Below are 42472 nucleotides of genomic sequence, written 5' to 3'. Positions count from 1 at the left end.
TTCGATTCCAGTTACCTTCCGGCAGCAGGCTTTTTAAATACGAATTGTATTCTAGTAGGTCTTTGTAAAGATATGAGGTTCGATAATTTCATCCTTTGGTCTACTGAAACCAAAAAGCCGCTTCATATCAATGGAGTGGCTTTCTTGTGTCTATAATCTCCCCCTCGGCCAGCCTTATCGAAATTTCTACGCATTCAGGAGTTGCAGTACAAATAATAAGACTAAAGTTGGTAAGATGGTCAGCCGGACGCAAAAGCCTACTGTGGTAGCCGGTGATTTTAACGATGTGGCGTGGTCTCACGCTTCTTGTTTATTCAACACAAAAAATCAGCCTTGTCATGTGCGCGTGGGCCGTTGGCTTTACATTTCCTTAGGCGCACAAAATATACTACTCCGCTGGGATCATGTGTATGTGCCCAAAGAGTTTCAGGTCATAGACATGGAGCGGCTACCTAAGTTCGGGTCCGATCACATTACGATTTTGTTGAAGCTTTATTTGCACGAAAGAGTAAGCTAAATCGACCAAAAATATTCCGATAATTTTCAATATAGAAATAAGAAAGACAGCTCGTAAAGGTCTAAGTTACAGAGCGTGCTCTTTAGCTTAGACCTTTATGATCATAAGCCACTACCTCCATCTACAATAAATATTTTAATGGTCTTGTTCTTTACTCTCAATATAGTCCAACTGACTGGGCGCGTAACTAGCTCCTCTGCATATAACAGTTTACTTTATCTATGCCCCTCTAAAAGAACTTTGAGAAAAAGCTTAAGGGTTAGATTTTGTTTCTGTTCCTAGATATTATCCTAAACAATTGTAACACGCAACTTTAAGTATTACATTTGTGTCATAACACTAAGCCCTCAACAGAAGGGGCAGCGACTGTTTTATATCGAGGGGCTTCTCCAAAGCTAGAGCCGCAACACATATGCAAAATCCAATATATCCTGGCTCCCCCGATTACCACTTTTAACCTTATTCTGGAATGACAGACGTTATCAAACGTAATAATGTTCGCGTAATCGGCGAAGGAGATCAAGCTATTATTTTTGCCCATGGATTTGGATGCAGCCAAAATGTATGGCGGCATTTGGTCTCCGCATATCAGAGCAAGTTCAAACTAATTCTTTTTGATTTTGTGGGGGCAGGGCAATCCGACTTAAATGCTTACGATCCTGTCAAATACAGCTCTCTGGATGGATACACAAAAGACGTTCTAGAGATATTAGAGACCTTAAACATTAAAAATGTGCTTTATATTGGGCATTCTGTAAGCAGCATGATAGGAGTGAAAGCAGCAATAGCACAACCTTCTTATTTCAGTAAATTGATTTTTGTATCTCCTTCCCCATGTTATATAAATGATGAGGAATACATCGGCGGTTTGGATAAAGAAGACCTGGCCAATCTGCTAGAGTTGATGGACAGTAATTACCTGGGATGGTCTAGCTTTTTAGCGCCGCAGGTGATGGGGAACCCGGACAGACCGGCTCTAGGAGAAGAACTAGTTGAAAACTTTTGTGCTACTGACCCGGATATCGCTAAGGAATTCGCCCGCGTAACCTTCCTTTCCGATTCTAGGGATGACTTGGAGAGACTCCTAACCGAGAGCCTTACTTTACAATGCTCTGAGGATATTCTAGCTCCTTTAGAAGTAGGTTATTACCTGGAAAAGAAAGCGAAAGGGAATACGTTGAAGCTTTTAAAAGCTACCGGCCATTGTCCTCATTTGAGTGCTCCGGAAGAAGTTATTGCAGCTATAAATGCCTATATCAATTTCGAAGCATAACAGCTATGGAAAAAGAAACAGAAGACAACCACATGGATTTTAAACGTTTGTATGATACTGCTCCCTGCGGCCTACTGATTTTTAGGATGAATGGCCCCATCATATATGTAAACCAGACTTTGTTGAAATGGCTTGGTGTCGGTGAGGAAGAAATAGTAGCTAAAAAGATGACGGACCTCTTAGATAAAGCCGGCGTAATGTATTATGAGCTTTTCGTGCAGCCTATCCTGAAGATGCACCGAGAAGCAAGGGAGATCAGCTTAAGCATTCAGACTTCAAAAGGAGCTTTTTCCTGCTTATTTAACGGAGTGGCGGTTGATGACATAGTGGGCGAAGGCCAGCTAATCAACGCAGTTATTTTCAAAGTAGATGATCGACAGAAGTATGAGAAGGAGCTTCTATCTAAAAGAAACAAGGCAGAAGAAGAAAGTAAAGTTAAGACCAAGGCTTTGCAGGAAGTGTCCTTCGATCAGTCCCACTTGGTTCGAGCCCCATTAGCCAACATTCTGGGCATCATTCCTATGTTAGAAAAAACGATTGATAAAAACCACAAAGCTCATGTGCTTATTTCTATGCTGCAACAGAGCGCCTTCAAGCTTGACAATCAAATTAGGGCCATTGTAAATAAAACAAACCTCAAGCCGTAGCAACTTTGCTGTTAAAAGCCTTACATCTGCTCATCCATTGATATTACCATTATAGCTTCTAAATAGCACTCTTTCCAGAAAGAGCTCTTGTTAAGCACAATATGATTAATGTCCCCAAGTGCATACAAATGAGCCACTCTCCCACTTGCAGATACGAAGCTGGATTCTCCGAGCCCCTATGAATGAGATTTGATAATTCCATCCTTTGGCCTACTACTACAAAAATGCTGATCCACTTAAAATGGAGTGTCGTTTTTGTTATTTAAACCTCCCCTACCGTTTTGTTACTTCACATCAACTACAGAATGGACCTTCATTGATTCTGCAAAAGGTTTGAAAGCAGATCATGCATTTGGAGAAGGATGACGAAGACAGACTATCGCTGCTGCTACAGCCTGCCACAGAGAAAGAAGTTATCATCTCAGTAGCAGTAAGGCCTCAGAATTTAAAGATTGGCTGGATATGGAGTAAATTATAACAAATCACATGTCGGTAATGAGCAGGTGCATCCTAAAGCAAGACACTCTCATAGCTTATTAAGCTCAGACCCGGCTGCTAATCGATCTCAGATGAAATGGGAATTCACAAAAGGAGTAAATAACCTTTAACTCAATTATTACCACGCACTTACAAACCGAAATTAATAATCATTAATAAGTTAACAATAAATTAATATTGGATTAAATGTAGTGTTTGGCATTTTCACCACATTTGCAAAATTTTTAAAGATCTAATTTAAACAGAATGCCTAAATCTAAGAAGTCCGGCAAACACCTGGCGCCTATTCAGCCTTATAAATTCAGGAAGCGCTACAGCCAGCTCGATCTGATCTTCCAGAAGGAGAAAAAGTTCCTATACTTCATCGCCTTCTCCCTCATCATGGCGGGTGTCGTGTACCCATACCCTAACATTGCCATGTGGGTGGGCTTCGCCTTTGCAGGATACTCTGCTATCGCTAACGACAGCATCCAGACTATCGGCACGTTCATCGTCTCCAACGAGGACAAAAAATGGTACTGGCAATGGCTTTTCATGGGCCTTATCTTTCTAGGCACCGTATCCTTCAGCTGGTTTGTCTTTGACGGAGATGTAACTTACCAACGCCTCGCCACACCAGGCCTGGAGAAAGCACCGGAAAGCTTTGTGTACCTGCAGTTGGCCTCTCCCATTGTGCTGCTGCTCCTTACCAGGTTTCGGGTGCCGGTTTCCACAACTTTTATGCTGTTAAGTGTTTTTACGGCCACAGGCGCTACCGTAGTTAGTATGGTCAACAAGAGCCTGGCAGGATATGGGCTAGCCTTTGTCTCAGCCCTGCTCATTTACCTGTTACTGTCTAAAGTGATCAAGCGCTTTATCAAAGGAGAAGCACACTTCCTGTGGACGGTGGCTCAGTGGCTGATAAGCGGCTTTCTGTGGTATATCTGGCTGGTGCAGGATTTGGCTAACATCGCTGTGTACCTGCCGCGTCAGCTCAACGGGATAGAATTCACGGCCTTCGCGGGCTTCATCTTTCTAGGCTTGGGAATGCTTTTTTATATGAAGGGCGACAAGATACAACACATCATTAACGAGAAGTCGGACGTGCGCGACGTGCGTAGCGCCACCATCATCGACCTGGTATATGCACTCATACTTTACTACTTTAAGGAAGTAAACAACCTGCCGATGAGCACTACCTGGGTATTCGTGGGCTTGCTGGCTGGCCGTGAGCTTGGCATGCGCATACGGGCACAGGATAGTGCAAAAGACTTCAGAAAAACATTCAAGCTAATTGGCAAAGATGTTCTTTCAGTTACCATTGGCCTGGTTATTTCTGTGATACTTGCGGTGGCCATTAACCCTGCCATGCAAGAGGAACTACTAAACTTCTTTTTTAGGTAGAAGTAAATAGACACAGCTCATACGTATAAATTTATACTTGGAAGCCTAAAACAAAAGCCCCTCGTAATTGAGGGGCTTTTGCTTTAGGGTATACTTAAAACGACTGCACTCTAACTTTATCCCTGCGTTATCAGCACGTACAAATATGCCATATAAATTAGAAACAGGATAATGCCTTCCCACCTTACCAACTGCCTTCCTTTGCCAGTAAAAATAAAGATGAAGAGCAGCAAGCTTGCAGCAATGTTCACCATGATATCTACCAACGAGGCCGCACTAACCTGAAGCGGGGTAACCAACGCTGAAACACCTAAAATCAGGAATATGTTGAAGATATTAGATCCCACCACGTTTCCGATGGCAATATCAACGTTTCTCTTTCTAACAGCAACAATAGAAGTTGCCAGCTCAGGTAAGGATGTTCCTATAGAAACAACTGTCAGGGCAATTACTCTTTCAGACAAGCCAAACATCTGTGCTATACTTACCGCACTTGTTACTATTAGCCTGCCCCCGATTATTAATCCTGCCAGACCCAAAACAATAAAAAGTATAGCCTTAAGGTAAGTATAATTTTTTGTTTCGGTTTCCTCTTCGCTTGCTCCGCCCTGTGCCACCTTCAGGTTGTACACCAGGAAAATAGTAAAGAATAAAAGCAACAGCAGTCCCTCAGCCCTTGATATAAAATCCAGTTCAGCACCATCCAGGTACACATCATTTGCAATGATAAGCACGGCAAAGGCTGCCAGCAGGCTGAGTGGTATCTCCAGCCAGGTGGTGTTTGTTTTAACCGTTAAAGGATAGAGCACAGAAGAAATACCCAGAATTGCCAGCACATTGAAGATATTACTGCCCAGCACGTTGCCCAGCACCATATCTGTGTTATTATTGATTGACGCAAAAAGGTTAACAACCAACTCAGGTGCCGAAGTACCAAAGGCCACAATGGTGAGTCCGATCACGATGTTAGGGATACCCAGGCGCGCCGCCAGGCTCGAAGAAGCATCTACCAGTTTATCAGCACCAAATATAAGTGCAGCAAAACCAGCCAAAAGAAACAAAAAGTCCACCATTAGATCAAAACAAGCTTAGAATTTAGAAATGAAAGTCCCGTAACAGTATACCTCATAAAGGTTATACTATATAAAGAAACCCAAATTTCGCAGATTACCTCTATACTTTATACTTCTGCTCTAAACTTATCCGAAAATAATTCTGCCAGCAAAACAGGCTATAAATTAGAATCGGAATATTGTTCGCTGCCATTATTACCTGTCAGGCGCTGGTGTGCGGCGATATCCTGCTGGTGGAGGAAAACAAAAAGCAGCGACTGTAACTCATAAAGGTTTCCGGGTGCCTTACATCAACGGCAAGTAGTAGCTGCCTTTTACTGCCAGGTATATCTAAGCTACTGCAGTATTATCGGTTGTGTGACAAACATCACTGAACCTGGTCTGCGTATACTTTAATTTTGTATCAGAAATTTAATTCAACCATAAAATATAAAGAGAACCTATGAAAATCAAGCAGTTTGAAGACAAGGGGTTAGCCCATTATGCCTATGCTGTCTTAAGCGAGAGCGCAAAAGAAGTAATACTGATAGATCCGGCTCGTGATCCGCAGCCATACTACGACTATGCTGAAGAGCACAACGCCAACATTGTAGGCGTAATAGAGACGCACCCGCACGCAGATTTTGTAAGCTCGCACCTGGAGATACACCAGAAAACCGGTGCCACCATTTACACGCACAGCCTGGTGGGGGCCGATTACCCGCACCAGGCGTTTGACGAAGGCGCAGAACTGCAATTGGGTGAAGTAAAACTCAAGTCGCTGCACACCCCGGGCCACTCCCCTGACTCGATCAGCATAGTGCTGGAGCATGAGGGAAAAGACAAGGCCGTGTTTACCGGCGATACCCTGTTTATCGGGGACGTCGGACGCCCTGACTTGCGGGAGAGCGCCGGCAACGTTACCGCCAAGCGCGAAGAACTGGCACGCCAGATGTACCACAGCACCCGCGAGAAACTGATGAAGCTGGCAGATGACGTGGTCGTGTACCCGGCACACGGCGCTGGCTCGCTGTGTGGCAAAGGCCTGAGCGATGCCAACAGCAGCACCATCGGCGACGAGAAAAAAGGCAACTACGCCCTGCAGCCAATGAGCGAAGACGAGTTTGTGAAAGTGCTGACAGAGGATCAGCCCTTTGTGCCGAAGTACTTTGGCTACGACGTGAGCCTGAACAAGCAGGGCGCGCCTGACTATAAACCAAGCGTGGAGGGCGCAGCAAAACTGGAGAAGAACTACAGCCCTGAAGAAGGTGCCATTATAGTGGATGCCCGCAGCGAAAGCACATTCAAGAAAGGACACTACAGAGGTGCCATTAACATCCAGAACGGTGGCAAGTTCGAGACCTGGCTGGGATCTATTGTAGGGCCTAACGAAAGCTTCTACCTGGCCGGCGAAAGCGACGAGCAACTAAATGAGCTGATCGCAAAGGCTGCAAAAATTGGCTATGAGCTGCTGATAAAAGGTGCTTTTATTTACGACAAGCAGGAAGGCGAAACAAGCGACAATTTTGACAGAGCTGCTTTTGAAGAAAACAAGGATAACTACACCATCGTGGACATCCGAAACACATCAGAAGTGAAGTCTGGTAAGTTTTTCGATAAGGCCATTACCATTCCCTTACCGGAGCTGCGCGAACGCGTGAAGGAGATCCCTACTGACAAACCGGTGGTGGTGCATTGCGCAGGTGGCTACCGCTCTGCCGCGGGCAGCAGCATTGTAGAAGCTGCCTTGCCAGAGGTAAAGGTGCTGGACATGAGCGAAGCCGTAACAGAGCTTAAAAATAGTTAAGTATATTTTTTTAAAGTATGGCCGGTCCATAAAATTATACTCCGGTCATACTTCGTGTTTCTTCTTATCACTTCATTCGTATAGATTAGAATTTAACCTAATAAGAAACAGACTATGCATACATACGAAGGACGGGTAAGAGAAAGCTCAAGTGAAAAAGTGAACCGGGAGATAGACCAGAAAACCTTTGAGAACATCGGCCGCTTCGGCTACAACAGCCCAGAAGAAATAGATCAAAGACTAACTGCATTATCCAGGGAGTGGGATGTTGAGCGGGTACTGGAAGTAAACGCATCTACGCTGGCTCTTAGCGGCGTGCTGTTGGGTACTTTGAAGGATAAACGTTGGTTTATACTTTCCGGTGTGGTAACTTCATTTTTGTTACAGCATGGTTTGCAGGGCTGGTGTCCAACGCTACCCATACTTCGCAAGTTAGGGCTAAGAACCAGAAAGGAGATTCATGAAGAACGCATCGCCTTAAAAGCTTTGCGAGGCGATTTCAACAAAGTATTAGCCATCACCACCCCCGAAGGGGTCATGAAAGTTGTCAGGGAGTAAGCCGCTCGGGATTTCTTTTCATACTTACTGCCATAACTTTTTAAACTTACCTGAACAAGATTTGGCTAATGCACATTTAATAACATAAATGGAAAGTATAGAAAAAGAAGAGTTACTGCAGAAATTCTCACAGTTAGAGCAGCCGCTACTAGAAGAGATACTGGCGCAAAGCACCTTTAAGCACCTGCAAGAAGGTGAAGAGGCCCTGCGCACCGGCCAGTACATCAAATCAACCGTGCTGCTTTCCAAGGGCCTGCTGAAAGTGTACCGCGAAGACGAGGAAGGCAATGAGTTTTTGATGTATTACCTGGAGCCGGGGAATGCCTGCGCGCTATCCATGATGTGCACCGCCCGTGACGAACAGAGCCAGATCATGGCCAAAGCAGTTGATGAGTCCGAGATCATCCTGATCCCGTCGCACCTGTCAGAGTTGTGGCTGGCCAAGTATAAAAGCTGGCACAACTTTGTGATCGCTTCGTACCGTCAACGCTTTGAAGAACTTTTGCAAACGCTGGACAGCGTAGCATTTAAAGCCCTGGACGAGCGGCTTCTTTTTTACCTGAAGCGCCATGTAAAAGTGAGCGGGAACGAAGTAAAACTGTCGCACCAGCAGATTGCAAACGAGCTCAGCAGCTCCCGCGAAGTAATCTCCAGGCTGCTGAAAAAACTAGAGCAAACCGGAGCGATCACGCTTCATCGCAACTATATAGAAGTGCACGACCTGGACATGGTTTAATCAAAAAAACTGCGGTACAAGGCGGCCTGAGAATTTCTCTGGCCGCCTTTTGCATTTAAATTTTTGAGCGGTTTTTCCTGTGTGACAACAGTCACTATACTCCCGTTAAAGCTACCTTACCTTTGTACCAGAAATCAAGATAAAACTTTTAAAAGAATGGAAATACTCGGATACATCGCCGCCTTACTCATTGGTTTATCACTAGGACTGATAGGCGGTGGCGGCTCTATACTTACGGTGCCTGTGCTTGTTTATTTACTTGGCCTGAGCCCGGTTATCTCAACTGCTTACTCTTTGTTTATAGTCGGGCTTACCAGTCTGGTGGGTTCTTACAAATTTTACCAGAAGGGGCTGGTGAGCATGAAGACGGCTGTGGTATTTGGCTTGCCTTCTATCGTGGCCGTGTACCTGACGCGTCGCTACCTGGTGCCCGCCATTCCTGAGAATCTCTTTACAGTCGGTGACCTGGCAGTAACGAAAGGCGTGCTTTTAATGCTCCTGTTTGCCGGGCTGATGGTCTTCGCTTCCATCTCTATGATCAGAAAGAAAAAAGACGCACCGGCAGAGCCAGCTGATGTAGTGGACGAGAATATTGATACGGAATTGGATGTAGAGCACACCGATCCTGCTGAAAAGCATCCGAAGCCGAAGTTCAACTATGGTGGCATCCTGGCTGAAGGATTAGTTGTTGGTACGCTTACCGGCCTGGTTGGTGCAGGCGGTGGCTTCCTGATCATCCCGGCGCTGGTGCTTTTCAGTAAGCTGGATATGAAAATGGCCGTTGGTACGTCCCTACTTATTATAGCCGTGAAATCGCTGTTCGGCTTTATTGGTGACGTGTTCAACTACGAGATTGACTGGATGTTCCTGGGTATTTTCTCAGCCATTTCCATCGCTGGTATCTTCATCGGCACCTACTTGTCTACCAAAATCCACGCTGATAAACTGAAGACTTCTTTCGGCTGGTTTGTGCTCGTGATGGGTATCTACATCATCATCAAAGAAATATTTTTCGCATAAGCCTGGCAGGGTGACCAAAGTCACAGACAAAGGCTGCTTTTATCCCGACCTTTGTAATGTGATTGAAACACAACAAGAATTTAAGAAGAAAAGCTATGTTTAACATATTCGGATTAAAACCAAAAAACTACGAGAACCTGGATGGCACCACGTTCAGAACCAGGTACCAGAATGCTGCCAAAGCGGAGCTGCTGGACGTGAGAACAGCCGGTGAGTTTGCTGGTGGTTCTATCAAAGGCGCTACGAACCTGGACGTGACCTCTTCGCAGTTTCAGCAGGCGCTTAAAACAATGGACAAGGACAAAGAGTATTTTGTGTTCTGCCGCTCTGGCAACCGCAGCGGTTCTGCCTGCGATATCATGAGCAAAGAAGGTTTCAAAGCCTATAACCTGGCCGGCGGTATCGGTGCCTGGCCAAAGTAAAAACGTGTAAAAATGAAAAGGTGCGGAGTTTGGAAACAGGCTCCTGCCCTATCTCCTAAACCTAAACTAAACGAATAAGAAATGTTAGAATTTTTGAGTCAGCCCTGGCCCTGGTATACATCAGGCATCGTCATTGCCTTGGTGATGCTGGTCCTGCTGTTCTTTGGCAAGTCATTCGGTTTCTCCTCCAACCTGCGCACCATTTGCTCTGCCTGTGGTGCCGGTAAAACTGTCAAGTTCTTTGATTTTGACTGGCGCTCCCAGACCTGGAACCTGCTGTTCCTGGTAGGTGCCATCATCGGCGGTTTCATCGCTTCAGAGTTCTTGTCAAATGGTGAGGCGGTACAGATCTCTCAGGCAACGATACAGGATTTAAGTGCGCTGGGCATTTCGGCGCCGGATGGCATGCAGCCGGAGGAGATCTTTAGCCTGGAGAGTGCCTTTTCACTTAAAGGCTTCCTGATACTGCTGCTGGGCGGGTTTGCCGTGGGTTTCGGAGCACGCTATGCAGGTGGCTGTACATCAGGCCACGCGATCAGCGGTATATCTAACCTGCAGTTGCCATCGCTCATCGCCGTTATCGGCTTCTTTATCGGTGGTTTGTTCACCACCTGGGTACTGATGCCCTTGATATTCTAAAGAAAGCCATCCGAAGCAAAATCATTAACTAAACAAAGAGATTTATACCGTGAGAGGATTAAAATTTATAATAGCCGGCATCTTGTTCGGCATCGTGATGAGCAAGTCGGAAGCCATTTCGTGGTTCCGTATCCAGGAGATGTTCCGCTTCCAGTCTTTTCATATGTATGGCATTATTGGAACGGCTGTAGTACTGGGTATTATCATCACCTACGTTATCAAAAAATACAAACTGCGTGATTTTCAGGGTAACCCGATCATCTTCACACCGAAGGAAATGTCCTTTCCGCGCTACCTGATCGGGGGCACCATCTTCGGACTGGGCTGGGCATTGACCGGGGCTTGCCCGGGACCGATGTTCGTCAACATCGGGTTCCAGTACTGGTCTATCCTGATAGCAGTAGTTGGTGCCATAGCCGGCACGTACCTGTATGGCGCTATAAAGGATAGATTACCGCATTAAGAAATTTGGCTAAAAGTGTTTTGTGTTGTGAAAGTCACCGGTGCTGTAACCGGTGGCTTTCTGAAATTATGAAAGCAGATACCCTAGTATAAGCGAGATCTTTTCTTCACCATATTCGTTTAAATCAGGTACTACAAAATATTAAGTAACAAACTACCTGCCTTTATTTGAGAGACTTACGCTGCTGCTCTTCACAATGTCGATGCGTATTAGTCTGCACAGCTCTGCCCAGCAGGCAGCGCTGAAAAAAGAATGTGCATATAGCAAGTATTCTGTAGAAAAGGCAATGTGCTAAAAAATGTCGCAAACAACAGTCGCAATCTAACCAGCAAAACAACGCAACAGGAATAGCTTCGGATTGTAGCCAACAGGCGTATGCTGTCGTTAATGAGTTGCACTCAGAGTCTGTCAACTCTTAAGATTAATCGCGAATTTATACTTCTACACATCCGCAAGCACCCTGCTCCCGTGTTAGCGTACGCCCCGCAGCCGCCCCAGCTTTATTAAATGCTTTAGTAATTTAAGAAAGCATCTTTACTGCCAGACAATTTTCACTCTCTACCAGGTGAGCTGTTTTAGTTGTACATACAACATGTTCTAAATGAATTGAAGCAGCTAGAGCTTTAGGTTAATAAGCCCAAATAGCATTACCTAAAGGCCTACACCTAAGCTGTAAGTTTAACTTACTGTGGAACATTAGTCACATACTATAAAAAAAGATTAAGCTAACTTAGCTTCAATTAAAAATCAACAACATGGATAAGAAGAAGTTTTCGATAAAGGACATACCGGGCTGGGCAGTTATGCTTGGCGTTTTTGGGATTTTATACTTAACCGGTCTTCATACGGAAGCCATCGGGCAGGTGCAACGCATCCTGCTGGCCACCGGCATTAAAAACGCTGATGTACCGGAAACCCTGCAGAACCCGGATGCCACAGCTGTAGTAGATGCCGCTGCGGTGGCTAATTCAGAGATGGCCGGAGCAGGATTTAAAATGGTAGACCTGCAAGGCAAGCAGGTAAGTTTTGAAAGTCTGAAAGGCAAAGTGATATTCCTTAACATCTGGGCTACCTGGTGCCCGCCCTGCATTGCTGAAATGCCAAATATCCAAAAACTATACGACAAGGTAGGCTCCGATAAAATTGCCTTTGTGATGCTATCAGTAGATGAAGGCGGTATGCAGAAGGTGAAGAAGTTTATCGACAAAAAGAAGTATACTTTCCCGGTATACATGCCGGCCAGCAGCATCCCGCAGGAGTTTTACTCCAACGCTATTCCTACCACTTTCATCATTTCGCCGGAAGGTAAGATCGTGGCCAAGCAGGAAGGCATGGCCGATTATAACACACCGGAAGTTGTGGAGTTTCTACAGGGTATGGTAAAGAAGTAATACCCATCCATAGGCAAGGTTTACGAATGGCGGACTTTGCTTTTAGAGAAACCGCTCCATATTAAATGGAGCGGTTTTTTATTTTAAAGCTCCTCCCCTTCAGATGTTTATACTTCAATTTTAGAGTGTTTCACAAGTATAAGATTCCTGAATATGCACCTTAAAGCCATATATACATTACAAGGTTTATTTTTCTCCGCACACCATCCATTATAATTGGCTGGCAAGTAACCTCACAACTTTCTAAAAGGAAAAAATATTGGCTTACTTTTTTGCGTCAGGCCTTTTATCTCGCTCATCGTTGTTTTTAGATGCCTCACGTTTAGCTTTCTTGGCTGCCAATCTAAGTGACTCCTGATGTTCTTTCCTTTCCTTGAATTCTTTTTGGCGCTGTTTCTTTTGCTGGTCGCTTGATCTGGTACTCATTGTTTAGCTTAGCTGTAATTAACTTTAAATTTTGTTAAGCACTCATGTGCATCGCAATCTTACTTATACGTTTAGTTTAAACAAAATAATTATTTCTGTAACCGAGCAGCTAAATGAACAGGATTGCCTGAATTCGGGTAATTTTAGATTGAGAAGAAAGAAGCTAAGGTAAACAAGTTATGGTGGGCTCCTGCGAAAGACGAAGAGTGCCAATTACATTATAGATAGATAATGAACCTCTATATATTTGTAGATTAATCACTTGGCTTATACTTCTGAAGTATTAGCAGACCTAATATATATACCTTTATAAATAAAAACCCCTTTATACATAGTTAGAAGCAATTTTGTAATTTATTTATTGTATATTGTAGAAAATAATGAACGCATATACCTTCAGATATGTAGTAGGTATATAATAACAAATACAATATGAATAACGGAACAGTAAAATTCTTCAATGACCTGAAAGGGTTCGGGTTTATTAAAGAAACAAATTCAGATCAGGAGTACTTTGTGCATGTATCTGGCTTAGTAGATGAGATCAGAGAAAACGACGAAGTAAGCTTTGACCTGCAAGAAGGACGTAAAGGACTAAATGCAGTAAATGTGAAACGCGCTTAGTTTTAAACTATAAAGTATGAAAAGCCTTACCTCCGGTAAGGCTTTTTTATTGCCTCAAAGTTACTCCCCCCTTTGTTGTCCTCCCCTTTTAATAATCATTAACCTCACTACTCTAAAGATGAACAGAAAATATATAGTCGACACGATTACCCGCGAATACCTGTGCATTGCGCTAAAGAAAGGACTTGACTGGGTACCTAATAACGAGAAAGTTCTGCCAGGCTTTATGAGTACACGTACCCCTGCAACAGAAACCGACTCGGTATTGCTTACAGGTGAGTTTAATGATAATGCATTTTTTGAAAAGTGGATCCGAAACGGCACAAATGTATTGTTCCAGTATTAGAAGTATAGCTCTATAACAACTGCTTTAAATTTATAACTAGTAAACCAAGCTCACTCTTTAGGTTTAAAGTTACTGCTGTATTGCAGAGGCATTACTTTACTCAACTTGATCGATTTTCATACCCTTGGCAGAAGTGCATGGTGCTTTTTTAAAGTATAAGCCATTCATACTTAAGTAGTTAAATTTATAGTATAATCATGTTAGTTAGCGTAATTATACATTTTACCCTTTCCTGCAACACCTGATTTGCAGATATTATTTTTTTGTGCAAATCACAGGACATCACCAACATTCTTTGCGCAAAACTCTTCTATAAAAGCGGGACCAAAACTGCCTTGATAGTTGCTGCAGAAACAGTAACTACTATTGAAATTAGCTTATTTAAAGCCAATCATCAAAGCTGGTAAAAGGCTAAGAGTGCAGCAAAGGTGATTAACACATTACATAATAATTAACGCTATTATAATGGAAAATAAATATCTAGAAGGATCTACAGTATATTCAAGTATAAATCCATCTCTTCAGCTGAAGGTAAGGCGCTACGCCAAGCGTATCTACTATTGTACTGATCCTGCTAATCCTCAGGAAAAAGACAAAGTATACTACGAGCGAGAACTAAAACAATACGAGGGTAATAGTTTAAAAAACTAACCACGTTGGTTACATTTAATTCGAAACTGAGGTTGTTACGTTTAGCAATTTACTTTACCAGGCTGCAATAATAAAAGGCCACTCCAGTATATGGAGCGGCCTTTTATTATTGCAGCCGATTACAAGTTTTATACTTTATCCAGCAGCACCCAAATTCAAATAATAGCTGTAAATTGGATTTATTTTTAGAGGGTGTACCTCTTTTTCTAAGTCCATTATCTCAGATAAGTGTGTCGCCGTTATTTCTTTTAAACATTACAAGTATAAAATGAGGCTGATCCGGTCCCGAGCTTTGAAGAGTGCGTTAACATCGGTATACTAATCCTCTACAGCTAATCTTCGGGAGATAATCTTCTAGAGAGCAGCTTTCATTCCAGCCTCAGCAACAGCATGGTCGTTCTCAACGGTACTGCCCGACACACCGATAGCACCAACGACATCTCCGTTACTGTTCTTGATTGGGATACCACCCGGAAATGTGATTAACCCGCCGTTAGAATGTTCTATGTTATACAATGAGCCGCCAGGTTGAGAGGCTTGCCCCAGGTCCCCGGTAGGCATATCAAAGAAGCGGGAAGTTCTGGCTTTGCGTATGGCAATGTCTATTGAGCCCAGCCAGGCTCCATCCATACGGGCAAAGGCTGTCAGGTTTGCGCCAGCGTCAACCACGGCAATGTTCATTTTAAGGTTTAACTCTTGTGCTTTTTCCTTAGCTGCTTGTACGGCCTTTTGCGCCTGTTCTAATGTTATTCCCATTTCCTTTGATACTAAAATGACACGATTTATACTTTCCTACCCATTGCATACTGCAGAAGGCCGGAAAAGTTGACTTAAACAAAGTTCATATTAAAATACGCACTTACAGCCGCGCTTTATTACCCGCCTGTTTGCATTATATTATCATCAAGTCTCAGGTCTATCATCAGGTGGTTTGGGTCTATCCCGCCACGATCGGGCTTTCGCGGTACTGTTACCTTGATGGTTTGCTCACCCGACTGGATGCGGTGCATCTGGAGATAAAGTGGTTCGTTTAACCCTTTACCGTCCTCATATATACCAACTTCCAGCCAGTCATTCATCGGCACGTCGTTTTCAGATCCCATACTATCTACTACCACCTTTTGCGCGTGTACCGTCAGCGTTACCTCCCAGTTACCGGCCTTCGTTTGCTTAACTCTCATTCCATTTGTTTTGAGTCGCCAATACGTATTCTCCTTAAACAGGTCATGTAACAGGTAATGCAGCGAATCCGGTGTAGCAGTTTGTATTTCCTGGTAAAGATCTAAGGTAGTCGGCATAGGTAGTTCTGCTGATGTGCGTTTATGGAGCAGCTGCCGAAGTGCACCATTAACCTTGTCTTTACCAATGTATTTGCTTAGAGCATGCATGGCGAGCCCACCCTTTCGGTAGTATAAAAAGTCTTCATTTGCTTGCAATAGAGAAGCTGTTGCAAGGGAGCGTGGCATTTCATAGGAAGAATGCAGATAGCTTACGTATTGTCGCAAATGAGCATCCCCATAGTTCTTCTCCAGCACCTGCATACCCGAATATACAGCGAGCCCCTCAATCAGCACTCCGGCCCCCTCCACGTTTGCAGGTGTTAACCGGGCCATTCCCCACCATTGGTGCCCTACTTCGTGCGCCAAAATATAAAAAGGCAGGTCAAAGCCATCCGGACTGTCATCGGGGTTCATCAGAGCATACTGCTCTCCATAGTATATTATACCTGCATCCGCAGTTGCACCACCACCAGGGCCAGCGCGTTCTACTACCGTGAAATGTGTATAGGGGTAAGGTCCAAATTGCTCTGTGAAATACGCCAGCGAAGCCTTTACGCTCCGGAGCATTCGGTCTATATTTTGTGCATGGTCCGGATAGTAGTAAATTCTGATCGCCACATCATTCCACTTGCTTTCATGCACCGCATATTTCCCTGATAAGATGGAATATTCGCCCCCAATAGCCGCATCAGTTTTGTAATGAAAGTACCGGCGGTCACCTTTTATCCATGTTCGGTGTAAAGCACCAGGCGCAACGGCTACTTCATCTTTTATAGTGCCTATAATGGCTTCGAAGGTAGCCTGATCTTTACTGAACGGCTTTTTACGCGCCTCTTCATCATTAAGAGAAGGTATGGCAGGTCGTGCAACAAGGTTATGCTTCTTTCTCAGAACCGCATCATCTATTTCCCTGTAATGTTGATAGCCAACAATAGGAAGCAGGTCAAAGTTCGTGAAGTAAGTGCCATTCTCCACTACCAGTACTTTCGTGCTATTATGCCCGAAATCCTGATGTTTGTATTTTACCTCGAAGTTCAACTTGAGCGAATCACCTGGCTGTAATGGTCTCTCTAGCTCGTAAAGGTACTGGCTTAATTCATTGTCCTGTAACACACCGGCAGCTGGCCTACTAAAACTTATTTCGGCGGGCGCTATACCCGCAACACTACCAAAAAGGAAAGAATCTATGGCTACTGCTTCCTTGTTTACCAATGTATAAGCTGCCCGTATCTCTACTTCTAGCTGTTCAGGGTAAATCTCGACGTGCAACTTAGTAGCCGTCAGTTGGGGTTGCGGTGTGTTTCTGTACTGGCTATAGCGTCGTTCGTATTCAGCTTTTCGCTCAAGTATGTCGGAGTTGGTCAGGTACTCGTTCCGCACATTCGTGTTATAGAAAATGAAGCTTCCTAAAGTAACTAAAAGTACTGCACCAAGTATGGCAACCCATGTTGTTGAAGGCGTAAAACGGCGCTGTACTAGCTTTAGGCGATATTTTATACTTTGTTCTCTTCCTCTTGCCCAAAGCAACCGCGCCCCTGCTGCCAATAGCAAAGCCCAGGCTACCCAGTATAGTTTAAACCAAAGCCACGGACCAAGGGTTGGTCCAAAGCCACGCATATCGGTGTACCACCAGCCCGGGTCAGTCCCAAAAATGAGCATAGTATGCTCCACCTGAAAAGTGGAAGGAAAAGCCATAAAGCTGAAAACCAATAGCACCACCAGGTAGCCAATATGTTTTTGATTCACTACGACGTGTACCACAAGAGCAAGCAGGGCAAAGAGCAGGTAGTCTATCAGCTGAAGTCCGAAAAGTGCCTGCACGTACAAGCCTAATTCTAATTTATCGTAGCCCAACATTAACTGCATCCCTATACCTCCGGCCATGACTAATGCCATCCATACCACGATGATGAAACTTAGCCCCAGAAATTTACCTGTGAAGAGGGCCCACTCCGGAACAGGTGCCGCATCCGCAATGTCGCTTATGCCTGCATTCCGTTCATGCCAGACGAGCATGCCAGTAAAGTACATAATGAGCAGCGGAATAACCACCCATGGCGTACTGATATTACTTACAGAAGCGGTTAGGTAGTCTACCACCTGCTGGGTAGTTGGGTGCAGCGGAATTCCAAACTTGTTAATTATTTTATCACTAAATATTACTGACAGGAAGGAAATTACACCAACTAGTAAAAGTCCTAGCGGGTGTGTGGCTATCTTCCCAAAAGATGCTCTCCCAATCCTGAGCGTCTGCTGGAAATAAGTGGCAAAACCGAAACTTCGCTGAACCTGCGGAACCTGAATGGCGGGGACTCTAATTATGGTAGTATCAGCAATCGTACTAGCCTCTACTTTTGAACGCCGCTTAAAGTATTTCCACCAGCTGCTTGTTTCAGGATGCATAAAACTGAAACGGAGGTAGGTTAGCGACATCACCCCTAAGGCTACGCTAATCCACAAGATCCGATTCAAAAGAAACATTCCTTGCAGCGTTACAAGTCGCGTATTTTTATCTGTTGGCGTCCATGTTTGCAGTTCGTTACCTACAATACCGGCTACTCCTACCGGGTCCAGTAATTTTACCAGGTCCCAGTTACCGAACAGCTTTGCCACCGCAATGGCTAAAATCTGAGCAACAAGTGCCAAGACCAAGCTGGCTAAATAACTCGTCATCACCTGGCGGCTAAGTGCTGCAAAAGTGAATTGTAGCGCTGTTGCTATAAAAACATTTGGTAAGGCAATCAGGAAGTATACATTCAGATAAACCGATGGCCTGAAAGGTAATAACCCTTCCTCTGCCAAACCTGGCAGGTAAAAGGAAAGCAGCGTACCTACAGGCAAAGAAAGTATAAGCAGCACGTTCACCAGAAAAGCTGCTAAAAATCTCCCACCCAGGTAATTAAGTTTTGTAACCGGTGTACTGTAGGTCAGGGGATGTATTCGCGTCTGCATGTCTCGCGCTGCTGCTTCGCCTGCTGTGGATGCGCCCATTACAAGCCAAAGAAAGCCACCCATAACAGTAATAGCCGTAATAAGGAAGGTATTGTTTGGGTATACGCCATCACCAGGTGATATGATCAGATTCATGATGATTGTGAATGCAAGCAGGACAGTTAAATAGAGCCAGGTAGAGGTGCGGCCTACAAGATAGGCGAACTCGAAGCGAAAAATTGTCCAGAACTTCATAGCTGCACCTCTCTTTCCTGTTGCATCACTTGCTTTTGGTGATGTCCTGCCATGGTGGCGAAGTAGACATCTTCCAGATCAGGAGCCACCAGTTCAAAGCTATTGCCAGGATTTTCATCGCTGTAGACATGGACTACTGTTCGTCCGCTTAACAGTTTGGTAGAGATAACCTTATACTCCCGTTCCAACTCCGGCAACATACTTTTCTCCACAATACGGCGCCAGATCAATCCCTGCAGCCCCTCTACTGCTTTTAAAGGCTCTGCTTCCTGCAAAATTTGCCCTTTGTTGATGATGGCCATGCGGGTGCAAAGCTCACTCACATCTTCCACAATATGCGTCGAAAGTATAACCACGCTGTTTTCTCCCAAATCGCTCAATAAGTTCAGGAAACGTACCCGTTCTGCTGGGTCCAAGCCGGCTGTAGGCTCATCTACGATCATCAGTTTAGGGTTACCCAACAGCGCGGCAGCCACACCAAAACGTTGCTTCATACCACCTGAGAAGGTGCCTAACTTCTGCTTCCGTTTTTCCCAAAGGTTTGTTTGCTTCAGTAATGCTTCTACCACTTCTCTTCTGGAAGCCCGGTTGGTAATGCCTTTGAGCACAGCAAAGTAATCGAGCATATCTTCCGCCCTTGCTTTAGGGTAAAGCCCAAATTCCTGCGGCAGGTACCCCAGCGTCTGGCGTACTTGGTCCTGCTGTTTCAGTACATTTATTTCCCCGAGCTTAATACTGCCGCTGTCTGGTTCCTGCAAAGTTGCCAGAATGCGCATCAGCGTAGATTTGCCAGCGCCATTTGGCCCTAGTAAGCCATACATGCCGTTTGGAATGTCCAGCGAAATATTGTTTAATGCCTGCACACCATTGTCGTAGGTTTTAGAGACATTGCGGATAGACAGGCTGATTGGATGATTTCCCATAGTTTGATTTGTTCTTGATCTTATAGCATAAAGGAGGCAGATTATCGTACAGGATAAGCCCACGCTTCATAGTATAAAGAAACCTCAACTGGAAAAGGAAGCAAAAAGCAATATGCTACTGCCGTGAATCAATCGACTAGTGCCAGCTTTGCTTCCGCCAAAGCACTTGCAGGCTTCGTTAGCTAATTCGTAGATTGTTATAAGGCACTCGCCGAGTAGGTAGTAAAGGAGTGGCAGGAAAAAATATCTTTGTATAATGGATAGAATAAAAAAGGTATTCACGCTGATCCATATCTGTCTCTGGATTTTGTTTAGTTTGTTGATAGCCTTGCAGCTAAGCCAGGATACCGCATATTGGTTTAAGTTAACCGCAGTAGTCCTGCTGACAAGCTTGTACGTTTTTTACAGCCATTTCTTTCTCCTGACACGCTACGCAGGTAAAAGAAAGAAAGGTGCTTATCTGCTAAGGCTGACAGGTATCCTATTGAGCGGTCCTTTCATATATTGGCTTCTGCACTACAAAAAGCTTGACACCCTTGACCTTTTTTCTGAATATTATTTCGTCTCCCTGTTTTCCATTGTACTACCATTTATCTTTCTAAGCTGGCTGGCCAGGGTTACGGAGAATCTGGTAATCAATACAATCAAAAAAGAACAACTGGAGAAACAGGCTATACAAGCGGAGCTATACTATCTAAAATCACAGATCAACCCGCACTTTCTGTTTAATACCCTTAATAATATCCATACCCTGGTATATAAACAGGCACCGGCAGCTCCGGAAGCCGTCATACGTTTAGCCTCTCTGATGCGCTACATGATCTATGAATCAAACGCTGCTACAGTACCTCTATCTAGAGAGATCAATTACCTGCAGGATTATATGAGCTTACAACAGCTCCGTTATAAAAAAAGCCCAGTTGCAGACCTTGTTGTAGAAGGCAGCATAGAGTCCAGCCACATTGCCCCATTACTTTTTATTCACCTACTGGAGAATGCCTACAAGCATAGCCCGGCCCGTTTAGAACCTGGTGCTATAAACGTACGCCTGATCGTAAAAGAAAACACCCTTACTTTAAGCGTTCAAAATCCGATAGGCAGTAATCAGGGGAATACGTTAGAAGAACCCGGTGGCATTGGCCTGCCTAATGTTCGTAAACGTTTGGCATTGCTATACCCGGATCAGCACAGCCTGGAAATCAGCAATACAGGCGGGCAATTTACTGTAACTTTAGCGATACATCATCTTCAGACACAAGTGCATGAAAGAGAAGCTCACCTGCTATATCATTGACGACGAGCACCTGGCTCAGGAAATATTGGAAGAGTATGTATCGAAAGTTCATTTCCTGGAGCTGAAAGGCATCTTTATGAGCCCTCTGGAAGCAGCTGCCCAAATAGATAGAGATAAACCCGACCTGCTTTTTCTGGACGTTAATATGCCTGATCTGGATGGTTTAAGCTTTATCCCAATGCTGAATCCGAAGCCGATGATCATCCTGACCACAGCTTACGACCAGTACGCTCTGAAAGCATTTGAGCTGGAAGTGAAAGATTATTTAGTTAAACCCTTCTCGTTTGAAAGATTCTACAAAGGTGTACTGCGCTTGTACCAGGAACAATGTGCCCGCCAACACCCAGAAAAAAAGGAAAGTATAGCTGAGCAAAAGCATGAGCAGGAATACATATTTTTAAAAGTGGGCCATCGTATCCAAAAGATTTCAACCAGGGAAATTCTTTTTGTGGAAGGCATGAAAGATTACCTGCGTATCCATACAACCAAAGATAAGATCATGACCCTGCTGAGTTTTGCTAAGCTGGAAGAACTGCTGCCCGCTCAGGATTTTGCCCGCGTACACAGGTCGTTTATGGTAGCTATTGATAAGATAGATCACATTGAAAAGAACAGGATCTGGATTGGTGAGCAGGTGATACCGATTAGTGATAGCTACAGCGAGAGTTTCTACAGAAAGCTCAGAGGCTTGATGTAAATACGGTTTAAAGATGCTGTATTAAAACCACTACATCCAGTTTCGAGGGCGCTGCCAATGCTAGTGTTTTACATTGCAGCAGATAGGTTTTCTCCGGCTCTGGATCATTTTAAGAGCAATCGGAAAAATAAAAATTTTAAAGATTGAAATCGTGCATCTGCAAACTTATACTTGGCTTCGAAGTAGATTTAATCCATACTTATTAGCCCGGTTCTCCAACTCCTCCCCATTAAGGCGAGTATACTTTATACCCTGTGTTGAGAGTAGCCTCTACCTTATCCCTCCCCTGTTTCGCTAGAGTAGCCTTTATCTTTTGACAGGAAAAGCATCTGCGTTGGTAAGGCAAGGCTTGTGCCGCTGGCATTAAGTATGGCCATCATCTCCAAAAACAATCCTTCTTTTATTTCCAGGAAGTCATTATAATCTGTTGCGTTCACATATGTATAAATCTCCAGGTTAAGCGAGTCGTGGCCAAACTCTGTGAAACGTACACGTACCTGCTTCGGGTTGATTTTCTCATGCGCCATAAGTGCCGATCTTATCTCTTTAAGCAGGTAACTGATCTGATCTGGCGTTGTATCGTACCGCAACCGAAGTATGGGATTAAGCAGGAACTGGTCGCGGGGCGCGAAGTTTTCGATCTGCTGCGAAGAAAACTCCCCATTTGGAATGGTGACTATGGTGCGCTCTGCCGTTCTGATGCGGGTGGAGCGCATTCCAATCTGCTCTACCGTACCGGTAATATTGCCCACTTTACAAAAATCACCCACCCTGATCGGTTGGTCTGCAATGAGCGTAACACTCCCTACAAAATTTTCAACTGTTTTTTGAGCGCCCAGGGCTAAAGCTATACCACCAATACCCAATGCTGCAAGGCCGGCTGTAACATCAAACCCAAATGTATCAAGGGCTAAAATTACACCTAGTACCAGTAAGGCCACTTTTATGCCCCGGCGCAGAAACAGCACAGCCGACAAACCAGCCTGGTTCCCACGTCTCGACAACCGTCTTTCAAAAAACCGGGACAGGAAATCCAAGAGCCGCCACACAAGCAGCAGCATAGCCACTAGGCCCACAATAACAGTTAATTCGCTTAGCCTGAGACGCACAATAATAGAGATGCCTGCATACCGGCTTGCAAACACAAACAGCCATACTGCCAGGTAAAGCTTAACCGGCAGCGCAAAAGCACGCAAAATACCTGCAGTTGTTTCCTGGCGTGCTTTATGCCAGATTAATGGAATCAAGAAAAGAATGAATGCTACAATACCTTTCGAAAGCAAATAAGCGATGACAGCCAACAGCACAATACTGAGCCAATGCCCAACAGGCACGCCTCCCCATTTGTGTTCTTCGAGTGCTTCCGGCGATACTTTATCTACTAAAGAGGCTGCTGTGTTTTCTTTTACCGGGAGTGGAATACGCTTTACCGTCTGAGACGAAAAAAGCCAAACAGGGCCTCCTGCTGCATCTTTGGTTTGCTCAACAATTAAATCTACTTCTTCTGTATTGATAATGATGGTTCCTACTCTGTCCAGGTTTGGGCCCAGGTTATCATCCGTAATCCCATCGTAGGTGTTGTTCATCCAGGAGAAGGGCATTAGTTTACCGCTGCGGTCCATTAGCTCCTGCAATGCCTGTGCCAGCACCGGTCCCTCCTGTTCAGCTACCAGCGTGGTGTCTATGTTGAGGTAAAGGGCCGCTTTGGTATAGTCCTGGTCAGCCACAGCCGAAATAAAGCCTTCTACTGTTCCGCGCGGTGTTCGCCTGCCCAATGAGTCAAGAGGCCATTCAGGGTTAGTTAGCGCTGTTGTATCTGCAGGACCTTCCTGGGCATATACCTGTGGCATGTCGCAACACAGGCAAAGTATGCACAGCAGCATGGCTCCTAATTTAAAAGTGTGTGTTTTTACAGATGAGAAAGACAGGTTCTTAGAAAACATAGCGTTAAATGCTGTTGATCCAGGCTTTACAAGTTTACGATAACTGCTTTACGCAAATTGCATGAGGTATGTGAACTTAACTCCTAAACACTCCCTTTTAAAACCTTCTATGGACGGGCCAATTTGAATGCAGCCACACAGCTAGCAACTTGTAAATCAGCAATTAAAAATAAAAAAACCCTTATACCTGCTCCGGTATAAGGGTTTAAAAATTTGCAAGTATAATCGCGCTGTTTCTTTTCCTAATTCCTGGTGCAGCTCTTTGCATAAGCTATACTTATAAACCTACAATACCAGTTTACTGAACTACCACCAGGCGCAGTTCCTACTTCACAGATGCGTTAAGTTGATCAACACGTATCCATTTCATACCGGCAGCTATAGCCGCTCGTACACCCGGCTCACCATCTTCAAACACCAGGCAATCTTCAGGCGCAACACCGAGTTTTTTGGCGGCCAAAAGAAGCGGATCTGGATGAGGTTTGCCTTGAGGGGTATCTTCAGCACAGACCAACACCTCACATAGGTTATCGATTTGAAGTACTTCTAACGTTTTCTGAATAGCTTTTCTGGCACCTCCCGAAACCACGCCAATCTTTACTTTGCCAACATGGTTTTTTAGATGAGCTACTACAAACCCAACAGGCTTTGTCTTACTTATAAATTCCTCAAAGAAAAGCGTCGATTTCATGGCAGCAAACTCTTTCGGGTCAAAATGGCAATTGTACCGTTTGTTGATTTCAACAACTACCTCCGGGATAGGAAGTCCAGCAAACTCATCTATAATGGCTGGATCGATTTTTACGCCTTTATTGGCCGCTACCTTAACATACGTATCTTTATGAGCCTGCATGTTGTCGGCTAGAGTGCCGTCGCAATCGTAGAGAAAAGCCTTGAAACTACCTGCCGAGAGCTTTGTCAGCTCTTGCAGCGCTTTTGCATCCGGTACAGGGTGAATAGGAATACTGCTCATACTTCTCTTTATAGATTAAACTTTAGGACTGGGGATCCAACTCGCCTCCTTGGAGCTTTAGCGGATGGCTGCAATAAACCGCTCTACCGCACGTGCCAGAACGCCGTTACCGGTTATCAGCTGGTTAAAGAGCAGGATGCCGCAACTGGCACAAACTATGCCGGCCAAAACATCCAGCACATAGTGGTGCGAAGTATAAACTGCAGCAAACCATATTCCGACTGTAATGATCCCGAAAAGCATTTTTGCCAGTAAGCCCAGGTTGTTTCTTAACGCATAGTATAATACGATGAGCGGGTAGGCTGAGTGCAGCGAAGGCATGGCGGCAAACACATTAGACCCCTTGGCATAGAGCGAATGAAAAACGGTAATCCCGAAAAACTCATCAAAACGAACTAAACCTGCCGTGTTGCCCGGTGTTTTAGAAATAAACTCAAAGCCGTGCAGCTGCACATACCATGGCGGAGCAGCCGGATAAAGGTAGTATACCACAAAGCCCAACAGGTTTACCAGCAAAAAAGTAAGCGAAAAATAAACGAACTGCTTCCGGTTCCAGAAAAACAGGAAACCGGCAAAGGCCAGCGGCACCGGAACCCAGGTCAGGTAAAAAATTCCACTTAATACATCCAGAAAAGTATTGCTGTGCTGCAGCCAAAATTCGTTGGGTGTAAGTATAGACTGGCCATTCTGTATGCCAAAAATTGCTCTTTCGGCATTGTACAGGTCTTGGATATGCACCGGGTTAAAAAGGTAATTCGGGAAAGCTTTCATGTAATCGTAAAGCACCCAAAACACGATAAAAATCGAAAAACCGGTGATGAATTTGCGGGTAACAGGTGTGGCAAAGTACAAACCGTTCGCCAGCACCAGCAGCACCAGTTGATCGGTTTTGAAACCTACCAGCCAGTAAGACAGCAGCAGATAGCCAACTGATAAAGCTGACAGCACTACTATTTGCTGCCGCGAAACGCCTTTCTTCTCCCCCGCTGCCGTAGTTGTTAAATGCATTTTATTTTTTGTCAAAATCAGAACCGAAAATCTTATCCCATAAGGCGGAGCTTACGCCATACCCTTTCGTGGAATCAGCATAATGATGCAACATATGGTGCTTCTTCAGCTTTTTCCAGAACTCGCCTTTAAAGTTGAAATGATGTAGCGCATAGTGAGAGATGTCGTAACATAGGTAGCCCAGCAGGAAAGCGGCAAAAAAAGCGTACAAAGCCCCACCACTTAGCACCAGCGAAAAAAGAAAGTATAACGCCGTAGCCATAGGTATACTTGCAGAGGGTGGCATTACCAGGCGTTTTGCGTCGTTCGGGTAGTCATGGTGCACCCCATGGAAGATGAAGTGCAGGTGCAAGGCCCACTTGGCTTTTGGTACGAAATGGAACACAAAACGGTGCAGCACATACTCCGTCAGCGTCCAGACCAGCAGTCCGAGTGCGGCATACCCTGTAAAATGAAGTATAAGCAACTGCGCAATATAAAGCGCCAGCCAACTCAGTAAAATGATAACGGGCACGTAAATATAAAGCGGTACTGTATAGTGTACTTTAGAGAGCGCCTCCATCCAATCGTACCGGAACATCCTGACAGAGTCCTGTGAATTAGATACAAAATTCTTGTTCATACGTGCATCAAGGTTTAAATCTTCCTGTTACAACTTTACCGGTTACGGCATCACGGCCAGTAAGCTCCACATACAAAACATTCGGTACCCAAAACGTACCGCCTTCTATCCGCACAAATACGCGGTCCAGAATTGCTTCTTTTTTGTTGATGGCAGTATACACATGATACTTGCCATCTGCAGCTTTTCGTAAGTATAAGGCCAGCTTGTTGTAACTAACGAACTTTAACTCGTAGTTATCCTTGCTCAGTTTTCGGGTGTTAAGGCCGTAGGCAAACTTGCGCTGGATGTAGTTCAACTCTTTTCGCTCCCCGGCATCGGCATACCTGATCCAGAACGGATGTATGGGATCTGCTTCGTTTAGAGCCCCCTGTGGCGTTTTATTCAGTTCATACACTACTGTATTCGAGTTAGGGTCGCGCTGTACATAAAACATCAAGTCTTTTATGCCTTTTGGCGTGGGCAGGGTGTCGGCCTTTGCTTCGGTTACACTTGCTTTGTTGCTGGCACTGGCACTACTCCAGCAAGTATAAAGCAGCAGGAGCACCAGGTAAACTATTCGTCTCACTTGATAATTTTTTATACTTAACGTGTCGCCATTTCTTTCTGCTCCATAGCTCTTTTAGAATCCATCAGCCTGTTTACTGCCGTTATATTCGTCATTACAGCCATTACTGTAATCGGTAGTGTAAATACAGACATTGTTTCGAAAATATGAAACGGAATGCCCGGCACGTATACTTTATAATCAGCCCCAATAAACGAGTAAGTGATGCCACAGGCAATAGCCGACACACCAATCAGCACAATGCGTTCCGGACGCTGCATCAGACCTCCTTTACATTCTACGCCCAGCCCTTCGGCGCGTGCGCGGGTATAGCTCACCATCATGGAGCCAATCAGCGCCACAAAGGCAAACAGCGAACTGAGCAGGTAATGGTGCGCGATCAAATAATAGCAAATGCCCATGAACATGATCATCTCGCTGTAGCGGTCTAGCACGGAATCATACATGGCCCCAAACGTGGACTTCATGTTTCCCAGCCTGGCCACCTGCCCGTCCAGCATATCGAACACACCGGCAAACAGCACCAATGCCCCAGCCCATCCTATATATTCCAGCTCGCCGCGATTGCTGGTTTCACCGCCCCAGATAAAAATGGCAGCAACCCCGATGTTCAGGATCAAGCCGGTGGTAGTTACGGCATTGGGTGTAAACCCCAGCTTGATCAAAAGCCGCACAAAGGGGTTGATCACCGTATAAATTCCCTGCTGCAGGGCATCGCGAACTGATTTCATGCTCATACTTTACAAGTGTTTACTGTGCTTAAAAATCAAACTTAAACCTGCCTCTTATACCTATATCCGATACGTATGGGTTGTCCAGATACGTCAGGCGCTTCACCACGTCTATCCTAAAGAAGTTAAAAATATTACCAATACCTATACTAGCCTCCATGTAAGGCTTATTCTCTAACGTATACGTGGCCGGCTGTCCATCTTCAAACGTAGAGAAGCGCAATAGTTCCGGGTTATGCTGCGGCATGTTCTCGTTACGTACTTTCCCGTACAGCGCCTTAAAAGTCACAAACTCGCGTAGCTTCGTCTGCTTGAGCAGGGGTATTTTGTTAAAGATAAAACCGTTGAACGTGTGGTCGATGTGCAGGCTGGCGTACTGGTCGCTCACAAACTCCAGGAAGTTCATGAGGTTGTACGATTGCAGCTGATACGAGTAGGTTTGGTTAGCACGGTGGATTGTCAGCAGCGGGTACGGCACCTGGCCAAAAGTATAGCCGCCTTCGGTTACCACATCCGAGTATCCCAGCTGCGACATATAAAAGCGCTTGTAGATGTTTAAGGCTACGTTCTGATACTCGTACTGGCTGTTTAGTAAACCTTTTATACCAGCCGTGGCACGCAGCGTGAACACAGGGTACTTATTGGCTACTGGCGTGCGGTACAGCTTGCCCTGGAAGAACTGCTCGTTCGGTGCCCAACGCAATTCAAGGGAAGCCTCGGAAGTTGTCAGGTCAGGCATGATCATCGGCTCGGTATCGTCAGTAGCTCCGGCTCTTTCATATTGCAGCGATCCGGCAGGTGCCTGTTTCCAGTTTCTAAACCCGATGCTGTATGAAAAGTGGTTTTCGAACTCGTGCAGGTAATCGATGTTGTACGTCTCGTTGTAAAGCCACTTATCGTTCTCGCCGCGCTTGAAGGAAAGCAAAAAGTTATCTTCCTGTACAAACTGCAGGTCCTGGCCCGGTATGTTGGTGTCTTTTTGGTAGCTGGCGCGTATTGCCCTTACCGGAAACTCAAAGATAGAACGGTCCGTAAGCGAGTAGCTGCCGCCTATATAGTGTTTCCATTGCTCATCCTTAAAACCATAGGCAGCATACGTTTCCAGCATGTACTTCTTGCTGAAGTTAGTGGTGGTGCGGCCACCAAAACGCAACCGGAAACCCTCTACCGGGTTAAAGCTATAAAAAGTGTTTAGCGGACCGATCTCGATGTTAGGCCCCATGCGCTTATAACCGGCAATCAAAGCTGTTGCCCAGTCCATGGTTCTTTTAAAAGATGCCATATTCTTAAGGCTGTCGATGCTGGTGTACGTTTTGGCCTCCACGGCTGATAGAGAATCATGGCGGCTGGCCTGCCAGAAGCTTTCATCCTGGGCCAGGATTGGTTCTGTTTTCACCACGGCTTCGCCTTCGTAAAGCGTTGATGGTTGTGCTATATTTACCTGAAAATCTTTGACAGATACCACCCGCTCGCCGTAAAAACCAGCATCGCTGTTCTGGGTTATTCCAAAGTCTGTTTTAAGCTGGCTCTTGCTCAGGTGGTAGCGGCCATCGCTGTTTCGCTTAAAATCGAGGTTAATCTGCAGGTCACGCACCCAGTTTATACTTACATTCTTGCTCACCCACATATCAGCGCGCTGCACGGCATAGGTGCCATCCAGCGTCACGAACAGTTTTCCGGTAAACATAAAAGCGGCCGGGTTGCGCGGCTCAAAATGTAGTTCCGCTAGTTGCTGGCCGGTGTCTGTTGTAACAGTATCTTTCAGGTAAAACTTATAAAATGTAGGCGCCATGTCCGCAATCGGGCTCAGGAACTGGTTAGTTACGATGGTAATGTTGTTATCGTAGATGTCGATGTCCTGGTACATGTGCTGCATGTAGGACATAAACCCTTTATTATCGATAAACTCTCCAAAGTCAACCTTCTTCTCTGCTTTTACAATTTTTTTGTTGCTGTTCGGATTTTTGCGGAAGTAGTGTTCCGTGATTTCCTCCTGCATAAAGAATGGAAGTATGGCCTTGCCCTCAATTACAGTAGTATCAATGTTATCGGTGATAAAATCATACTTGCGCAGGAAAATATTCTTCTTCAGCTTCTCGGGTTTATTCACCAGCGAAAGCTGCATTTTCTCATACTGCTCGTACTGCACGTAATCGTACTGCTCTGGCCGGTTCTTTTCCTTGTTTGCTACAATTTCGCGGATCAGGTCTACGGCTGGGTTATTTTTGTTGCTATACTTAACCTTACGCTTCTTGCCTACCACCACAACTTCGCTTAGCTGCTTGGCATCGGCTTGCAGCTTTACATCCAAGGTTTGCTCCTGCCCCGGGTTTACAGGCAAAATAGCTGGGCGGTAGCCCAGGTATGTGAATTGTATTTTGCTTACGATCTGGTTTGTCCGGATCTGGTAATTACCTTCATAATCGGTACTCGTGCCTGTAGTGGTTCCCGGTATAAAAACCGAAACACCGATCAGCGCCTCCTTTGTGTTCTCATCTCTTACAGTACCTTTAATTGTAGTGAGGCCTTGTGCCATCACGGTGCCTGCATTTATCCCGATAATCAAAATCAGCAGGAAGCAACGCAGCCAATGTATATATAGCCTGTACATATTCTTATTTGAATACATATCGTTTTTGAATAAAATAGTTATAGAAAATGCCGACAAGCAGCGAAGTGAGTATTTTAGAATAGACATAATTAACACCTCCGTAGTGTGTTATTACATAGACGCCTGATGCATTTAAAATCAGACTCCCGTTCCACACCAGAAAGTATTTCACCGCCTGTGCCGGTATTGTTTTATCAGATGCCTTAAAAACCCAGTTTCTGCCAAGCGAAAAGTGTGTGATACCACCTGAGACAGTACCTACAACGGTACCTGCCACATACCAGAGGCCAAGTAGTTCTACGGCCAGAATTGTCACCAGAAAATCGACAGCAGAAGCTACCAGTGAGGCAGTCTGCGCCTTTAGGAAGGTGAACATTTAGAAGATTCTAAAGTATAAAAGTAGTTGTAAAATGATGTTTGCGTAAACGCCCGCCACTACGTCGTCCAGCATTACGCCCCAGCCTCCCCTCACTTTTTCAAGCCTGCGGATGTACAGCGGCTTCACAATATCAAAAAACCGGAAAAGTAGCAACCCTATTACCAAAGTGCTAATTGAAAGTGGTATAAACAGCAGACTGATCATCATACCTGCTACTTCATCTATCACCACTTTTTTATCATCTTTTCCCCAGTATGGCTCCACTTCATTTGCAGACCACACACCAAGTATGGTCAGCAATAATGTAGCAGCAGGTAGCCAAAGCACAAGCTGGCTTCCACCGGCCAGGTGCATGGCATACAAGCAGAAGCAGACGGCCACAGCAGCAACCGTTCCCCCTCCCTTCCCGATATACCCGATGCCGAGGCTGGTAGAAACCAGTTTGTGTACTTTTATCATTCTAATCAGCTTATAGTGACTCTACCAGATCCTGGTAATAATCCAAGCCAAGGTGCGTGATCAGGTCTTCTCCCATGATGTGGCGCAGCGTGTTCTGCAGCTTGATCAATTGCTTGAAGATATCATGCTCCGGACGCAGTCCTTCAGCCGTTTGCGGAGACTTGTAGTAGAAGGATAACCACTCCTGAATTCCGCTCATGCCGGCGCGCTGCGCCAGGTCGGTAAATAAGGCAAGGTCCAACACAATTGGCGCAGCCAAAATAGAGTCGCGGCACAGGAAGTTGATCTTGATCTGCATTTTGTAACCCAGCCAGCCGAAGATGTCGATGTTGTCCCAGCTCTCTTTGTTATCACCGTGAGGAGGGTAATAGTTGATGCGTACTTTGTGGTACAGATCTCCGTACAGTTCCGGGTTGTCTTCCGGGTGCAGAATGTCTTCCAACACACCCAGCTTAGAAACCTCCTTGGTTTTAAAGTTATCCGGATCATCCAGAACAAGACCATCGCGGTTACCCAGGATGTTTGAAGAGAACCAGCCATTTATACCTAGCGCACGTGCCTGAAGACCAGGAGCTACGATGGTTTTCATTAACGTTTGGCCAGTTTTAAAGTCCTTACCGGAAACAGCCACGCCATTCTCTTTAGCAAGCTCCACGATAGCAGGAATGTCAACTGTAAGGTTTGGTGCGCCATTGGCGAAAGGAACGCCCATTTTAACGGCAGCATACGCATAGATCATACTTGGCGCAATGCGCGGGTCGTTGTTACGCAAGCCTTCTTCAAAAGCAGTGATCGTACTGTGCACATCGCTTACTTCGGTATATACTTCCGTAGATCCACACCATACAATCACCAGGCGATCGCAGCCGTTTTCTTCTTTAAAGTTGCGCATGTCTTCCATCAGCGCCTCAGCGAGTTCATACTTGGTGGCCGCCTCTTTTACGTTGGTGCCATCCAGGTTACGGGCATACGCTTTATCAAATACCGCCTTCATCGGCTTAATCGCTTCCAGCTCCGGCTTAATAGAATGCAGCAGCATTGGCTCCAATACTTTAGCATTCACAGCAGCTTCAAAAACGTTGTCTTCATACACATCCCATCCACCAAAAACGATGTCGTTCAGATTTGCCAGCGGCACAAAATCTTTAATCAACGGATTGCGGTTTTCTGTGCGCTTGCCCAAGCGGATGTTGCCCATCTGCGATAGTGAACCAACTGGTTGGGAGAATCCTTTGCGGATAGCCTCCACACCTGCAATAAACGTGGTAGCTACTGCCCCTAAACCTGGAAGCAGGATACCTAAGCGCCCTTCGGCTGGTTTTACTTGATATTCCATCTTTATTTACTTGTGTCTAAAACTGATTTATACTTTTACTCTTAAAGCCAATTATTTTCTTTGTACCATTTCAAGGTCAGCTCCAGGCCATGTTCCAGGTCATATTCCGGCACAAAGCCCAAATCTTTCCTGATCTTGGCAATGCTGCAGTTCCAGTTTTCCGCAGTCAGTTCGTTAAGCTTTTCCTTGTTCAGCGCCGGAGTTTTATCGCTTGCTGCATAAGCCGCCTCCAGCAGGCTGGCCATCACGTTCATCATGCCAACCGGAATATGAAACTTAACCGTTTTTTTCCCGAGTACACGCTTTGTTATACTTGCCAGGGCATAGCGATCATAGGTGTTGCCATCCGAAACATTGTAGCTGGCATGGTTTATACTTGCGCCTAATGCCAGCATTACAGCTTTTGCCAGGTCTTTTACATACACAAAACTTAGCCACTGGGGCTTTCGGCTGATGTATGGCTCTACTCCCAGGTTCAGGGTCTTCAGGATAATGAAAATATCTTTCTCCCGGGGACCGTACACCGCAGTTGGGCGAAGTATCGTTAAAGGCAGACTTTCGAACTCCGACAGGTGCTGTTCGGCCAGCAGTTTACTTTTGCCATACGCTGTTACCGGCTGTGCCTTGCTTTGCTCGTTAATGCCCATGGTATCGGTATAGCTAACAGGCCCCAAAGCTGCCAGGCTACTGATAAACACAAACTTTTTCAGCGGTATGCTTGCCTTTGTAGCCGCCGATGCCAGGTTCTGGGTAAAGGTGGCGTTTACTTTATTATACTCCTGCGCTGTTTTAGCCTTGGTTATGCCCGCGGCATGTATGATGTAATGGTACTGCTTGTCCTCCAGCTCCTTTACTAAAGCGCTGGTATCTTTAAAGTCGAGCGTGGTATACTTTATGTTGAAAGGTGCCAGGTGGCCCACCTCGCTAGAAGGACGAATAGCGGCATATACCTCCATCCCTGCCTGCGTGGCAGCCTCTACCAGATGATAGCCAACAAACCCGCTTGCCCCAGTTATCAGTACCCGTTCCCTCATAATGCCTTTTCGTAAATCCTGTACCTTTTATAAGCTTTGGCATCCATGTTCAGCAAACCCTGATTCATCATCACGTTATTTTCCAGTATCCAGGATGCTTCTGCCATTTGCATGTTTTTTTCACGGTACTTTTGCATAGCCGCACCGTAAAAAACGGCTTCAATACCCATTTTACGGTACCCCTCTACCACCCCCAAGGCAATTATCCGCACGGCATTTATCTTTTTGCGCAGCAACAGCAACTTAAAAATGCCCGTTGGCAGCAGCCGCCCTTTCCTTATCTTCTTAAGTACCTGGTTGATGTCCGGAATAGCCAGCGAAAAACCGATCATTTTACCCTTATGTTCGGCAATGAGGCAGAAATCAGGATCAACCACCAGCTTCAGGTCCTTGGCCATGTAATCAAATTCCTTAGGCGTCATGGGTACAAAACCGAGATTTTTATCCCAGGCAGAGTTGTAGATTTCCCGCAGATTCGCTGCTTCTTCTTTATAGTTCTTCAGGTTAATTGGCCTGATGATAATATCCTTTTGTTCGAGCCGTTTCCGGATAACTTCGGATAGGCGATATGGCTTGTCGTTATAGTTCTGAGCCAGGAACTGGTAAGCCAGCAGGTCTACTTTTTTCTGAAAACCAATCGACTCAAGCAGCTGGATATAATATTTATAGTTATAGGGCATCATCGCCATCGGCGAACTGTCAAAGCCATCTACCAACAAACCACAGGTTTCGTTTGTAGAAAAATTAACCGGCCCAATTACTGTCTTGGCCCCCTTTGCATTCAGCCACAGCTGCACTTCATTGAACAGCAAACCTGCCACCTCGCCGTCATCCACACAGTCAAAAAAGCCAAAAAAGCCATCTTGCGTGTTGTTAAAAGTATTGTGGTTATTGTTAAGTATAGCGGCAATCCGCCCTACTACTTTATTATCCTGATAAGCCAAGTATAACTGCAGCACAGAATGCTCGTGAAACGGGTGTTTGCCTGGCGTTAACAGATCTTTTTGCGCGATATAAAGTTCCGGCACGTAGTACGGGTCGTCTTTATAAAGGGCATGAGGAAAGTCAATGAAGGCTTTCAGCTGTTGTTTTGTCTCAACAGGCAGTACTCTCTTCATAAGATGCATTTCGGGAGTTAATGCCAAGGAGCTTAAATGCTTCCGCTATTTTAGTTACTGCTTCCTCAATCTGGCCAAAAGTATGCGTGGCCATCACAGAAAGACGCAACAAAGTTGATTCGGTAGGCACGGCAGGCGCGACTACCGGGTTCACGAAAATGCCGTTATCCTGCAGCACTTTTGTAACCTGGAACGTATGGTCGTTGTCGCGAACGTAGATCGGGATGATAGGCGTTTCCGTTGGCCCTAACTCCAATCCGGCTTCAGTGAGTAGTTTTATCGCATAGTTCGTGTTTGCCCAAAGTTGCTGCCGACGCTCGGGCTCAGACTGAATAACGTCTAATGCTGCGAGGGTACTGGCAACCGAAGCCGGCGACATACTAGCACTAAAGATCAGCGAACGCGCATGGTGCTTCAGGTACTGGATTGTATCAAAGTCGCTGGCAATAAAACCGCCCAGGGAAGCCAGGGATTTACTGAAAGTACCCATGATCAGATCAACCTGATCTGTTAAGCCAAAGTGAGAGGCGGTGCCTGCTCCATTTTCCCCGATCACACCTAAACCGTGTGCATCGTCTACCATAATGCTGCCACCATAGCGCTCAGCAAGTGCCACGAGTTCAGGCAGCTTCACAATGTCGCCTTCCATGCTGAACACCCCGTCCACTACAATCAGTTTGATAGCATCAGCCGGCAAGCGACTAAGCTTCTGCTCCAGATCCTGCATGTCGTTGTGCTTATACTTGAGTACCTTAGAGAAGGAAAGCCTGCTGCCATCGATAATGGAGGCATGATTATACTCATCAAGTATAATGTAGTCGTTGCGGCCTGTAAGGCTGGAAATAACCCCCAGGTTAACCTGAAAGCCCGTGCTAAAAACAAGCGCCGCATCTTTGCCCACGTAAGCAGCCAGCCTGTCTTCAAGCTCCATGTGGATGTCGAGGTTGCCGTTTAAAAAACGCGAACCGGCGCAACCTGTGCCATACACCTCAATGGCTTTTAAGGCGGCTTCTTTTACTTTGGGATGATTGGTAAGTCCCAGATAGGCATTTGACCCAAACATCAACACCTTCTTGCCGTTTATAATCACCTCCGTATCCTGCGCAGACGCTATGGATCTGAAATAAGGATAGGCTCCCTGCGCCATCGCCCTTTCCGCTGCAAGGTATGCAGCACTTTTTTCGCGGGCGAGGATTTTCTCACGAAGTATATTGCCCATCTGAATACTTTTTAAGTTATTGAATTTCAAATATTTTATTGAACGTTCCTAACAGACTTCCAGTTACTGTCTTTTGATTCTTACCTGTCGTGCAACAAAAGTTCTTAAACACCTTTATTGTTCACAACTAAAAGAACCAACCAAACTATTTGCCTGACTTACTGCATCTATTGGTACCGCTTAAAATGCGCGCAAAACTAATAGACTAATTTTACATTTTGGTCTAAAAAGGCGAAAATATTTTAAGCTTTCATTCCTTTCATCAGGATATCAATGATCAAATCCATCCGCCCGCCCAAGTCTGTGAATTTATTTTCTACCAGCAATCCTACTTCCAGGCCACGGAAGGCGCATACCATGGCAAAAGAAATGGCATCGATGTCTTCAGCGGTATACTGCGCAAATTCGCCTTTCTCCAGCCCAAACTTTAAAATGCTGCGCACCAAGCTGATCTCTCTTATTTCATACCTTCTGTTCAGGTCCATCAGGCGTGGTATACTGGCTTCTATTTCGCCTTTAACCACATTATACAAGTTAACTTTTTCCTGTAGGATATGGAACTTGGTAAGGCAGAGCGTTCTTAACTTATTTTCTGCAGTCTCCACTTTATCTACTGCTTCTTTTAAAATTCGGAAAACTTCTTCCATCTCCCGACTTACTACTGCATCAAAAATTTCGTCCTTGCTTTTGTAGTAATAATAAAGCGTGCTTTTCCCTTTCCCGGCAGCCTTCGCTATGTCTTCCATGGTAGTTTTAGACCAGCCATAATGCCTGAAAAGCTTCTGAGCCTCATTAAGAATCTCTGTTTTTATAAGTTCATCTTTACTCGTCATTATTCTAGACCAAATTCGTTTTCCGGTCCAAAGGTACTAAAAAAGTTATCTCAAATTATTTTTTTTTGCGTCAGCATACTTTTTTATTTCTATGTATGCACCATAACCTCTGCTAAGCTGGCGCGATAAATTTATACTTTGTTTTATCATACTATATCACAAAAAGGCATCTGAGAAACCTAAAAAGCAGTTTTAAACTTCTTTCAAGAATGAAATGTATCTTGCTTTGCGAATTTATTTCATCCAAACAGAGCAGCACCTTCACCCACTACAAAATTATTTCGCATTAAGCCCCACCTTTCAACTAATCACTTCCTCTCAGGCAACCTGGCAAGCTTATATAGCATCTACACTATACTAACAGGCAAACTTTGTTCTTTTCAGAACATGAGTAGCTACCATCTCACTTTATAAAATAAAACTATGGCTATCAGAAAAATTTTCCTCCTGCTGTTTCTTATCATGCATGTGGCACTTGCCAAAGCTCAACAAACAAAAATGATAAATGTTGGAGACCACTCCCTAGAAATGATACAGGCTGGAACAGGCGACTACACGATAATATTTGAATCAGGCTTTGGTTCCGATTATAAAGTATGGGGCAATGTGGCTTCAGAAGTGATGAATACAAATCAGGTTTTATTGTATTCGAGAGCCGGAACGGGCAAATCTGAATCTAACCCGAAGCCGCCAACCCTGGAGGCAGCAGTACAGGATTTAACATCCCTCCTTGAGGAGGCAAACCTTAAACCGCCTTTTATTTTTGTTGGCCACTCGTACGGTGCCTTTATTATACGTGCTTATGCGGCGCAACATCCGGATAAGGTAAAAGGATTGGTATTTGTAGATCCGGCACATGAAAAAATGATGCAGGAACTTAAAAAGGCAGACCATACTAAAGCGCTCAGAGACATCGAACTGCAAAACAGCTTTATGCCTGACAGGTATAAGCAGGAAAATGAACTCATCAACAAAATTTTTGAGAGAGCCGCCCTACCAGATTTCGGTAAACTGCCACAGGTGCCGGTTGTGGTACTTACATCGGTGCAGGAAAGAGAAAACCCGGAATTGTTTCTACACGAGCCAAAAGGCGTTGAAGTATGGCGTAACCTGCATTCTGAGTTTTTTAGCCAGTTTACCAGCGGCGCGCATATTATAACTGCTGCAAGCGGACACAACATACACCGCGAAGAGCCCGAACTTGTGATAAACGCCATTAACCAGGTGGTGCAAGCAGCTAATAAGGAGAAAATCCGGTTGGAACACAAAGCCAAATTAACTGCCTTAAATGCAGAATTCGTGCAGGCGGCTTCTTTCCTGAAACAGAAAAAAGAAGCTAAAGCAGAAGCAGCTGTATTCGACGGGTTGAAAGCCTCTGGCTTTGGTGAGCGTGCCATCAACACCATTGCTTATCAGCAGCTAAATAAACCAGCTAGTACAACTTTGGCAGTTTTGATCTTTAAATACAACACAGTCAGCTACCCTACTTCGGCTAATGCATTTGATAGTTACGGAGAAGCATTGCTGCAGCAAGGGAAGCTAAAGGAAGCTGAAAAACAGTTTATAAAAGCCATTGAACTGGCTATCTCCTCAAATGATGCCTCCACACTTAAAAACAGCAAGAATAACCTGGAGAAGATCAAACAGCTGGAAAAGACAAAATGATTACAGGTGCAGGAGCTATTGTGCACTCAATAGTATAGCCATCTTAAGTATAGTTTAAAACTGGTATTTTGCTGAGCATTCTCTTTTAAAACAGCAGTAGCCTGTAGTATAAAATTTGATTATTCTATACTACAGGCTATTAAAGCAAACTTCAAGAAATCTCATCTGCGCAAATAGGCTTTACTTTTCATAAAGTCAGATTGGCTTACTCAACTCCAGCATCAGGAAAGAAACGTAAGAAAGAAGTATGCTGAACTAGGTGTAGACAAATTCTCATATCATAGGAAGCCTTATTATTATGCTACAACTAAGTTAGCGCAACTGCACTATAACTGTGTTGCGTTAAAGGTATCACCCTGTGATAAATCCCCTGTCTCAAAGCCTTTTCTAAACCAGCGTACTCTTTGGGCAGAGGTGCCGTGTGTAAAGGAGTCAGGTACAACTCTTCCGGTGGATTGCTTCTGAAGGCGGTCATCGCCGATGGCACTCGCTGCATTCAGGGCTTCTTCCAGGTCACCGGGCTCCATAAACCCTGTGGCCCGTTGTGTATGATGCGCCCACACACCAGCGTAAAAATCAGCCTGTAACTCTACCCTAACCATAAGTTTATTAAATTCTACTTCGGATAACTGCCCTCGCATGGCATTTACTTTCTCCATAGTACCCGTGAGTTTTTGCACATGGTGTCCCACTTCATGGCCTACTACATAGGCCTGTGCAAAGTCTCCACTAGCACCAAGTTTGCGTTCCATATCACCAAAAAAGCTAAGATCGATGTACAGTTTTTCATCGCCTGGGCAGTAGAATGGCCCCGAGGCCGACGAGGCAAGCCCACAGGCTGAGTTTACCTGATCTGAGAACAGCACGAGTGTGGGTTCTCTGTAGCCTTGAAGCATTTTGTTCCAAACGTCTTCGGTATCTGCCAGCACAATGGCTGTCTGTTCGGCCAATTTCTGTTCTTCCGGGCTTGGTTGGTAATCAGTTGACTGTGCATACTGTGGCTCACCGCCCACAAACTGCTGCAGGAGCGCTATTGGGTTGGTTCCAGTCAAAAACATAACTACTGCCAGCACCGCCACAATAACCAGCCCCACTTTAGAGAAAAGGAGACGGAACAAAGGTATAAGTAACATAGGGCTGATGCCTCTGCCACCACCTGCTGATTGCCCTCTACGGTCTTCTATATTGCTGCTTTTTCTTCTGCCTTGCCATTTCATGATAATCCCATTTATTGAAGTAAATGATAGTTTATTTCTATGCTATAAGTATAACGGCGGTAAACTTTACTTGGATGCCCATACTTTATATAGAAGTCTTGCAGAAACCTGCCGTAAAGTGATTATCAGCACGCGCAATTATAGTATAAGCGCTACCGAAAATTGCTGCAGAAGGTGTAGAAAGTATGCTGCTAAGTATTAAAACCAAGTATGATGAATGGATGTGAAATGCTTACTGAAAATGACTTGCTAAACGGTTTGCGTTCTGTTTTTCTGTCGCAAAAATCTTAAGGACAACTATATAAAGCACAATGAGTGGTGAATAAAGAAAATCCCATTCCCAGCATTAAATACAGTATGGTTTCTCTGACTCCTGCGCATAGGCTATACTAAGTTTACTCCTACATGCTAGGATTTAATTTAAAATTGCAGAACGAAAACAGTTAAGTAAATTCATAGCCTGGCCTAATTCAGGAGCATAATCATCATAAACAACGAGCACAATAAGTATATGGTTTTAACCTGCTGTTGCAATTAAAAGTTGTAATAGCGACCTTTACAGTTCATACATTTATCTTGTTTTGCTGCCACCTAATACTTTACATTGTTCTTATCTGAAACCGACCACCGGTTTTGTAGCAGCATCACATCATGTTAGGCTATGCGATAAGCTAACAGGCTATTGCCTTAAATTTTTATCGGTGCCTAAAGACTTTAATAGTTAAGCCGGTATTACGGCCAACCTCTACACAATTTAAATCTCCGGCGCTTTTATCCCAAGTGCAATTCAGGTTGCTGCTTTAGGGCAGTAAGCCCAGTACCCTTAGCCAGAAGCATCTTGCAGATTTAATTTATACTCAGTACGTTTCTTTTTCATACTTCATAGTTTCACAGCTTTCTGCTTTTACTTACAGCATCTGATAATTTATACTTACGATTATGGGCTTCTTTAACTTACTACCAAAGGGCATAGCAATTGACATAGGAACGGCAAATTTCCTGGTACTGCAGGAAGGAAAAATAATTTTGGATGAGCCTTCTATTATTGCTTTTAACAGAATTACCGGCGAAGTGATAGCTGTTGGCAGCAAAGCAGAACAGATGGAGGGAAAAGAGCATGATAACATCAGTACTATCAGACCTCTGAAAAATGGTGTGATCGCCGATTTTCATGCAGCAGAACACATGATCAAAGGGATGCTTAAGTTAGCAAACCCCTCTAAGCGTGGCTTCTCCCCGTCTTACCGTATGGTAGTGTGCGTTCCGGCCGGAATAACAGAAGTAGAAAAGAGAGCAATAAGGGATTCTGCTGTTATAGCGGGCGCTAAAGAAGTATACCTGATTCACGAGCCTGTTGCTGCTGCCATCGGGATAGGTTTAGATGTACAGGAGCCTACTGGGCACATGATTATTGATATTGGTAGCGGTATAACAGAAATTGCAGTAATTGCCCTGAGTGGCATTGTGTGTGAGCAGTCTGTGCGGGTAGCAGGCGATACGTTTAATGAAGAGATTATCCAGTACATGCGCAAGGAACACAACATCCTTATTGGGCAGAGTACTGCAGAAAAAATAAAGACAGAAGTAGGCGCGGCCATGAGCGAACTACCAAATCCACCGGAAGCCTACAATGTGAAAGGACGCGATTTGATGACAGGACTACCAAAGCAGGTAATAGTTACTTACCCCGATATCGCCGCTTGTCTCGATAAATCCATCACCAAAATAGAAGAAGCTATACTTATCACGCTGGAACTAACCCCGCCAGAGTTGTCATCGGATATTCACCAATCAGGCATTTACCTAACTGGCGGCGGCGCACTTTTGAGAGGTCTTGATATGCGCTTAGCCCGAAAAACCAAACTGCCGGTACATGTAGTTGATAGCCCTTTGCTGGCCGTTATAAAAGGTACTGGCGTAGCACTTAGTAACATCAACAACTTTAAGTTTCTAATGCGCTAGCAACATCGCCGTCCAACTTCTCAAATCAAATCAAAAGCATCAGCCTGTAAAAAGCCTTTTCATATGGTATGAGATGGCATTTTACAGGCTGATGCTTGTTTAAGCACACCGGCACTAAGATTAAGTGAGAATATGCAACTTCTTAAACAAATGCTTGAAGCACCGCACAACTCCGACAGAATTTAGCTTGAGACTATTTGCCAGTATATAACAAGCTTAGATTAACATGAACTTCGTCGACAATTAAAGACTGGGTAGTGTAATGCGCGTAGCACCATCACCCTTCTAAAAAATCTCTAGCGTACAGCTGACGAATCTGCTAATTTTACTCCGATAATACTCTGATGAGCTCCCGCTTCACCTCTCGTTCCACGTTTAGAGTATCCGTGGCACGAATCCTGGAGCCTAGGGAATCAATTCCTGTATGAGATTTTAACTCCTTGTCCACAACCTGATTGAGCGAATCTAGCGCCATCTCAGCGGTGGTCTCCACTACATTGTAAAGGGCATCTTCTAAATTATTATCCGCTGAGCAGGATGCGGCAAAAAGAGCAAAGGCAACGAAAAGAAACTTCTTCATTTGGTGGTATAAGATCTGATAAACTCTAAGATACATCATCCGCATAACAAACTTGCCTAAACACTACAGTCAACGCATCTGCCAAGCCATACAGCAACTGCTGTAAGATTCACTTATTTAGTATGCACGAACAGGAAGCTTAATACTGCAGCTGCTGAAGTTAATTTACCACTAGTCTACTTTATGCAGCTAATCGTTCGAAAATGCCAACCACATGAGGCGAAGTTGATGATTCGTTCTTTTAATATACTTCCCGATAAGTCTGTCCTTCGGTGAGCGGGGCGTTGCCGGGCCGGGCCGGCACCATCCCTATCGCATCAGGTAGACCTCCGTCCTGCGGTGGGCCCTGCCTTTTTCTGCCCTCACCTCGCTCTCCAGCGT

41 protein-coding genes are annotated in these 42472 nt (G+C 44.9%); 20 read left to right on the top strand and 21 right to left on the bottom strand.

Annotation, left to right across the window (positions count from 1 at the left end; genetic code table 11):
* The first annotated feature begins 130 nt into the window (after positions 1-130).
* The 5 genes from Q1A23_RS17330 (at position 131) to Q1A23_RS17310 (ending at position 4318) form a co-directional block, all read left to right on the top strand.
* Complete coding sequence (locus Q1A23_RS17330) at positions 131-517, top strand: endonuclease/exonuclease/phosphatase family protein (RefSeq protein WP_363322082.1); 387 nt, start codon at positions 131-133, stop codon at positions 515-517.
* A 469-nt stretch (positions 518-986) separates the two neighbouring features.
* Complete coding sequence (locus Q1A23_RS17325; RefSeq protein ID WP_299825739.1) at positions 987-1790, top strand: alpha/beta hydrolase; 804 nt, start codon at positions 987-989, stop codon at positions 1788-1790.
* 5 nt (positions 1791-1795) lie between these two features.
* Positions 1796-2437, top strand: a complete 642-nt coding sequence (locus Q1A23_RS17320) for a PAS domain-containing protein (protein ID WP_299825736.1) — start codon at positions 1796-1798, stop codon at positions 2435-2437.
* A 346-nt stretch (positions 2438-2783) separates the two neighbouring features.
* On the top strand, positions 2784-2915 hold the full coding sequence (locus tag Q1A23_RS17315) for a hypothetical protein (RefSeq protein ID WP_299825734.1): 132 nt from the start codon (positions 2784-2786) through the stop codon (positions 2913-2915).
* A gap of 266 nt (positions 2916-3181) precedes the next feature.
* Positions 3182-4318, top strand: a complete 1137-nt coding sequence (locus Q1A23_RS17310; RefSeq protein WP_299825731.1) for a hypothetical protein — start codon at positions 3182-3184, stop codon at positions 4316-4318.
* 116 nt (positions 4319-4434) lie between these two features.
* Here Q1A23_RS17310 and Q1A23_RS17305 read toward each other — a convergent pair whose 3' ends face one another.
* On the bottom strand, positions 4435-5391 hold the full coding sequence (locus Q1A23_RS17305; RefSeq protein ID WP_299825728.1) for a calcium/sodium antiporter: 957 nt from the start codon (positions 5389-5391) through the stop codon (positions 4435-4437).
* Between the two features lie 442 nt (positions 5392-5833).
* On the opposite strand from Q1A23_RS17305, the gene Q1A23_RS17300 reads away from it, so the two are divergent.
* The 8 genes from Q1A23_RS17300 to Q1A23_RS17265 all read left to right on the top strand — a co-directional run bounded on the left by Q1A23_RS17300 (position 5834) and on the right by Q1A23_RS17265 (position 12406).
* Complete coding sequence (locus Q1A23_RS17300; protein ID WP_299825725.1) at positions 5834-7177, top strand: rhodanese-like domain-containing protein; 1344 nt, start codon at positions 5834-5836, stop codon at positions 7175-7177.
* A 114-nt stretch (positions 7178-7291) separates the two neighbouring features.
* Positions 7292-7735: a hypothetical protein gene (locus Q1A23_RS17295; protein ID WP_299825723.1), complete on the top strand. Its 444-nt coding sequence runs from the start codon at positions 7292-7294 to the stop codon at positions 7733-7735.
* Positions 7736-7823: 88 nt separating this feature from the next.
* The gene (locus Q1A23_RS17290; RefSeq protein WP_299825720.1) at positions 7824-8471 is read left to right on the top strand and encodes a Crp/Fnr family transcriptional regulator; all 648 of its coding nucleotides are present in this window, start codon (positions 7824-7826) and stop codon (positions 8469-8471) included.
* Positions 8472-8627: 156 nt separating this feature from the next.
* Positions 8628-9491: a sulfite exporter TauE/SafE family protein gene (locus Q1A23_RS17285; RefSeq protein ID WP_299825718.1), complete on the top strand. Its 864-nt coding sequence runs from the start codon at positions 8628-8630 to the stop codon at positions 9489-9491.
* A gap of 95 nt (positions 9492-9586) precedes the next feature.
* The gene (locus Q1A23_RS17280) at positions 9587-9913 is read left to right on the top strand and encodes a rhodanese-like domain-containing protein (RefSeq protein ID WP_299825716.1); all 327 of its coding nucleotides are present in this window, start codon (positions 9587-9589) and stop codon (positions 9911-9913) included.
* An 81-nt stretch (positions 9914-9994) separates the two neighbouring features.
* Positions 9995-10552 carry a YeeE/YedE thiosulfate transporter family protein gene (locus Q1A23_RS17275; RefSeq protein ID WP_299825714.1) on the top strand — a complete coding sequence of 186 codons (558 nt, stop codon included), beginning with the start codon at positions 9995-9997 and terminating at the stop codon, positions 10550-10552.
* A 49-nt stretch (positions 10553-10601) separates the two neighbouring features.
* Positions 10602-11015 carry a DUF6691 family protein gene (locus Q1A23_RS17270; protein WP_299825711.1) on the top strand — a complete coding sequence of 138 codons (414 nt, stop codon included), beginning with the start codon at positions 10602-10604 and terminating at the stop codon, positions 11013-11015.
* A gap of 755 nt (positions 11016-11770) precedes the next feature.
* A complete protein-coding gene (locus Q1A23_RS17265) occupies positions 11771-12406 on the top strand; it encodes a TlpA disulfide reductase family protein (protein ID WP_299825708.1) in 636 nt (211 codons plus the stop codon).
* 264 nt (positions 12407-12670) lie between these two features.
* Here Q1A23_RS17265 and Q1A23_RS17260 read toward each other — a convergent pair whose 3' ends face one another.
* Positions 12671-12832 carry a hypothetical protein gene (locus Q1A23_RS17260; RefSeq protein WP_299825706.1) on the bottom strand — a complete coding sequence of 54 codons (162 nt, stop codon included), beginning with the start codon at positions 12830-12832 and terminating at the stop codon, positions 12671-12673.
* Positions 12833-13264: 432 nt separating this feature from the next.
* Between Q1A23_RS17260 and Q1A23_RS17255 the strand changes: the two genes are divergently transcribed.
* From Q1A23_RS17255 to Q1A23_RS17245, 3 genes are all read left to right on the top strand, one after another.
* Positions 13265-13456, top strand: coding sequence for a cold shock domain-containing protein (locus tag Q1A23_RS17255; RefSeq protein WP_299825704.1), 192 nt, complete (start codon positions 13265-13267; stop codon positions 13454-13456).
* Between the two features lie 118 nt (positions 13457-13574).
* A complete protein-coding gene (locus Q1A23_RS17250; protein WP_299825701.1) occupies positions 13575-13802 on the top strand; it encodes a hypothetical protein in 228 nt (75 codons plus the stop codon).
* Between the two features lie 465 nt (positions 13803-14267).
* Positions 14268-14453 (top strand): hypothetical protein, encoded by a 186-nt coding sequence (locus Q1A23_RS17245; RefSeq protein WP_299825698.1) that lies wholly within the window; start codon positions 14268-14270, stop codon positions 14451-14453.
* A gap of 354 nt (positions 14454-14807) precedes the next feature.
* On the opposite strand, the gene Q1A23_RS17240 is transcribed toward Q1A23_RS17245, so the two are convergent.
* The 3 genes from Q1A23_RS17240 to Q1A23_RS17230 all read right to left on the bottom strand — a co-directional run bounded on the left by Q1A23_RS17240 (position 14808) and on the right by Q1A23_RS17230 (position 19842).
* Complete coding sequence (locus tag Q1A23_RS17240; protein WP_299825695.1) at positions 14808-15209, bottom strand: heme-binding protein; 402 nt, start codon at positions 15207-15209, stop codon at positions 14808-14810.
* A 119-nt stretch (positions 15210-15328) separates the two neighbouring features.
* A complete protein-coding gene (locus Q1A23_RS17235; RefSeq protein ID WP_299825692.1) occupies positions 15329-18919 on the bottom strand; it encodes a M1 family aminopeptidase in 3591 nt (1196 codons plus the stop codon).
* On the bottom strand, positions 18916-19842 hold the full coding sequence (locus Q1A23_RS17230) for an ABC transporter ATP-binding protein (protein ID WP_299825689.1): 927 nt from the start codon (positions 19840-19842) through the stop codon (positions 18916-18918). The genes Q1A23_RS17235 and Q1A23_RS17230 overlap by 4 nt, the downstream gene beginning before the upstream one ends.
* 256 nt (positions 19843-20098) lie before the next feature.
* On the opposite strand from Q1A23_RS17230, the gene Q1A23_RS17225 reads away from it, so the two are divergent.
* Positions 20099-21136, top strand: coding sequence for a histidine kinase (locus tag Q1A23_RS17225; protein WP_299825687.1), 1038 nt, complete (start codon positions 20099-20101; stop codon positions 21134-21136).
* Positions 21105-21833, top strand: coding sequence for a LytTR family DNA-binding domain-containing protein (locus tag Q1A23_RS17220; protein WP_299825685.1), 729 nt, complete (start codon positions 21105-21107; stop codon positions 21831-21833). The genes Q1A23_RS17225 and Q1A23_RS17220 overlap by 32 nt, the downstream gene beginning before the upstream one ends.
* A 275-nt stretch (positions 21834-22108) precedes the next feature.
* Here the strand turns inward: Q1A23_RS17220 and Q1A23_RS17215 are convergent, their stop codons facing one another.
* The 14 genes from Q1A23_RS17215 to Q1A23_RS17150 form a co-directional block, all read right to left on the bottom strand.
* The gene (locus Q1A23_RS17215) at positions 22109-23776 is read right to left on the bottom strand and encodes a mechanosensitive ion channel domain-containing protein (protein ID WP_299825683.1); all 1668 of its coding nucleotides are present in this window, start codon (positions 23774-23776) and stop codon (positions 22109-22111) included.
* Positions 23777-24101: 325 nt separating this feature from the next.
* Entirely contained in the window at positions 24102-24749 is a 648-nt protein-coding gene (locus Q1A23_RS17210) for an HAD family phosphatase (RefSeq protein ID WP_299825680.1), read from the bottom strand.
* 57 nt (positions 24750-24806) lie between these two features.
* Positions 24807-25757, bottom strand: a complete 951-nt coding sequence (locus Q1A23_RS17205) for a phosphatase PAP2 family protein (RefSeq protein ID WP_299825677.1) — start codon at positions 25755-25757, stop codon at positions 24807-24809.
* Position 25758: 1 nt separating this feature from the next.
* On the bottom strand, positions 25759-26379 hold the full coding sequence (locus Q1A23_RS17200) for a sterol desaturase family protein (protein ID WP_299825675.1): 621 nt from the start codon (positions 26377-26379) through the stop codon (positions 25759-25761).
* Between the two features lie 7 nt (positions 26380-26386).
* A complete protein-coding gene (locus Q1A23_RS17195; RefSeq protein WP_299825672.1) occupies positions 26387-26947 on the bottom strand; it encodes a DUF4833 domain-containing protein in 561 nt (186 codons plus the stop codon).
* 17 nt (positions 26948-26964) lie between these two features.
* Positions 26965-27684 carry a CDP-alcohol phosphatidyltransferase family protein gene (locus tag Q1A23_RS17190; RefSeq protein WP_299825669.1) on the bottom strand — a complete coding sequence of 240 codons (720 nt, stop codon included), beginning with the start codon at positions 27682-27684 and terminating at the stop codon, positions 26965-26967.
* Positions 27685-27706: 22 nt separating this feature from the next.
* On the bottom strand, positions 27707-30289 hold the full coding sequence (locus tag Q1A23_RS17185; RefSeq protein ID WP_299825667.1) for a DUF5686 and carboxypeptidase-like regulatory domain-containing protein: 2583 nt from the start codon (positions 30287-30289) through the stop codon (positions 27707-27709).
* A 4-nt stretch (positions 30290-30293) separates the two neighbouring features.
* The gene (locus tag Q1A23_RS17180; protein WP_299825664.1) at positions 30294-30665 is read right to left on the bottom strand and encodes a GtrA family protein; all 372 of its coding nucleotides are present in this window, start codon (positions 30663-30665) and stop codon (positions 30294-30296) included.
* Positions 30666-31127: a phosphatidylglycerophosphatase A gene (locus Q1A23_RS17175; protein ID WP_299825661.1), complete on the bottom strand. Its 462-nt coding sequence runs from the start codon at positions 31125-31127 to the stop codon at positions 30666-30668.
* 10 nt (positions 31128-31137) lie between these two features.
* Positions 31138-32463 carry an inositol-3-phosphate synthase gene (locus Q1A23_RS17170; RefSeq protein WP_299825658.1) on the bottom strand — a complete coding sequence of 442 codons (1326 nt, stop codon included), beginning with the start codon at positions 32461-32463 and terminating at the stop codon, positions 31138-31140.
* Positions 32464-32504: 41 nt separating this feature from the next.
* Positions 32505-33497, bottom strand: coding sequence for an NAD-dependent epimerase/dehydratase family protein (locus Q1A23_RS17165; protein WP_299825655.1), 993 nt, complete (start codon positions 33495-33497; stop codon positions 32505-32507).
* Positions 33494-34615, bottom strand: coding sequence for a hypothetical protein (locus Q1A23_RS17160; RefSeq protein ID WP_299825653.1), 1122 nt, complete (start codon positions 34613-34615; stop codon positions 33494-33496). The genes Q1A23_RS17165 and Q1A23_RS17160 overlap by 4 nt, the downstream gene beginning before the upstream one ends.
* On the bottom strand, positions 34593-35864 hold the full coding sequence (locus Q1A23_RS17155) for a pyridoxal phosphate-dependent aminotransferase family protein (RefSeq protein WP_299825651.1): 1272 nt from the start codon (positions 35862-35864) through the stop codon (positions 34593-34595). The genes Q1A23_RS17160 and Q1A23_RS17155 overlap by 23 nt, the downstream gene beginning before the upstream one ends.
* 212 nt (positions 35865-36076) lie before the next feature.
* Complete coding sequence (locus tag Q1A23_RS17150) at positions 36077-36667, bottom strand: TetR/AcrR family transcriptional regulator (RefSeq protein WP_299825648.1); 591 nt, start codon at positions 36665-36667, stop codon at positions 36077-36079.
* 423 nt (positions 36668-37090) lie between these two features.
* Here Q1A23_RS17150 and Q1A23_RS17145 point away from each other — a divergent pair, with 423 nt between their 5' ends.
* Positions 37091-38332, top strand: a complete 1242-nt coding sequence (locus Q1A23_RS17145; protein ID WP_299825646.1) for an alpha/beta hydrolase — start codon at positions 37091-37093, stop codon at positions 38330-38332.
* A 326-nt stretch (positions 38333-38658) separates the two neighbouring features.
* Here the strand turns inward: Q1A23_RS17145 and Q1A23_RS17140 are convergent, their stop codons facing one another.
* Positions 38659-39549, bottom strand: a complete 891-nt coding sequence (locus tag Q1A23_RS17140; protein ID WP_299825643.1) for a neutral zinc metallopeptidase — start codon at positions 39547-39549, stop codon at positions 38659-38661.
* 939 nt (positions 39550-40488) lie between these two features.
* Between Q1A23_RS17140 and Q1A23_RS17135 the strand changes: the two genes are divergently transcribed.
* Complete coding sequence (locus Q1A23_RS17135; protein ID WP_299825640.1) at positions 40489-41511, top strand: rod shape-determining protein; 1023 nt, start codon at positions 40489-40491, stop codon at positions 41509-41511.
* A 325-nt stretch (positions 41512-41836) separates the two neighbouring features.
* Here the strand turns inward: Q1A23_RS17135 and Q1A23_RS17130 are convergent, their stop codons facing one another.
* Positions 41837-42091 carry a hypothetical protein gene (locus Q1A23_RS17130; RefSeq protein WP_299825637.1) on the bottom strand — a complete coding sequence of 85 codons (255 nt, stop codon included), beginning with the start codon at positions 42089-42091 and terminating at the stop codon, positions 41837-41839.
* Positions 42092-42472 lie beyond the last annotated feature (381 nt).

Source organism: uncultured Pontibacter sp., from assembly GCF_947492645.1.
In the GTDB taxonomy this organism is placed as follows: domain Bacteria; phylum Bacteroidota; class Bacteroidia; order Cytophagales; family Hymenobacteraceae; genus Pontibacter.
This window is presented reverse-complemented; position numbering and strand designations above follow the sequence as displayed.

Coding starts and splice junctions, on each gene's coding strand:
- Q1A23_RS17255 (WP_299825704.1), top strand. CDS start 13,265: ATGAATAACGGAACAGTAAAATTCTTCAATGACCTGAAAGGGTTCGGG.
- Q1A23_RS17240 (WP_299825695.1), bottom strand. CDS start 15,209: ATGGGAATAACATTAGAACAGGCGCAAAAGGCCGTACAAGCAGCTAAG.
- Q1A23_RS17260 (WP_299825706.1), bottom strand. CDS start 12,832: ATGAGTACCAGATCAAGCGACCAGCAAAAGAAACAGCGCCAAAAAGAA.
- Q1A23_RS17265 (WP_299825708.1), top strand. CDS start 11,771: ATGGATAAGAAGAAGTTTTCGATAAAGGACATACCGGGCTGGGCAGTT.
- Q1A23_RS17280 (WP_299825716.1), top strand. CDS start 9,587: ATGTTTAACATATTCGGATTAAAACCAAAAAACTACGAGAACCTGGAT.
- Q1A23_RS17175 (WP_299825661.1), bottom strand. CDS start 31,127: ATGATAAAAGTACACAAACTGGTTTCTACCAGCCTCGGCATCGGGTAT.
- Q1A23_RS17245 (WP_299825698.1), top strand. CDS start 14,268: ATGGAAAATAAATATCTAGAAGGATCTACAGTATATTCAAGTATAAAT.
- Q1A23_RS17310 (WP_299825731.1), top strand. CDS start 3,182: ATGCCTAAATCTAAGAAGTCCGGCAAACACCTGGCGCCTATTCAGCCT.
- Q1A23_RS17320 (WP_299825736.1), top strand. CDS start 1,796: ATGGAAAAAGAAACAGAAGACAACCACATGGATTTTAAACGTTTGTAT.
- Q1A23_RS17315 (WP_299825734.1), top strand. CDS start 2,784: ATGCATTTGGAGAAGGATGACGAAGACAGACTATCGCTGCTGCTACAG.
- Q1A23_RS17230 (WP_299825689.1), bottom strand. CDS start 19,842: ATGGGAAATCATCCAATCAGCCTGTCTATCCGCAATGTCTCTAAAACC.
- Q1A23_RS17200 (WP_299825675.1), bottom strand. CDS start 26,379: ATGAACAAGAATTTTGTATCTAATTCACAGGACTCTGTCAGGATGTTC.
- Q1A23_RS17130 (WP_299825637.1), bottom strand. CDS start 42,091: ATGAAGAAGTTTCTTTTCGTTGCCTTTGCTCTTTTTGCCGCATCCTGC.
- Q1A23_RS17290 (WP_299825720.1), top strand. CDS start 7,824: ATGGAAAGTATAGAAAAAGAAGAGTTACTGCAGAAATTCTCACAGTTA.
- Q1A23_RS17180 (WP_299825664.1), bottom strand. CDS start 30,665: ATGTTCACCTTCCTAAAGGCGCAGACTGCCTCACTGGTAGCTTCTGCT.
- Q1A23_RS17325 (WP_299825739.1), top strand. CDS start 987: ATGACAGACGTTATCAAACGTAATAATGTTCGCGTAATCGGCGAAGGA.
- Q1A23_RS17145 (WP_299825646.1), top strand. CDS start 37,091: ATGGCTATCAGAAAAATTTTCCTCCTGCTGTTTCTTATCATGCATGTG.
- Q1A23_RS17275 (WP_299825714.1), top strand. CDS start 9,995: ATGTTAGAATTTTTGAGTCAGCCCTGGCCCTGGTATACATCAGGCATC.
- Q1A23_RS17220 (WP_299825685.1), top strand. CDS start 21,105: ATGAAAGAGAAGCTCACCTGCTATATCATTGACGACGAGCACCTGGCT.
- Q1A23_RS17170 (WP_299825658.1), bottom strand. CDS start 32,463: ATGGAATATCAAGTAAAACCAGCCGAAGGGCGCTTAGGTATCCTGCTT.
- Q1A23_RS17190 (WP_299825669.1), bottom strand. CDS start 27,684: ATGAGCATGAAATCAGTTCGCGATGCCCTGCAGCAGGGAATTTATACG.
- Q1A23_RS17295 (WP_299825723.1), top strand. CDS start 7,292: ATGCATACATACGAAGGACGGGTAAGAGAAAGCTCAAGTGAAAAAGTG.
- Q1A23_RS17135 (WP_299825640.1), top strand. CDS start 40,489: ATGGGCTTCTTTAACTTACTACCAAAGGGCATAGCAATTGACATAGGA.
- Q1A23_RS17330 (WP_363322082.1), top strand. CDS start 131: ATGGAGTGGCTTTCTTGTGTCTATAATCTCCCCCTCGGCCAGCCTTAT.
- Q1A23_RS17225 (WP_299825687.1), top strand. CDS start 20,099: ATGGATAGAATAAAAAAGGTATTCACGCTGATCCATATCTGTCTCTGG.
- Q1A23_RS17305 (WP_299825728.1), bottom strand. CDS start 5,391: ATGGTGGACTTTTTGTTTCTTTTGGCTGGTTTTGCTGCACTTATATTT.
- Q1A23_RS17300 (WP_299825725.1), top strand. CDS start 5,834: ATGAAAATCAAGCAGTTTGAAGACAAGGGGTTAGCCCATTATGCCTAT.
- Q1A23_RS17150 (WP_299825648.1), bottom strand. CDS start 36,667: ATGACGAGTAAAGATGAACTTATAAAAACAGAGATTCTTAATGAGGCT.
- Q1A23_RS17210 (WP_299825680.1), bottom strand. CDS start 24,749: ATGAGCAGTATTCCTATTCACCCTGTACCGGATGCAAAAGCGCTGCAA.
- Q1A23_RS17235 (WP_299825692.1), bottom strand. CDS start 18,919: ATGAAGTTCTGGACAATTTTTCGCTTCGAGTTCGCCTATCTTGTAGGC.
- Q1A23_RS17140 (WP_299825643.1), bottom strand. CDS start 39,549: ATGAAATGGCAAGGCAGAAGAAAAAGCAGCAATATAGAAGACCGTAGA.
- Q1A23_RS17185 (WP_299825667.1), bottom strand. CDS start 30,289: ATGTACAGGCTATATATACATTGGCTGCGTTGCTTCCTGCTGATTTTG.
- Q1A23_RS17165 (WP_299825655.1), bottom strand. CDS start 33,497: ATGAGGGAACGGGTACTGATAACTGGGGCAAGCGGGTTTGTTGGCTAT.
- Q1A23_RS17285 (WP_299825718.1), top strand. CDS start 8,628: ATGGAAATACTCGGATACATCGCCGCCTTACTCATTGGTTTATCACTA.
- Q1A23_RS17250 (WP_299825701.1), top strand. CDS start 13,575: ATGAACAGAAAATATATAGTCGACACGATTACCCGCGAATACCTGTGC.
- Q1A23_RS17205 (WP_299825677.1), bottom strand. CDS start 25,757: ATGCATTTAACAACTACGGCAGCGGGGGAGAAGAAAGGCGTTTCGCGG.
- Q1A23_RS17215 (WP_299825683.1), bottom strand. CDS start 23,776: ATGTTTTCTAAGAACCTGTCTTTCTCATCTGTAAAAACACACACTTTT.
- Q1A23_RS17160 (WP_299825653.1), bottom strand. CDS start 34,615: ATGAAGAGAGTACTGCCTGTTGAGACAAAACAACAGCTGAAAGCCTTC.